A 55,205-nucleotide genomic window follows, 5' to 3' on the forward strand; every position below is an offset into this window, starting at 1 on the left:
CACCATACCCGCGCCGCCGCCCGCTGGCGTGTCATCGACATTGCGGTGCTTGCCGATGCCGAACTGGCGCAAGTCGATGGTTTCGAGTTGCCACAGCCCCTCTTGCAGCGCCTTGCCAGTCAGGCTTTCACCCAGAACACCGGGGAAAGCCGTCGGGAACAGGGTTATGATTTTGGCTTTCCATACGCCGTGCAGGTCGGGTGTGGACGTGATCAGCTCGCGTGGCTTCACGGTGGGACGAATGGACTTGCGGCCATGGGAACGGGAAGGCGCGTCAGTCATTTCTCAGAACAATCCCTCTGGCGGGTCCGCGACGATGCGGCCTGCGGCCAGATCGACCGTGGGCACAGAGGCCAGGGTAAAAGGCAAAAGCACGGTTGTCTTCAGACCGGGCCCGTGAATTTCCAACAGGTCCGAGGCGCCGTGATTGAGCACCGACTTGACCCGGCCCAGCAATGCGCCGCCGGTGTCATAGACTTCCAGTCCGATCAGATCGGCATGATAGAACTCGTCATCCGGCAGTGCAGGCAACTGATCGCGGCGGGCGTAAAGGCGCAGGCCCTTGACCGCATCGGCCTGTTCCTTGGTCTCGACCCCGCCGAGCCGGGCCGCGAAGCCGTTCTTGATCGGGCGGGTGAGGATGAGAGGATAACGCTCTTGCCCGGATTCATCGGTCAGGGGCGAATAGCTCTCGATGTCCTCGGGATTGGCGCAAAAGCTTTTCAGCCGCACCTCGCCGCGAACCCCGAACGAGCCCGCAACCGAGCCGACGCAAACCAGATCGCTCATCTCCGTCCTCCTTCGCATAGTCTGGAAACGACACGGCCACCGGCATCCAGGCACCGGTCCGCATGGGCATTGCGTTCATACAGGACGCCGACGACAAAGGCGACTGCCACGAACAATACCAGTCTGATGGGTCTGAACATACGCGCCTACCGTTGTTCGATCGTCAGGTGAGTGTCCCGCGTTTCCCACCCAACGGTTTCAAGCTCGGGGGTGTCGGAAACTTTTTGTGGCCAGCCGAGGCAGAAATACCCGATCAGGCCCCAGCTGCCGGGAACGTTCAGATCGCGACACAATTCTTCGGGGTCAAGTATCGACACCCAGCCCAGCCCCAACCCTTCGGCGCGCAGGCTTAGCCAGAACAGCGTGATTGCCGTCACAACCGAATAGCGCCGCATTTCGGGCATGGTGGCCGCGCCCAGGCTTTGGCCTTTGGCAGTGGCGTCGTCGCAGAAAACCGCAAGCTGAACCGGAGCTTCCTTCATGCCGGACAGTTTGAGGCGGCTGTATATCCGTGCCCGGTCACCGGAATATCCGGAAAGGGCCTGAGCATTTGCAGCCTCGAAATTCCGCAGTGCGGCAAGGCGGGCCGCATCGCTTTCGACGCGGATCACGCGCCAGGGTTCGCTCAGCCCCACCGAAGGGGCCAGGCGAAACGTGTCGAGGCAGCGCGTCAGCACTGCCTCGTCCACGGGATCGGTGCGGAACCGGCGCACATCGCGCCGGAGCCGCAACAGCAGGTCGAACTGCGTGCGGAAATCGTCGCTGAAGGTCTGATCCTGCACGCGCCCTCCGCTTATTCTTCAGCTGCGGCTTCTTCGGCCGGAGCGGCGGCCTCGGCAGCCTTTGCGGCTTTCTCTTCGGCGCGTTCCTGAGCTTTCTTGCCCGGAGTACCCTTGTTGGGGTTGTTGCGCTCAGCCTTTTCACGGGTGCCAGCTGCTTCCAGCATGCGGGCGATCCGGTCGGTGGGCTGTGCGCCCTGATCCAGCCAGTACTGGATGCGCTCCATGTCCATTTTCACGCGCTCTTCGCTGTCTTTCGGCAGCAGCGGGTTGTAGGTGCCCAGCTTTTCGATGAAGCGGCCGTCGCGCGGCATGCGGCTGTCGGCAGCCACGATGCGGTAGAAGGGGCGTTTCTTCGAGCCGCCACGGGCCAGACGGATTTTCATTGCCATGGTGTTTCTCCTTTGATGGCGTTGACGGGGTGTTCCCCGTTATTCCTGGTGTTTGTTGATCCGGAGGATCACTCCTGATGCTTCTTGTGGTGTCGGATGACTTCCTGAATGATGAAATTCAGGAAAGCCTTGGCGAAATCGGGGTCCAGGTCGGCCGTTTGCGCCAGGTCTTCGAGCCGTGCGATCTGTGCCTCTTCGCGGGCGGGATCGGACGGGGGAAGGTCGTGTTCTGCCTTGAGCATGCCAACGGCCTGCGTGTGCTTGAACCGCTCGCCCAGGGTATAGACGAGGATCGCGTCCAGCCGGTCGATGCTTTCGCGATGCTCTTTCAGCAATTCTGCGGCGCGGGCCACGGGATCGGACATGGGTTCAGTCAAGGGCCCATCCTTTCGGTTTGAACAGCGGGTCGGCATAGTGGCCGATCTCCATCTCGATCCCATGCGCCAACTGGGTGCCGCGCAGCCTTTCTGGCGCGGGATGGCGATAGACCGCATCGCTGCCGTCGATGGTCGGCGCGTCATGGTCTTTCTTGGCGCCCAGCCGTTCGGCAAGGCGAATCGAATCGAGATTTTTGGGATCGATATAGCTGACGGCGGTTTCCCAGCCGAGCGTGTCATAGAAATAGCGCCGCGCTGCGTGTGTGGCTTCCAGCGCATAGCCATGCCCCGCCGCGTCCGGCCATATCACCCACGCAATCTCGGCTTCGGGCCAGCCTGCCGGTTTCCAGCCACCGGCCATGCCATAGGTGCTGCCGGTCTGCTTGTCGTGGATCATCCACATACCATAGCCGCGAATCTGCCAGTGCCCGATCTCGGCGGCGTAGAGCATCCAGGATTCGTAGGTATTCAAAGGCCCGCCCATGAATCGGGCGCGGTAGCTGGTAAACGTGGTCTTGAAGTTCGGATAATCCTCGGGAGCCGGCCCTTGCAGGATCAGGCGTCTGGTTTCGAGAGTGGGGATGCTGACCGTCATGCCAGGCCCTCCACGCGGGGGTGCCGCCAGACCTGGCAGGATTTGCCCAACAATTCGCCGTCCCGCTCGAAGGTGGCACCGAGACGCTTGGCCAGCGCGCGCGAACGCGTGTTGGCATGGGCGATATAGCTGATCACGCCATTAAGGCCAAATTTCCGTGCGAAATAATCGCGGGCGGCACTCGCGGCCTCAAAGGCCAAGCCCTTGCCTTCAGCCTCTTCCATTACCGTCCACCCCAACTCGGGCTCATCCCATCCCGGAGCAAAGATCATGCCCGACCAGCCGACAAAGGCACCGGAGGATTTTTCAGTCAGATGCCACAGCCCGTGGCCATGCAATGCCCAGTGCCCCAACCGTTTGGCCAGCGATTCCCATGAACCCAGTTCGTCCTTCGGCCCACCGACCATGTGGCTGCGCTTTGTCGTAAAGAAAGCCGTCAGGCGCGGCAAATCCTCTGCCTGCGGCGCGCGCAGGATCAGGCGGTCTGTTTCAACTGTGGGGATGGAGAAGTGATAGGTCACGCGGCATTCCCCGCCAACTCGTCGGGGCCGGGGTGGCGATAGACCATCTCGGTTCCGTGAGACACGTTCTCGTAGCTGCGTTCGAAACGGGCGCCCATGCGTTCGGCCAGAGCGACCGACCGGCTGTTGCCCGGAAAGATGTTCGAGCTTAGCGTTTCAAAACCCAGTACCTCATAAGCATACTGGCGCACCTCTTCAGCGGCTTCACGGGCATAGCCCTTTCCTTCGGCCCCGTCGAAAACCACCCAGCCGAGTTCCGGCTCGGGCCAGCCTTCGGGACCCCAGATGCCGACAAAGCCTACGGGGTCTCCACCATGGGTTTCGACCATCCAGAAGCCATAGCCATTCAGCACCCAATGACCGATCATGCTGGCGAACCAGCGCCATGCCTCGTTTCGGTTCAGCGGGCCGCCAAAACCCCAGCTGCGGTCCTTGTCGGCAAAGAAGACGGCGATGTTGTCAAAGTCGCGCTGCTCGGGGCCGCGCAGGGTCAGACGTTCGGTTTTCAGAACAGGGATATGCAGGTCTATCATGCGTAGGCCTCCATCCCGCCATTCACCAGATCAGCCGGGGCAGGGTGTCTCCAGATTTCGGATTTGCCGAACTTGGGGTGGTCATAGTGATACTCGAACTTCGCGCCCAGACGCTTGGCCACGGCCTTGCTGGTGTGGTTTTCCAGATCGATCAGCGAGATGGCCGTGTCCCAGCCCAGAACGTCATAGGCATAGGTGCGCGCCGCCAGTCCGGCCTCGGTCGCGTATCCTTTGCCGGTGGCGTGGTTCAACAGTGTCCAGCCGACTTCGGGTTCGGGCCAGCCGTCGGGGAACCAAAGACCGATGCGCCCGACATAGGTGCCGGTGTTTTTTTCATCGACACTCCAATACCCATAGCCACGCATCGCCCAGTGACCCAGCAGAGAGGCAACTACTCGCCAAACCTCATCCCTGCGCAGCGGCCCGCCGACAAACTTCGCGGCATCGCTGGCGAAGAATGCGGTATCCGCATCGACGTCGGCTTCGGACGGCGCGCGCAGGATCAGGCGCTCGGTCTCCAGCCGGGGGATATCGAGGGCGTGTCCCATCTACCTACTTTTTTCTCCCAAAGCCAAGCCAGGACAGAATACCCCGCTTCGCTGATTCTTCGGGGCGACGAGTCGGGATTGCGGCTGCGGAACCAATTAAGGCGAGGTGTACATCAGTGTTTTTGATTTCACCCGCAGAGACGGCATTTGTGTTGGTAAGATAGGCAAGATTAACTGGACGCCCGCCATAGGGCGCGTCCCGAAGGGTTGTGCCGGCGAAGCGTGGACTGACGACAACATGGCTGATATGCGCAGGCAGAGATGCGTCCGAAAGCGATAATGGTTCGCTGAGTTCGGCCAGCCAGTACTCGCCCCCATCTGCAACAGTGACCTGACGCAGCACCCTCATTTCGAGCTTCTGACAATCGGGCGCCCCAGGGGCCGTATTGTCGAACTTATCAACTTTCATCAGCATGCTGGTCACTTCTTCTTACCGAACCCGCTCAGACCCGGGGGCAGGCCCATGCCGCCGCCCATGCCGGGCAGGCCGCCGGGCATCTTGCCACCCATCGCCTTGGCCGCCTGTTCCAGCGCCTTGGGGTCCATGCCTGCGGCCATCTCTTCGGGGCTGGGGCCGCCTTTGCCGAACATGCCTTTCATGGCCTGTTTCAGCATCTTGCCTTTGCCCATCTTTCCCATCTTTTTCATCATGTCCGACATCTGCCGGTGCATCTTGAGCAGCTTGTTGAGGTCGCTGACCTCCATCCCCGAACCGGCGGCGATGCGTTTCTTGCGGCTGGCCTGCAGCAGTTGCGGGTTGGCGCGTTCGCGTTTGGTCATCGACTGGATCATGGCGATCTGCTGGCGCAGGATCTTGTCGTCCAGCCCGGCCTGATCCATCTGTTTGGCCATCTTGCCCATGCCCGGCATCATGCCCATCATGCCCTGCATGCCGCCCATCTGGATCATCTGCTCCAGCTGCATCTTCAGGTCGTTCATGTTGAACTGACCTTTGACCATGCGCTTCATCATGCGCTCGGTCTGTTCCATCTCCATCGTTTCCTGGGCTTTTTCGACCAGGGCAACGATGTCGCCCATGCCCAGAATACGACCGGCGATCCGGTCCGGCTCGAAGGTTTCGAGCGCGCCCATCTTTTCGCCCAGACCGACAAAGCGGATCGGCTTGCCGGTGACCGCGCGCATCGACAGGGCGGCACCGCCGCGCCCGTCGCCGTCCATCCGGGTCAGGACCACGCCCGAGATGCCGACCTTGGCGTCGAACTCTTCGGCGACTTCAACGGCGACCTGGCCGGTCAGGCCGTCGACCACCAGCAGGGTCTCACGCGGGTCGACCACGTTGCGGACCTGCTCGACCTCGTCCATAAGGACCTCGTCGATATGCAGGCGGCCCGCAGTGTCGAGCATGTAGACGTCATAGCCACCCAATGTGGCCTGCTGTTTGGCGCGCTTGGCGATATCGACGGGTTTCTGGCCCGGCACGATGGGCAGCGTGTCGACACCAACCTGTGTGCCCAGAACCGCCAGCTGATCCATCGCCGCCGGACGATAGACGTCCAGCGAGGCCATCAGTACCTTCTTGCCTTCTTTTTCCTTCAGGCGTTTGGCGAGCTTGCCGGTCGTGGTCGTCTTACCCGAACCCTGCAGACCGACCATCAGGATCGGGGCAGGCGGGTTGTCGATCTTCAGCTTGCCGGGATCTTCCTCGCCGCGCAGGGTGTCAACCAGCGCGTCGTGCACGATCTTGACGACCTGCTGGCCCGGCGTGATCGACTTGGTGACCGCCTGACCGGTCGCCTGCTCCTGCACCTTCTTGACGAACTCACGCGCCACCGGCAGCGAGACGTCGGCCTCAAGCAGGGCAACGCGGACTTCGCGGAGAGCGGTTTTGACGTCTTCCTCGGACAGGGCGCCCTGTTTGGTCAGCCGGTCAAAGACGCCAGAGAGGCGTTCGGATAAATTTTCAAACATGCCTTCGGCCTCCTTTGCCGGTTTTGACTAGGCGCTTCCTAAGTAGGAAACACCGGTTGAATACACAATTGCCCCCACGGGCGAAACTCGCTGGTGGGGGGCGATCCCTGAACGATTCAAGGGACCGGAAGGTTTCACTCTTCCGGATGTTGAAGGCGGCTTTAGGCGGATTGAGAGCCAGAGTCAACCTTGCCGGCAGGCAACCAGCCGTTCACGGCGTCGACAAGCCGTCCGGACCCCGATCCGCTGGAATAGGCCTCGACAATCGGATGACGTCCAGCGCTCATACCGCCGTCAAGAACCAGAACGGGCCGGTAGAGCGTCGACCGGCGCCCCTCTCGCGTGGAAATGGTGCTTTCCAGTTCGGCATGGGACAGATTGGATAATAAATGTTCAATCGCCTCATAACCAAAGACCGATTGGCGCCGGATCAGGATGCAGTTCTTGTTGCGGTCCAGAATGATCTGAACGCGTCGGACGAAAACGCAAAAAGCGCCAAAGCCGAGACCGCCGCCACCAAGGGCAAAGATCAGACCGAACCAGATGTTTTCGCCGCCGGTGCTCATCAGCAGGACGCCGGGGCCGACAAAGGCCAGAATGAAGAAGATCAGCATGATGCCGATGAACCATGGCGTGTCCGCGAGGATCAGCTGATCGGGGGTGTTGCGCGTGATTTTCATGGGCAGAACAGTAACACCAGTTCGTTTGCGCTGATCAAGCGTTGCATCGCGCGCGCCGTTGAGTCATGAGCGTGCCGCGACTTCAGGAGGGTATCATGGACGCATCTTCGGCTTATCAGGACAGCCTGCCGCTCAGTTCCGACGCGCTGCTGGAACAGCTAGGCTCGTGGGGGCTGCGCTACAAGCTGCATGAACATGTTCCATTGCGCACTGTCGAGGATTCCAAGGCGGTCGAGGATCAGTTCATGGTGCCGGGCGAGAACGCCCTTCGCATCAAGAACCTGTATCTGCGCGATAAGAAAAAGCGCAACTATCTGGTGACGCTGGAGCAAAACCGCGAGATCGACCTCAAGGCGCTGGGGGCCGATCTTGGTGTGGGCAACCTGTCCTTCGGCTCGGCAGATCGTCTGATGCAGAATCTTGGCATCCGCCCTGGCGCGGTCAGCCCGCTGGCGATGATCAACGGGGTGGAGAACGGGGTCAAATTCTTCATGGATGCCGCCGCGCAAGAGGCCGAGATGATTTACATGCATCCTCTGGTCAATGACCGCACGGTTGCAATGCCAAAAGAAGACGTATGGGCGTTCTTCGGCAAGATCGGGTGCGAGGTGAACTGGCTGACCTGACGCAGCGCGGCGCGTGGCTCGGGCGGGCTGCGCCTATTCCTCCGCCAGCGCTGTTTTGAGAGCGGCGGCGGCATGAGCGGCGGACGGATTGATGAACAGGTGCCCGTGCGCTTCGAAACTCGGATCGTCAAGGTGATCGGGAAAGGCCAGCGGCAGTTCCGTGCAGGCCAGAAGGATGGCTGTCCCTGGTTCGGCATGGCGATTGCAGAAGGCCAGTAAGCGCTCGCGCGCATTCTCCGACACGCCACCGTAAAAATCGGCGTCGATCATGGCCTGCATTTCGTCAATATCGCTCTCTGGTAGGCGTGCATTGGCGGTGATGCCTTCGCGGGCAAGCCTGTCGGCATAATCCGTGGCCTGCATCGTCACGGTGGTCCCAAGAACCAGCGCCGTGCTGGCGCCTGTGGCTTTCATAGCCTCGGCAGTGGCATCGAAGATACTGAGAACCGGCATGTCGACGCCCCGACGAATGGCGTGCAGCCGGGCATGCGGCGTGTTCGATGCGATGATGGCGAAATCGCAGCCAGCGTTTTGCAGGTTCAGCATGGCGTCGCGAAAGACGGCGTCGAAACCGGCCCAGCTTGCCTCGTCCCCCGGCCGGCCACGCAGCGCGCGGGTCTTTGCCTGGGTCACGGATTCGATGGTCATCGGCGGCACTGGCAGGGGTGAGCCGTGCCCGCGTTCGGCGAAAAACCTGCCCGCCCCTTCCGAGATGGCCCGGTAATAATCCACGGTCGAGGTCCAGCCGACGCCGCCGACAATGCCGATCTTTTTCATGACCCCGCCCAATCCGATCGATGACACCAGATTTCAGATTGGACGGAGTTGTCTGCAATGGCCAGCAGAGAAATCAGGCCGCCAGTTGCGCGACCGCTTCGTGGGCGGATTTCAGTGCCGCATCGGGGTCGATTGCCATTCTGTCCGCCGCGACGATATCCACGTCATGGATGCCGACGAAGCCAAGCACGTGCCGGACATATCCGGTGGCGAAGTCGATTTCGGATTCGACCTCGGTTCCCCCCGAGGCGACGGCCAGAATGGCGCGCTTGCCGTCCAAAAGCCCTTTGGGTCCGGTTTCGTTATAGGCAAAGGTGAGCCCGGCGCGGGCGATGAGGTCGACCCAGGCCTTGAAGGCGGCGGGCACCGAGAAGTTATAGATCGGCAGGCCGATGACAATGGTATCGGCGGCCTGCAATTCGCCGACCAGCGCATCCGACAGGGACAACAATTCGCGCTGATCGGGGCTGCGGCCATCCTCGGGTGTGAAATTCGCGTTGATCCAGGCTTCGGTCAGCAGCGGCAGCGGTGTCGCCAGATCGCGACGGATGATACGCTGAGCGCCAAGGTGCCTGACGATCCGGTCCGACAGGTCGCGTGTCGCCGATCCGACGCGACGTGCGGAAGCGTCGATATGAAGAATGGTGCGGGTCATGACATGTGTCCTCTGGTTTGATGAATCCGTCTGATTGGTCTCATATGAATATTGCCTCAGCGAACAAAACTCGGATATATCAACAGTGACTGTTGGAATTCGCACATTAGGAACCGAGAACCATGGACAATTGGGACGAAGTGCGGACCGCCTATCAGGTGGCCCGAATGGGAACTGTCAGCGGTGCGGCCGACGTTCTGGGCGTCCATCACGCCACAGTCATTCGCCACATCGACGCGATCGAGGCGCGGCTGGGCGTTAAGCTGTTCCAGCGGCACGCGCGCGGCTATACCCCGACCGAGGCGGGCGAGGATCTGTTGCGGGTGGCGCAGGCGACCGAGGATCAGTTCAACCAACTGGTCGGCCGGATGAAGGGCCGCGGTGACGATGTCTCGGGCGAACTTGTGGTCACGTCGCTGGCTTCGCTGGCGCCGCTGATCGTGCCGGTTTTGTCGGAGTTCAAGGCGAAGCATCCCGGCCTGATCGTGCGTTATCTGACCGGGGACAGGCTGTTCCGTCTGGAATATGGCGAGGCCCATGTGGCAATCCGCGCGGGCGCCGCGCCGGATCAGCCGGACAATGTCGTGCAACCGTTCATTCCGCAGGATGTCGGGTTCTATGCCTGCAAATCCTATGTCGACCGCCACGGAATCCCCAAAGGAGTCTCTGATCTCGCCGCCCATACCTTTGTCGGGCACGACGATGAAAACAGCCGTGCCCCATTTTTCAAATGGTTGCGTGACAACGTCCCCGGCGACGCGATCGGTTTTCGGTGCACCAACAACTATTCGGCGCGCGAGGCGGTGCTGGCGGGGGCCGGTATCGGCTTCATGGCCCGCTGGGATGCGGCCCGGTATCCGGATCTGGTCGAAATCATGGAGCCTCTGCCCGAATGGGCGGGCAAACTGTGGCTGGTCACCCATGTCGATCTGCACCGTACCACCAAGGTGCAGGCTTTCCTTTCTTTCTTAAAACAACAGGCCAAAGGCTGGAATGTATGAGGCCCGAGGTTCGCGGTCATCTGGCCATGCTGGCTTTTTCGGCGTTGGTTGCCGGCAGTTTCTCGCTGGGATCGATGATCGCCAACGAAATCTCGCCCGCCGCCCTGAACGCCGCGCGGTTTGCCATCGCGGCGATCGTGATCGGCGCGGTGGCAGCCATGACAACCGGATTTCCGGCCCGGGCCGCTCGGGCGCCGTGGCGCTATTTTGTTCTGGGAGGGCTGTTTGCCACCTATTTCGTGCTGATGTTCGAGGGGCTGAAAACCGCGCCCCCCGTCAGCGCTTCGGCCGTATTCACGCTGACGCCGATCCTTTCGGCAGTCGCAGGCTGGATCCTGCTGCGCCAGATCACCACAAGCTACATGGCATCGGCGCTTCTGATCGGTGCGGCCGGGGCGCTTTGGGTCATCTTCCGTGCGGATTGGCTGGCGTTCCGGGCCTTCGAAATCGGCCGGGGCGAAATCATCTATTTCTGGGGCTGCGCGGCCCATGCAATCTATACGCCGATGGTGCGCAAGCTGAACCGGGGTGAACCGGCGGTGGTGTTCACCTTTGGCATGTTGCTGGCCGGATGCTGCATATTGACTGTGTATGGCTGGCCGGATCTGGTCGCGACAGATTGGCTCAGCCTGCCCGTGATCGTGTGGATCGGCCTTTTCTATGTCGCGATCTGTGCCAGCGCAGTCACGTTCGTGCTGTTGCAATATGCAACGCTTTACCTGCCTTCGGCCAAGGTGATGGCCTATACTTATCTGACGCCAAGCTGGGTGATCCTTTGGGAATTCGCGTTGGGCCGGGGCGCTCCGGGGCCGATGGTGCTGGTTGGTGTCCTGCTGACCGTTCTGGCCTTGCTGCTCTTGCTGAAAGGAGAAAAACCGGTTTCGGCGAACCCGCAACGCGCGCCGGATTAACGCTTGTATTCGCAGCGGAATGTGACAGCGTTGCGGGGGCAGGGCGAACCAGGCAAAGGAGGCGGTCGAATATGAAGGTTTTCGGAGTGGCGCTGATATTGGGCGTCGTTGCAGCGTGCGGGACCGCAAGCAAGCAGGAACAGGCGGCTCTGCAGGAAAGCTGCGAGGCGCTGGTCGCCGCCGAAAGCGTTTCCCGGCCTGCCGATGTCAGGACAGTTTCAACGGCTGCGGATTCGGCGGGGACGTCTTTGACCGTCAGTGTGTCGGGGTCCACGACGCTTTGGCGGTGCCGGGCGGATGCATCCGGCGTCATCGTTTCGGTCGAGGCGATTCAGGGCGTCTAGTTCAGTCCGGTTCGTTCGGCTGTGTGTCAAACTCGGTCTTCAGAAAGCGTTCGAAAGCGTCCAGATTAACCGGTTCGAACTGGCCAAAGCCCTGCATCCAGACCGAGGCACCGCGCAGCGCGTCCGGTTCCAGCTTGCACCATTTGACCCGCCCGCGCTTTTCCTGCGAGATCAGTCCGGCGCGGGTGAGGATCGTCAGGTGTTTCGAAATCGCGGCCAGCGACATTTCGAACGGTTCGGCCACATCCGTTACGGCCATGTCATCCTCGAGCAGCATCGCCAGAATGACGCGCCGGGTCGGATCGGCAAGAGCCGCGAATATGGTGTCTAGATCGTCGGACATGGTCCGGGAGAACCACAGGCGCGGATCATCGTCAACCATTTGGTTGAATATGCGAAATTCACGCATTTGGCGCTAACGGCACCGCGCGCCTTGCGGGCCGATATTGTGGACAAATAAAAAAATATAATAAAAACAGAGAATTAGTCCGCATTTCCGTCCACCATCAACGCCGTTGACTCTGTGCCGCTTGCCCCTTAGCACCGTGCCCAAGACTGCGTGAGGGAAACGCCCGTGACAGATGATGACCAAAAGCAGCGTATGGCGCAGCTTGAGGCCAAGATCGAAGCGGCGAAAAAGGCCAAACAGCCCAAAGCCCGCGCGGATGCCGACATATCCGGCGGCGAACTTGCCTGGCGGATGGTCATCGAAATGGTTTCCGGTCTGGGGATCGGATTTGGCATCGGATATGGGCTGGACAGCCTGCTCGGGACGATCCCGATCTTTCTGGTGCTGTTCACATTGCTGGGCCTTGTCGCGGGCGTGAAGGTTATGCTCCGCAGCGCGAAGGAGGTTCAAGAGAAACAAGCGGCCTCATCACAGGCCGAGAAGGACGAGAGGGACTGAACGTGGCGACCGAGACCACCGCAGCAGAAGGCAGCAGCCTGGTTTTCCATCCGATGGACCAGTTCATCGTCAAGGTTCCCAAGTTCCTGGGCGGCGGCACCGAATTTGCCTTCTACTCGATCACCAACGTGACGGTCTGGCTGTTCTTCTCGGTTCTGGCCATCATCGGACTGCTGGTTCTCAGCACCTCGAAGCGCGCCATCGTGCCGACCCGGATGCAGTCCATCGCGGAACTGACCTATGGCTTCATCTACAAGATGCTCGAGGATATCTGCGGCAAGGAAGGTCTGAAGTTCTTCCCCTATGTCATGACCCTGTTCATGTTCATCGTCAGCGCGAACTTCCTGGGCCTGATTCCGACCTCGTTCACCACCACTTCGCATTTCGCGGTCACCATTCCGCTTGCGCTGGCGGTGTTCCTGACCGTGACCATTCTGGGCTTCGTCAAGAACGGTGCCGGGTTCCTGAGCCTCTTCTGGGTGTCCAGCGCGCCGCTGCCGCTGCGCCCGATCCTGGCGATCATCGAGCTGATCTCGTACTTCGTGCGTCCCGTCAGCCACTCCATTCGTCTTGCCGGTAACGTCATGGCAGGCCACGCCGTGATCAAGGTGTTCGCAGGCTTTGCCGCGATTGCCGCGATCTCGCCTGTGTCGGTTCTGGCCATCACCGCAATGTACGGCCTTGAGGTCCTCGTGTCCTTCATCCAGGCCTACGTCTTCACCATTCTGACCTGTGTTTACCTCAAGGACGCTCTGCATCCGCATCACTGATCAGGGTGCTGCCCTGAGCACAGGAACGATAACCCAACATCGAAACTTCCAATTCGTAAGGAGATACATCATGGAAGGCGATCTCGCACACATCGGCGCAGGCCTGGCAGCAATCGGTTCCGGCGCTGCCGCAATCGGGGTGGGCAACGTTGCAGGCAACTTCCTGGCCGGCGCTCTGCGCAACCCTTCGGCGGCTGCTTCGCAGACCGCAACCCTGTTCATCGGTATCGCATTCGCAGAAGCCCTGGGGATCTTTGCATTCCTGGTCTCGCTGCTGCTGATGTTCGCCGTCTGATCTGCGGAACCTGATCCTTACGCGCGGGTGGGCCCAAGCCATAGCGGCCCACCTGTTGTAAAGACAACGTTCCGACGGAGGACATCATGGCGACTGAACCCATTAGCGAAGAAGTGGTTGGCTCGTGCGTCGACTCGCATGGCTCTGCCATCGGGATGCCGCAGCTCTGCTTCGATTGGTTCCCCAACCAGATTTTCTGGCTGGTCATTACGCTGGTCGTCATCTTTCTGGTCCTGTCCCGCGTGGCTCTGCCCCGCATTGCGGCAATTCTGGCTGAACGTCAGGGGACCATTACAAATGACCTGGCTGCGGCCGAAGATCTGAAGGCCAAAGCGGTCGAGGCTGAAGAAGCCTATAACAAGGCGCTGGCCGATGCCCGTGCCGAAGCACAGCGCATTGCCGCCGAAGCACGTGGTGAAATCCAGGCTGATCTGGACGATGCCATCGCCAAGGCAGATGCGGAAATTGCCGCCAAGGCAGCTGAATCGGAAAAGGCGATTGCCGAAATCCGTGCCGGCGCGCTGGAAAGTATTCAGGTGGTGGCCAAGGATACGGCGGCCGAGCTTGTCACTGCCCTGGGCGGTCAAGCCGAAGCTGGCGATATCGCGGGCGCCGTCGCTTCGCGAGTGAAAGGATAGAAGACATGCGCAACATTCTTGCCTTTGTCCTGACCGCAGGCGCAGCTAGTCCCGCCTTTGCCGCTAGCGGCCCGTTTTTCTCGCTGGGCAACACCGACTTTGTCGTGCTGCTGGGCTTCATCGTGTTCATCGCGGTGCTGTTCTATTTCAAGGTCCCGTCGCTGATCGGTGGCGCACTGGACAACCGCGCCACAGGTATTCAGGCGGAACTGGACGAAGCGCGCGCCCTGCGTGAAGAAGCTCAGACTCTGCTTGCGTCCTATGAGCGCAAACAGCGTGAAGTGCAGGAGCAGGCCGACGCCATCGTTGCAGCTGCAAAGGAAGACGCGATTCTGGCCGCAGAACAGGCCAAGGTCGATCTGCAGAAATCCATCGCCCGCCGTCTGGCGGCCGCGCAGGACCAGATTGCCTCTGCCGAGGCTTCGGCGATCAAGGAAGTCCGCGATCAGGCGGTTTCCGTTGCCGTGGCTACTGCCGGTGAAGTTCTGGCCAAGCAGATGAACGCGGCGCAAGCCAACAAGCTGATTGATGCATCCATAGCGGATGTCGAGGCAAAGCTGCACTGAATTGGAACGGCCCGTGCGTGCGGGCCGTTTTTTCATTTTTTGCGATTTTCGCCAGAGGTCGAGGATACTCTGACCAAGATGGACACACCGCCTGATCTCAATATCGTTGGCGTAGTGCGCAATGGCGGCCCGGCGCTGTCCTCTACACTGGATCGAATCAATTTGTTGCGGGAAAGGCTGTCGGACAGCCGGGTGATCATAGCCACCAACGACAATACCGATCAGACCGACCAAATACTTGCGGCGTTTGCGGAAGCGGACGACAGTGTTGAGATTCTGCGCCTGGACGGATTGAGCGAAACATGTCCGGATCGGGTGGAGCGGATCGCAACTGCACGCAATGCTGTTCTGGGGCGGCTGTTCGATTCAAAACCGTATCACCCGTTCACCCTTTGGCTGGATTTGGACGGACCGAACACGGCCTTGAACCCCGAAGAGGTCGTGCGGGCAGCCTGTCGGGCTGACGTCCAGTGGGATGGCGTGTTTGCAAATTCGGTACCTGCCTACTACGATCTATACGCGTTGAGATGCGAGGGTTGGTGCGACCGGGATGTGTGGCATTTCATCGATTCCAAGTACCCTCGGAGGTTCTTACTCCGCCGCAAACGCCGGCAGAAGATCCGCGAGCATGTGTTTGACCGCCAATATAGTATCTCTCCGGATCACCCTCTGATACCTGTCAAAAGCGCGTTTTCCGGTCTGGGCCTTTATCGGAGCCACGCGATTGAAGGCCTGCAATATTTCGCCCGGCGCGGGGATGGGCGAGTGGTTTGCGAGCATGTCCTGCTGCACGAGCAAATGCTTGCGAAGGGATCCAAACTCTATATCGATCCGGGCTTGACGACGATTGCGCCTTCTGAACATCTAGGCAAGACCAGCGGCGCGCCATTTCCTGAGCGAATAATGGGCTCTTCTGAACTGTAAGGTGCGATATGCCTGTTTCTCCACTCTCCGGCCAACCCGGATCGTTGCTGTTCGAGCATAAAGTCATCGGAAAGCACACCGCGCGTTATTTTCTGGATGCCTCTTGCAACTACATTTGGGTCGAGTCACCGGATTGGCTGGAAGAGGCATACAGCGACGCAATTGCCCTGACGGACACCGGGATTCTCGCGCGCAACCTCAACAATATTCGGATAGTATCCACGGTGATGCATACCAACGGGTTGGCGGGTACGCGGGGCGTCGATCTGGGAGGGGGGTACGGGCTTTTGGTGCGCGGGCTGCGCGATACAGGGATCGCGTTTTATTGGAGCGACCCTTATGCGGAAAATCTGATGGGCCGCGGGTTCGAAGCCGAGGATGGACTTTTCGACGTCGCCGCTGCCTTCGAAGTGCTCGAACATTTGCCCAACCCCCTTGCGTTTCTGAAAGAGGCACGCGAGCGGTACGGGTTTGATACGCTGTTCTTTTCAGCAAACTGTTTTTGCCCCGACAAGATTCCCGACCAAGACTGGTGGTATTGGGCCTTCGAAACCGGCCAGCATATCAGCTTTTTCTCGGAACAATGCCTGGACTTCATGGCGGCTGAGCTGGGAATGCACAAAGTGCGCTTGAAAAATGACGTCTACGCCTTCACGACGCGCTCCAACTTGCGCTGGCCGGGAATGATCACCCGTGGACTAGTTGCAAGGCGAGTTCGCAAAAGCAGTCTGCTGGATCAAGATTATCAGAAAATGAAACGCCGGGCGATTGAAGAACAAAGCCGGTCCTAGCCCCGCCCGGTTTCATGTTCCAGCCGCTGCCGTGCGATGGCGTCGTTCCGTTCGGCCTTCAACTGATCTGCAAGGCATTGCTCCACAAAACTGAGATGCCGTTCGACCGCGGCGCGCGCGCCCGAAGGGTCGCGTGCCTGCAGGGCGGTATTGATGGCCCGGTGCTGATCCAGGATCGCCTCGCGCGTCGTGCGCTGGTTGAACATGACCCGACGGTTATAGAACACGCCCTGCCGCAGCAGATCAAACATCGAGCGCATCATGTGCAGCATCACCACGTTGTGGCTCGCTTCGATGATTGCCATGTGAAACTGGGCATCCAGTTGCGCCTCGTCATCGGTCGCGCGGCGCTTTTGCGCGGCCTCCATCTTGTCGAGAAGGGTCTGGATCACCTTCAGATCGCTCTCTGACCCCAGTCGCGCTGCGCGCTCGGCGGCCAGCCCTTCCATGTCCTTGCGGAAGGAAAGATAGTCGAACACAGCCTCGTCATGGGCGCTGAACAGCCGGATCAGCGCAGGCGAAAAGGCTGACCCGAGAACCTCGGCGACATAGATACCTGACCCGGCCTTGGCGGCCAGCAGGCCCTGTTCCTGCAACTCTGCGATCGCGTCGCGCAGCGAAGGGCGCGATACACCCAGCCGCTCGGCCAGTTCGCGTTCCGACGGCAGCCGTTCGCCCGGTCGCAGGATGCCGCGCAGGATCAGAAGCTCGATCTGGCGGACAACGGCGGTGGACAATTTTTCCGACTGGATTTTCTGGAAGGGCATCCCGGGCTCGCTCAGATTGGTCAAAACATATGACCACGCAAGGCTGGATTCCGCAAGATTACGCGGCAGCCGATCACGAGATTTGAAACATTAGGTCAGATATGTTGACTTTAATCCGGTCCCAAATAGGCTCCGACACGCGCCACCGGAGGAGAGCCATGTCACTGGATCAGATTTTCGCAACACGGGCATCCCGGATGAAAGCGTCGGAAATCCGCGAATTGCTCAAGTTGCTGGACCAGCCCGGCATCATTTCGTTTGCTGGTGGCATCCCCGACCCGGCTCTGTTTCCCGCCGACGCCTTTACCGAGGCTTTCGCCACCGCCCTCGACCCCGCGCATCAGGCGCAGGCGCTGCAATATTCGGTAAGCGAAGGCTATCATCCGCTGCGGCGCTGGATCGCCGCCGAGATGGGCCGGATTGGTATCGCCTGCGACATTGACAACATCCTGATCACGTCGGGTTCGCAACAGGCGCTTGACTATCTGGGCAAGCTGTTTCTTTCGCCGGGCGATACGGCGTTGGTCGGCTGGCCCACCTATCTTGGCGCTCTGGCCGCTTTCAATGCCTATGAGCCGCGCTTCGATCAACTGACGATCAACGCAAACCGGCCCGCAGCGGATTTTCAGGATGCGGCGCAACGGGCAGGCGGGCGGGTCAAGTTCGCCTATCTCTCACCGGATTTCGCCAACCCGACCGGCGAGACCGTCGACCGTCGTGGACGAGAATCCCTGCTGGATCTGGCCGATGGTCTGGATTGCGCGGTGATCGAGGACGCGGCCTATCAATCGCTGCGCTACGATGGCCAGGCGGTGCCGCCGATGCTGGCGCTGGAGATCGCGAGCAAAGGCTCGATCGAGGCATGCCGCACAATCTATTGCGGCAGCTTTTCCAAGACGCTGGCGCCGGGGCTGCGTGTTGGGTGGGCGGTCGCCGCCAAGCCGGTCATCTCGCAAATGGTGCTTCTGAAACAGGCCGCCGACCTGCATTCCTCGACCATAAATCAGATGGCGATTGCTCATGTGGCGGAAAACCACTTCGACGCGCATATTCCAAAACTTCGCTCCGTGTACCAGCGGCGGCGGGATGCCATGCTGGCCGCACTGCGGGATCACATGCCCGATGGCGTCGAATGGACCCGGCCCGAGGGTGGTATGTTTATCTGGGTCACCCTGCCCGCCGGGGCGGATGGGGCGGATCTGCTGGCCCGATCGCTGGATACGGTAAAGGTGGCCTTTGTTCCCGGACAGGCCTTTTTCGCAGACGGCTCCGGGGCCAATACGCTGCGGCTGAGTTTTTCCTGCTCGGACGAGCCCATCATTCACGAGGGCATACGCCGACTGGGAGAGGTGTTGCGGTCGGTCTAGAGATCCGGAAACCTTCCGTTAACCAATAGCTGCGACAGCTAGAATATGCTTCGCTGTTTGCCGCTTTTGGCATTGGTGGCCTGCACCAGTGCCACGCCCTATTTCAAGAACGCTCCCGCAACCCGCGTCGATGTGGGCGGCAGCGTCTTTGATGTGCGGGTTCGGGGGAATCTCGCCGAGGCGGTTCGTGTGAACTCGCAATATGCCCCGCGTCTGGGGCCAATCCGAAAACGGGCAGGGGTGGCGATGGCACGGGTGTCAGGCTGCGACGTGCTTGAAGTGCTGGGCGATGCCGCCGTGACCACCGGGGTCCTGGGGTGCGACCGCGCCGCCGGAGAGCAATTGTTGCAGATCGCACGGTCCACGCCCAATTACGACTGCGTCGAATTCGACGGTCCCTATTATACGGATTTTGAGTGCTATCCCTATTGAGCGCCCCTGCAATCACCGCGGAATCGGCAAGATATTGTGGATAACTGCCTTTGTTCTGCCATATACAGCGTATCTTCGTTGACTCGATGCCCTTCCATTGCGCAGACTCGAAGACCATGGGAATCACGGGACAGGACCGCCTTTGCGCTTCAACAAGCTCAGACTGACCGGCTTCAAAAGCTTCGTCGATCCGACCGATCTGATCATCGCGGACGGTCTGACGGGTGTGGTTGGACCAAATGGCTGCGGCAAGTCCAACCTGCTGGAGGCCTTGCGCTGGGTGATGGGCGAAAACCGCCCCAAGGCGATGCGCGGCGGCGGGATGGAGGATGTGATCTTTGCCGGGGCCTCGACCCGGCCTGCCCGAAATTTTGCCGAGGTCGCGCTGACCCTCGACAACACCGAACGTCTGGCGCCTTCGGGGTTCAACGACAGCGACCAGCTGGAGATCATTCGACGCATCACCCGCGATGTCGGAAGTGCCTACAAAACCAACGGCAAGGATGTGCGGGCACGGGATGTGCAGATGCTGTTTGCCGATGCCTCGACCGGGGCGCATTCTCCGGCGCTGGTGCGTCAGGGTCAGATTGCCGAGCTGATCAACGCCAAGCCCAAGGCGCGGCGCCGCATTCTGGAAGAGGCGGCGGGGATATCGGGCCTGTATCAGCGGCGGCATGAGGCCGAGCTGAAGCTGAAGGCGACCGAGACGAACCTGACCCGTGTCGATGACGTGCTGGAACAGCTGGGGGGGCAGCTGTCGCAACTGGCGCGTCAGGCCCGGCAGGCCGCACGATATCGCGAAATCGGCGAACACCTGCGCCAGGCCGAAGGCATGCTGCTCTATCGCCGCTGGAAGGAGGCGGATCTGGCCCGTCAACAGGCCGAAGACAAGCTGCGCGAACGGATCACCGAAGCATCCCGCGCCGAGGCCGAGGCGCGCAAGGCTGAGACCGCCCGCGTCGCGGCGGATGAGATTTTGCCCCCCCTGCGTGAAGAAGAGGCCATCGCCGCCGCCGTCCTGCAGCGTCTGCAGGTGCAGCGCGACACGCTTAGCGATCAGGAAACGCGCGCGCGCCAGGCCATCGAAACCTTGTCCGCGCGTATTCAGCAGCTGGGCCGCGACATCGAACGCGAATCCGGCCTGAACCGCGACGCGGGAGAGACCATCGAGCGCCTTGAATGGGAAGCCCGGGAACTGGCAAAGGCGGCCGAGGGGCACTCGGACAAGCTTGCCCAGGCGGCGGACGTCGCCCGCGAGGCGGCGGCCATCCTGCAGGAGCGCGAGGATCACCTCTCGCAGGAGACCGAGGATATGGCCCGTCTGGTCGCCCGGCATCAGTCGGCGCAGCGTCTGGTCGAGGACAATCGCAAGACGCTGGCACGGTCGGAGGCCGAAGAGGAAAAGGCGCGCGGCGCCATGGATGAGGCACGGGGCGCGCTAAGCCGCGCCGGTGAGGCTTTTGACGCCGCGCAGGAGGCCGAGGAGGAAGCCCGCGAAGCGGCTGAAGCCGCCGAAGAGGCACTGGCGGAAGCCGACGAATTGCGCAGCGATACGCAGGCGCGCGAGGCCGAGGCGCGCGCCAGACGATCCGAGGCCGAGGGCGAGCTGGGTGCCATCCGCGCCGAAACCACCGCGCTGGCCAAACTGGTGGCGCGGGACACTGCCGAAGGCGGGCAGGTCATGGACCTGTTGCGGGTGGAGCCCGGTTTCGAAAAGGCGTTGGGGGCGGCGCTGGCCGATGACCTGCGCGCACCCGTGGTCGAAAACGACGGCCCATCGGGCTGGGTCAAGGTGCCGGGCTATGACGCCGATCAACACCTGCCGGAAGGGGCAGAGCCGCTGTCTCTGCATGTCTCCGGCCCCGAGCGTCTGAGCCGCAGGATTGCTCAGATCGGCATCGTCAATTCAGATGACGGCGCCCGCCTGCAACCTCTGCTGAAACCCGGACAGCGGCTGGTGTCGCGTTCGGGTGATCTGTGGCGCTGGGACGGGTTCCGCGCCTGGGCCGAAGACGCGCCAAGTGCGGCGGCGATGCGGCTGGAGCAACTGAACCGTCTCGAAGCGCTGAAACAGGAACTGGCCCGCACCGAGGCGCAGGCCGACGGCGCCCGCGCCGGTCACGAGGCGCTGTCCCGGCAACTGGCTGAGGTGACCGAGGCTGACCGCCGCGCCCGCGAGACCCGCCGTGCCGCCGATCAGCGCGTCGCCGAAACCGCCCGCACGCTCAGCCGCGCCGAGGCGGACCGCAACCTTGCGCAGGGCAAGCTGGAAACCCTGTCCCTGTCGGTGGATCGCCACAAGGAAGACGCCTTGAGCGCCCGCGCCCAGTTGCGCGAGGCCGAAGGCGCCCTAGCCGGGCTGGGCGATGTCGGTAGCGCCCGCGCCCATGTCGAAGACATAAAGCAGACGGTCGAAGCCGCACGGATCACCATGCTGACCCACCGCTCGACCCATGACGAACTGCGCCGCGAGGGCGAGGCCCGCACCCGCCGCTCGCAGGAAGTTACCAAGGATCTGAGCGGCTGGCGTCACCGTCTGGAAACCGCGGGCAAGCGAATTGCCGAACTGGCTGAGCGCAAGGCGACCTCGGAGGAGGAACTGGCCGATGCGATGGCCGTTCCGGGCGAGATCGCCGAAGCCCGGGAGGAGTTGCGCGAACAGACCGAGGTCGCCGAAACACGCCGCGCCCAAGCTGCGGACCAGTTGACCGAGGCTGAAACCCTGCAGCGCACCGCCATTCTGGCCGAGCGCGAGGCAGAGCGCCTGGCCTCGGAAGTGCGTGAGGCCCGTGCCGCCGCCGAAGCGCGGTGCGACGCGGCGCGCGAAACCGTTCAGGCCGCTGCCGAACGGATTGCCGAAGATCAGCAACTGACCCCGAACCAGCTTTTGAACCGACTGGAGATCGATCCCGACCGGATGCCCTCGGCCGACGCGTTGGAGGCCGAGGTGAACCGCCACAAGCGCCAGCGCGATGCGATGGGCGCGGTGAACCTGCGGGCCGAGGAGGATTCGCGCGAGGTTCAGGAAGAATACGACACTCTGAAATCCGAGAAATCCGATCTGGAAGAGGCGGTGAAGGCGCTGCGCAGCGGAATTTCCAGCCTGAACCGAGAAGGGCGCGAGCGGCTGCTGACGGCGTTCGAACAGGTGAACACCAACTTCGCCATGCTGTTCAAGCATCTGTTCAACGGCGGCGAGGCCAATCTGGTGATGGTCGAAAGCGACGATCCGCTGGATGCGGGGCTGGAAATCATGTGCCAGCCGCCGGGCAAGAAACTTTCGACCCTCAGCCTCCTGTCAGGTGGTGAACAGACCTTGACCGCAATGGCGCTGATCTTTGCCGTTTTCCTTGCCAATCCGGCACCGATCTGTGTACTCGACGAGGTCGATGCGCCGCTGGACGACGCCAACGTGACGCGGTTCTGCGACCTGCTGGACGAAATGTGTCGTCAGACCGAAACCCGTTTTCTGATCATCACCCACCATGCCGTGACGATGGCGCGGATGGACAGGCTGTTTGGTGTGACTATGCAGGAACAGGGTGTCAGCCAGCTGGTCTCGGTCGACCTCAAGAAAGCCGAGGCGATGGTCGCCTGAGCGTTCTCAGTAGCGCAATGCGGAAATTTCTGTTATCATTCTAGCATGTTACTTGTTTCGTTGGTATGTGTTCTGGCTATTCTGTCTGCGCCTTCCCACGCGCAGGACGTGCAGGTCGGACAATTCTGGTCCACGGGATACGAGGCTGCTTTTTCGGCCACGCCGCGCTTTTCCGAAAGCCGGTCTTTCGATGCCACGGCCAAATCTGAACCGGTTTCTCATGCCCCGTCACTGCGGGAGCGGTTCGGCGGCGGCGTTTCGATGGGAATGGTGCAGTTGCAGTGGCACGGTGCATTTTGCCTCAGTCTTCGGAAAATGTTCAACCGCTGCGATCTGTTGGTCGAGAAGGACCAGGTAAGGCTGTATTCGCGGGAAAGCTCCGGGCCGCTGCGGCTTCGAATCCAGCTGAGTGTACGCCCTTAGATCCGCGTCTTCACCGCAACGTGACTCCCTGTCGGGCACGTTCTGATCCAAAATCGCGCCATGAAAACACCTATCGCAGTTCTATTGCTGTCCGCGACTTCAGTGGCTGCTGCCGAGTGGCGCACCCGACCGGGTGATGTTCCGCTCAGTCACGCGGAATTGGTATCCCTCGAAGGTCAGACGCTGACATTTTATGATGATGGTCAATCCAAATACGAGGCCGATGGCGCTTATTCCTATACCTATTCAGTCGCAAACGGAGGCGGGACTGCCTTTGGAAACTACCGGATTGCCGAAGATGGAAGCGTGTGTGTCGAGTTTCGAAATGGTTTCAGCCGGTGTGACCTGTACGTTCGCAGCGGTGACCGCCTGATTCTGATCAACGAAAAGGGCGAACGGTATCCGGTGCGCCCGAAATAGCGCGTCCGGTCAGCGTGACAGCGCTCGTTGCCATCGTGCCGTAAACGGGAAATGGCAGCGGTTCAAGCTATACCGCCGGAGCCACCCACTTTGCCTATGGCGAGGTTGATGACTCCCGCGCGTTGGACTCTAGCGCTGCACGACGGCGGCCAGCAATTTGGCGACCACAAGAAGAAGAACGGCAACCCCGATCGCCAACCCAATGCGCGCAATCGGCGACTGACGCTGCGGCGGCGTGTCATTGCCTGCGGGGCGTGCTGATTTACGTTTCCTCCCACGTTCTCCGGGCAGGGGGCGTGCCAGCAAAAGATGATCCATGAATTCTGCAAAGTCGAAATCGCCGCAATACTCACCTTTCAGCGAGGTCGATTTGACGTTGCGAAGGAATTTTCTGAGGATGAAATTGCGCGCGGATTGATCACGGACCGGATAGAACCCGTCCGGTGCGCCGCTGTCATAGGTGTTCAGCCCGAACCCGGAATCCAGAAACAACTGTCGCACTTTGGGCGAGGCGCCGCGCAATGCGTCGGCAGTCTTTACATCGCGGAACAATGCAATCTTGTTATGCGCCGAATTCTTGTCGATGCCTGTTTGGCTCAACAATTCAACGAACTGTTCGTTCTCGAATACCTCATCCGGCATAATCGTAAAAATGTCGAAATCGTACCTGAGAGCCATCTCAACACTCAATTTTCACCTTTTACCCAAAATCCGGGAAATCGCCAAAACCATCTGCGCCCGGACCATGACACAACTGCGATATTGTCATGTATCAGGGCGCTCTTGCCAATCTCATTGTCGCTTGTTCTAAGTATTTGCAGAACAGGAGCGCCCTATGATTGATATCGCGACACGTGTATACAATCACAAGTGGAAAATTGATCCGATTGTACGGTCTCTGATCGACACGGACTTCTACAAACTTTTGATGTGTCAGTCAGTGTTTCGAAACAAGCCACAAACAAATGTGGAGTTTTCGCTGATTAACCGGTCGACTCATGTACCTTTGGCCGATCTGATCGACGAAGGCGAGCTGCGCGAGCAACTGGACCATATCCGCTCATTGCGTCTCAGCCGGGGCGAAAGCACCTGGCTGCGGGGCAACACGTTTTATGGCAAGCGTCAGATGTTCCGGCCCGATTTCATGGAGTGGTTCGAAAATCTGCGCCTGCCGCCCTACCATCTGGAACGCAAGGGCGATCAGTACGAACTGACCTTCGAAGGCAAATGGCACGAGGTCATGCTGTGGGAAATCCCCGCGCTTGCCGTGCTGATGGAGTTGCGGTCGCGGGCGGTCCTGAACGGGATGCGCCGGTTTGAATTGCAGGTGCTTTATGCCCGCGCCATGACGCGGGTCTGGGAAAAGATCGAGCGTCTGCGGGGCATCGACGGTCTTGGCATTGCCGATTTCGGCACCCGCCGCCGCCATTCCTTTCTTTGGCAGGACTGGTGCGTGCGGGCGATGATCGAGGGGTTGGGCAAATCCTTTACCGGCACCTCCAACTGTCTTATCGCCATGCGGCGCGAGGTCGAGGCGATCGGCACCAATGCGCATGAGCTGCCGATGGTATATTCCGCACTTGCCGAAAGCGACGAGGCGCTGGCCCGGGCCCCCTATGACGTTCTGAGCGACTGGCATGACGAACATGACGGCAATCTGCGGATCATTCTTCCCGACACTTACGGCACCAAGGGGTTTCTGGAACGTGCGCCCGACTGGCTGGCGGGCTGGACCGGGATTCGCATCGACAGCGGCGACCCGGCGACAGGGGCCGAAATTGCCATCGACTGGTGGAAATCGCGCGGCGAGAACCCGACCGAAAAGCGGGTCATCTTTTCCGACGGTCTGGACGTGGACAAGATCATCGAGTTGCACGCGCGCTTTGCCGGTCGCGCCAATATCTCGTTTGGCTGGGGCACGCTTTTGACCAACGATTTCCGCGGGCTGGTTTCCGACGACCGGCTTGCCCCGTTCTCATTGGTCTGCAAAGCGGTCTCGGCCAATGGCCGCCCGACTGTGAAACTGTCGGACAACCCCGAAAAGGCGATGGGGCCGAAGCCCGAGATCGAACGCTACAAGCGCGTGTTCGAGGTCGGCAGGCAAGAGCCGATCAAGGTCGTCGTCTGACGTCAGACCGGTTTGCGGCGCATGCGCCGCTCGCGCCAGATCACCATCAATCCTCCGGCGGCAATGAACAGCGCGCCTGGGAAAAGGTCTGACCACGGTGTCTCGTCAAACACCAGCCACCCCGCGATGAACGCGATGGGGATACCGAAATAGCTGAACGGGGCCAGGTTGCTTTGCTCCGTCATCCGGTAGGATATGACCAGGCAAATAACGGCGGTGCCGCCGAATGTCCCCATCGCGATGATCCAGAAGAAGTCCAGAAATTGCCCGATCGGAGAAAACCCGCCTGCGATGAGGGCAAGAACCGTGGCGCCCATCAGGGCGGCAACCGCCGAATAGAGGTTCACAAGCGGGCTGGGCACATCCCTGTCCATCAACCGCGCCGAAACTCCGGTCAGCGCGTACAGGAACGCGGCACCCAAAGGGGCGGCCGCATCCAGCGAAAACGTATCGCTCCCGGGTTTCATCACCAGGATCACCCCGGCAAAGCCGATCAGGACGGCTGTCCAGCGAATGACGCCGACGCGTTCCCCCAGCATCGGTACGGCAAGTGCGGTCATGAAAACCGCATTGGAATAGGTGATCGTTGTCGCGGTGGCAAAGGCCAGCTTGCCCAGCGAATAGTAGAACAGGAACTGGGCGAAGGTTACGTAGATCCCCCGCATCAATCCCAGCTTCCATTGGCGGATCTTCCAGAGCCGCCCGCCTTTCCGCCATGCCGGCGAAGACCACAGGGCAATCAGTGCCGGGAAGATGCCGAAGAAATTGCGATAGGCCGAAAGCTCCGCCGCGGTATAGCGGGGCGACAGGTACTTGATGATCAGCCCCATGAAGTCGAACAGGACAAGGGCAAGCAGCGACAAAGCGATGGCCAGCGCCACGTTGTCCCGCCCGGCGCTCATCTCGGATGCCTTGACGCCCGGAACACGATCCATATGGCCGCAAAGACGCCAATGAACCCGCCGATATAGCTTGCGTCATGCATCACACCGGCGCGCAGGAAACCGACCGGGTCGGTGAAGTGGCCGGGCAATTGCATCTGCGCCGCGGTCTCGGCATCCACAACCATCAGTCCGAAGACCCAGCCGATGCCGGCGGCCAGCGAGGCGGCAAGCAGAACCGCGAATGTCGCGCGCAACCCCGCCGACCAATATTCCCTTGCCGAGGACAGCAGCAGCAGACCCAGCAGAAAGGGCGGCGAACCCACCAGAACCCCCATCCACCAGCTTGCCTGCCAGCCGACGATCGCGGCCCCTATGCGCGGCGGAGTATCGGCGGGGATGGCGAACTGAAGGAACTTGAAGTGATGAAAATAGTCCGGCCCGACCGAATAGGTGACCTGATTGTGCAGTGCGCCGAACGCCCCGGCGGCGACGGCGGCAACGATGACGAGCGACAGAAACACTCCGATTCTAGCCATGATAGGCTGCCACCGTTTTCAGCTGGGAAAAACCGTAAAGCGCCTCGAATCCTTTCTCGCGCCCATGGCCCGACTTGCCGACGCCACCGAACGGCAGTTCCACACCGCCGCCCGCGCCATAATTGTTGACGAACACCTGGCCCGAGCGCAGCCGTTTGGCCAGACGCATCTGCCGCGCGCCGTCGCGAGTCCAGATGCTGGCGACCAGCCCGTAATCGGTGCCGTTGGCGATGTTGATGGCTTCCTCTTCGGTCTCGAAGGGGATCAACACCTGAACCGGCCCGAACACCTCGTCCTGTGCCAGACTGTGATCTGGTGGGACATCGGCAAACAAGGTGGGTGGCACATAGGCGCCGGATTTCGGCGCGTGGCCGACGATCTGCCCCTGGGCGGCCATGGTCAGATCCGCCCCACGGGCCAGAAAGCCCTCGACTATGTCCTTCTGGCGGGCCGAAATCAGCGGCCCCACGCGCAGGTCGTCGGTGGCGGGGCCAACGGTCAATTGCTGATACGCCTCTGCCATGCGCGCCCTGACCTGATCATAGATACCGCGTTGGGCAAGGATGCGTGACGAAGCGGAACAGGTCTGGCCTGCGTTCTGGATACCGGCATTGACCAGAAAGGGCAGGGCGGCGTCCAGATCGGTATCGTCGAACACCAGTTGCGGGGATTTCCCGCCCAGCTCCAGCGTCACCGGCACCACGTTGCGCCCGGCGGCCTGTGCGACCTGCGCGCCGGTGGCGACCGAGCCGGTGAACGAGACGTGATGCACGCCCGGATGTCCCGACAGCGCCGCCCCGGCCTCGGCCCCGAGGCCGGGAACCACGTTCAGCGCGCCTGCGGGCAGCCCGGCCTCGGCTGCCAGATGAGCAAAGGCCAGCGCGGTCAGACAGGCCTCTTCGGCGGGTTTCAGGACGCAGGCATTGCCCATCGCCAACGCCGCGCCGACCGACCGGCCGATGATCTGCATTGGATAGTTCCAGGGCACGATATGCCCGGTCACCCCGTGCGGTTCGCGCAGGGTATAGACGGTGTATCCGTCGAGATAGGGAATGGTTTCGCCCGTCACTTTGTCCGCAGCGCCGCCATAGAACTCGCAATACCGCGCCAGCGCCATCGCATCGGCCCGCGCCTGCGTCAGGGGTTTGCCGACATCCGCCGCCTCAAGCGCGGCCAGGTCTTCGACGCGTTCCAGCACCAGTTGCCCCAGCCGTGTCAGAATGCGCCCCCTCTCCAGCGCGCTCATGCGGCCCCACGCGCCTTCGAGAGCGGTTTGTGCCGCCTGGACCGCTTTGTCGATGTCCCCGGTGCCGCCGCGGGCGATCCGGAAGATTTCGGACCCGTCTGAGGGGTTGATCAACGGCAGGGTGTCACCCGATGCCGCAGGTTGCCAGACGCCGCCGATCAGGCAGAGGCCGGGATCAAACCAGATTGCGTCACTCATGGCGCGGGTCCTTTTCTTCGTTTTGCGAACAGGTTTTCTTGCAAGGCTGTTCGCGTCGGTTGTTGGCCAGCCCCGGTCATGCCGTTCCCCATCGAATGTTTGGCAAACGGGGGGCCGCGGCGATCAGCGCTTCGGTATAGGGGTGCTGGGGGTCGGTCAGCACACGTTCGGTTTCACCTTCTTCGACGATCCGGCCGGCTTTCATGACCAGCACCCTGTCGGTGATCGTGCGCACCACGCTCAGGTCATGGCTGATGAACAGATAGCTCAGGTCATAGGCGTCGCACAGTTCGGCCAACAGGTCGAGAATCCGGGCGCGGACGGATACGTCGAGGGCAGAGACTGCCTCATCGAACAGGATCAGTTCCGGACGGATGATCAACGCCCGCGCAATGGCGATGCGCTGGCGCTGTCCACCGGAAAATTCGTGGATGTATTTGCCCGCGTCTTCAGGTCTCAGGCCCACGGCGGTCAGCATTTCGGCGACCCGGTCGGCGCGCTCCGATCCGGCCGGAGGGGTTTTCAGCAGGTGAAGCGGCTCGGCAATCAGGCGCGCGACCCTGTGGCGGGGGTTGAAGCTGCCGAACGGATCCTGAAACACGACCTGCATCTTGCGGCGCACCGCAAGATTGGGTTTGTTGCCGCTGAACACCGGCTGCCCGTCCAGCAGGATATGGCCCCGCTGGACCTCTTCCAGCCCCAGAATGGCCCGTGTCAGGGTCGATTTACCACATCCGGATTCGCCCACCAGCCCCAGACGTTCGCCCCGGTGCAGAGTGAAACTGACGTGATCCACCGCACGGTGATGCATTGGTTTGCCAAACAGGCGGGTGCGCGGCAGGCGATAGTCACGGACGGCTTCGGCGACCGACAGAAGCGGCCCCGGCGCCCGGGATTCAGGCAGGACAACCTGATGGCCCGACGCCTCGAACAGCATACGGGTATAGGGGTGGCGCATATCTGTCAGCAAGCGGCGGGTGGTGTTGCTTTCCACTACTTCGCCCTGGCGCATGACCACGATCCGGTCGGCCATGTCCGCGACCACGGCCAGATCGTGGGTGATCATCAGAAGGCCCATGCCGAATTCCGACACCAGACCTTTCAGCAGGTCGAGGATTTGCGCCTGCGTGGTCACGTCGAGCGCGGTGGTCGGCTCGTCCGCGATCAGCAGCCTGGGTTGCAACGCGATAGCCATCGCGATCACCACCCGCTGGCGCTGTCCGCCCGACAGTTCGTGGGGAAAGCGACCAAGCGGAAACCGGTCGGGCGGCAGACCCACGCGCGTCAGCACCTCGCGCGCGCGCTTTTCCGCCCTTTCGGGCGTCATCGCCCTGTGGATCAGGATCGTTTCCATCACCTGATCGCCGATGGTCCTGACCGGGTTGAGTGCCGTCATCGGTTCCTGAAACACCATTCCGACCGCCGCGCCGCGCAGGCGGCACATCTCGGCTTCGGAGCGGCCAAGCAACTCCTGCCCGTCCAGCAGGATCGATCCGGTCGCATCGGCGCCATTCGGCAAAAGCTGCATGACCGCGAGCGCGGTCATCGACTTGCCCGACCCGCTTTCACCGGTGATGGCCGCAATCTCTCCTGGTTTGATCGCCAGGCTCACATCCTTCAGGATGGGCGCGCCATGGATTGAAAGCGACAGGTTGTCGATCTGCAGCAGGCTCATGCGCGGGCCACCCGGATACGCGGGTCAAGCCAGTCGCGCAGCCCGTCACCCATCAGGTTCAGCCCCAGCACCGTCAGGATGATCGCAAGGCCGGGGATCAGCGCCAGATGCGGGGCAAAACTGACCATGGTCTGCGCATCCGCCAGCATCCGTCCCCAGCTTGGCGTCGGCGGCTGCGCGCCGAGCCCGACATAGCTGAGCCCCGCCTCGGCGAGAATGCCCAAACTGAACTGGATGGTGCCCTGCACGATCAGCAGGTTCGCGACGTTGGGCAGAATGTGTTCCGCCGATATCCGCGCCGCTCCCTTTCCGGCAACCCGGGCGGCCATGATGAATTCGCGCTCCCACAAGGACAGCGCCGCGCCACGGGTGATGCGGGCGAAGACGGGGATGTTGAAGATGCCGATGGCGATGATGGCGTTCACCGCTCCCGCACCGAACACGGCGGTGATCAGGATTGCAATGATCAACGATGGAAAGGCAAAGACCAGATCGTTGCCGCGCATGATCACCTCGTCCAGCCACGTTCCCTTGCGCGCCGCCGCCGTCAGGCCCAGCGGCACGCCAAAGCCCATGCCGATACCTACCGCGACCAGCGCTACGGCGATAGAGGTGCGCGCGCCCACCATGATCATCGAGAACATGTCCCGCCCGAAATGGTCCGTTCCGAACCAGTGCTGCACGTTGGGGGGCTGCAGTTTTCCGGGGATGTTCAGCGCCGCATGATCATGGGGCGTCCAGACAAACGACAGCAGCGCCGCCAGCACCACCAGCGAGGACAGGCCCGCGCCCAGGATCAGATTGCGGCTCATGTCCGGCTCCTCAGGCGCGGATCGACGGCGGCATAGGCCAGATCGACCAGAAAATTCACCGTGATCACTGCAAAGACCAGCAGCATGACGACCGATTCCACCACGATCAGGTCGCGGGCCGAGATGGCCTGAAACACCAGCCGCCCCAGACCGGGCAAATAGAACACCTGTTCGATGATGATCGATCCCGCCAGCAGGAACGAGAATTGCAGCCCGATGATGGTCAGCACCGGGATCAGCGCGTTGCGCACCCCGTGCCGCCACAGCGCCTGACGGCGGGAAAGGCCCTTGGCGCGCGCGGTGCGCATGAAATCCTCGCCCAGTATATCCAGCAGCGATGACCGCATGACCCGCGCCAGAATTGCCGCTTGCGGCAGAGCCAGCGCGATGGCGGGCAGGGTCAGCGAATGCAGGCCCGCCCAGACCCCGCTTTCCCAGCCGGCGAACCCGCCCGCATTGAACCAACGCAGGTTGATGGCAAAGATCAGCACCAACATCATCGCGAACCAGAAATTCGGCACCGCGATACCAAGCTGGGTCGCCCCCATCACCGCCATATCGCCGGCCCGGCCGCGTCGGGCGGCGGCAAAGATACCGGCCGGAAACGCGATGGCTGTCGACAGTGTCAATGCGAACAGCGCCAGCGGCAGCGATACCCACAGCCGGTCCGCGATCATGTCCGAGACCGGTGTGCGATAGGTGTAGGACGTGCCGAAATCCCCCATCAGCATGCCGCCGGCCCAGTTGAAATACCTTTCGACCCTGGGCACATCCAGGCCCAGCTCGGCGCGCAGCGCGGCCAGCGTGTCGGGCTGCGCATTGACCCCCAGCATGAATGACGCCGGATCGCCCGGCGCCACCTCGATCACCGCAAAGATGACGACAGAGGCGACCACCAGACTCAGGATCAGCGAGGTCAGGCGTTTGAGGGCATAGCGCAGCATCAGCGCCACGTTAGGCGTGGTTTTCGTTCGGGTCCAGCGTCTAAGGTGCGACCAGATACTTGAGAACGGCAAAGCCGACAATGGCGGCATAGCCAATGGGATAAATCCACTTCAGTGCGTAATTGTCGAGCGTCCGGGCCAGAGTCTCACGCCCGGACAGCTTGAGTTTGCGCAGCACCACATTGAAGACGATGATCGCACCGGTGGCCAGGAACATCCACTGCAGGATGAAATCGAGAAAGGTCAGATAACCCAGCTTTGGCAAATCCGCCGAGATCGCCCAGTTGAATGCGACAAAGACCAGCAGGTTTGCTCCTGAAATTTCGATCCGCTTTCGGTACTCGTCGAGAAAGAAGACCGACCAGCTCACCGTGATCAGCACCAGCATCGGAAGAAACACCCTTATTAGGTAATAGGTGATGTGCCTCGTTCCTTCGAACACCAGCGTGATCTGATCGCTGTCCATCCCCGAAATCCCCTGGACATTGGTCTTGATCAGGTGCGCGTTGTCTAGAATCCACTCTTCTTCGCCCAGCAAATCGCCCAGCCCGGAATAGTCGTTCAGCGGGTGATAGGTTACGAAGCTGCTGGGCAGAACCGAACCGACTTCGAACTGAAACCGCTGCCTGTCGAACGGGTATTTCCTGAAATCGAAATACGGGGCCTGCAGCGTCAGCGAGGATTTTTCGACATAGACCACGCTGCCGTCGGAACGAACGCCAGCGGCGGATTGGTGAATCCAGCGGTTCGATTGCTGGTTCTCGATCACGAAAACCGGGATGACCGCACCGGAGGTATTGGCATATTCCGCCAGCGCATCAGGTCTGAATACCCGAACCTCGCGCCCGAACTCTTCCGCGTCGAATGCCAGGGCGGGATCGATCCATTCGGCCCGGATAACCGCGACCGCGGAATAGTTTTCGGCTTTCTGATCGACATCGACGATCTGGTCGATCCTGATGCCGATGCCCACGTCAAGCGGGTTTTGCGGCACCCCGCCGACGGCTTCCAGATTTCCGGTCAGCTCGTTTTGCGCGCTGACCGGAGTGCTGGCGCCAAACAGGCCAGAAAGGGACAGAATGACCAGGCAGATGAGATGCCGAAAGGTATCAGGAATATTCATACTCAAACCACCAACAAAGGTATGGATACTGCAAAACCCCGTCGGGCGGCTTTGCGGTATCTCTGCTACTCGGTCCAAAAGATCTCGGTCAGGTCAATCGCGGCCGTGGGCGAATTGATCCACAATCCCTGCACGCCTGCTTTCGCCACGCCCGTTTTGGCGAACTGGAACAGATAGCCGTTCACATAATCTTCGGAGATCATCCGCTGTGCATCGCCCAGCAGTTTCGTGCGCTCATCCGGATCGGTCGTCTTGTTCAGGGTCTCCATCAGGGCCTGGAATTCGGGATTGTCATACTGGAAATAGTAATCAGGTCGGGCATAGATACCGATATCCATCGGTTCGGTATGGCTGACGATGGTCAGGCCGAAATCCTTGCCCTTGAACACGCTTTCCAGCCATTGCGCCCATTCCACATTGATGATCTCGGCTTTGATGCCGACCTCGGCCAGTTGCGAGGCGACGATCTCGCCGCCGCGGCGGGCATAAGAGGGCGGCGGCAGGTGCAGGGTGGTTTCAAAGCCATCGGCAAAGCCGGCCTCTGCCAACAGGGCCTTTGCCTTGTCCGGGTCATAGTTTGAATTGCCCGTCAGATCGACATAGGCCGGATTATGCGGCGCGAAATGGGTGCCGATTGGTGTGCCATAGCCGAACATTGCGCCATCGATGATGGCCTGCCGGTCAATGGCATGAGCAATGGCCTGACGTACGCGAATGTCGTCAAATGGCGGTTTCTTGTTATTGGTTGACAGGATTGTCTCGCCCTCGGTCGATCCGATCAGAACCTGAAACCTCTGGTCCGCTTCGAATTGCGGCAGGTTTTCAGGAGCGGGGAAGTTTTCGAAAGCATCCACATCCTCGGCCATCACTGCCGCAAAGGCGGCGGTCGGGTCCGAGATGAATTTGAACGTCGCTTTCTCCAGCGCCGGTTGCGCGCCCCAATAATCGGGATTGCGCTCCAGCGTGATCCGGTCTCCCTGCACCCATTCACCGAATTTGTATGCGCCGGTGCCGACCGGGTTGGTCTTGATGGTCTCAATGCTCTCGGGCGCGACGATCACCGCGTCGCCCCAGGCCATGTTGAACAGGAAATTTCCGTTCGGGCCGTCCAGCGTCACCCTTACGGTCAGCGGGTCGACAACCTCGACATTCGTAATCCCGGCAAAAAGCGCCTTTTGCGCGTTGGCGCTGTCTTCGGCGCGGGCGCGATCAAGGCTGAACTTGACGTCTTCGGCATCCATCGTGGTGCCGTCATGGAACGTTACGCCGTCGTTGAGCTTGAAAGTATAGACCGTTCCGTCGTCCGAGATCTCCCAGCTTTCCGCCAGCCCAGGCACGATCGAACCGTCGCCCTTGAACCGGGTCAGCCCTTCGAACACGTTCGTGTACACCACCGAGTCGATGGCCTGCGCGGCGGCGCTGGTCGGGTCCAGATGCGGCGGTTCAAGCTGTATCGCAATGGTGATGTCGGATTGCGCCCAACCCTGCGTTGCAAACACGCTGGCCCCCAGCGCCATCGCGGATGCGAATGCGCGAAACATCGGTTGTCCCATGAAAACTCTCCCCTTTTTTCAAATGCCCGGGCACTCGAGTCCGGCTATTTGACTATCAATCTCCCCTCAAACCTTGGGTCAATCAAGGGAATGTTGGCGCAAAACTCTTTCTTTGAAACGCCCCATCTGCTATGCCGCGCTGCAGCGAATTCAGCCCGCAGGATCAAAGATGAGCGCAACCGCACGCAAGAAAGCCCCCAACGCCGAGGATATTCGCGCCCGAAAGGGCGGCGCGCCGCTGGTCAGCCTGACCGCCTATACCACGCCGATGGCGCGGCTGATGGATGCGCATTGCGATTTCGTTCTGGTGGGGGACAGCGTCGGCATGGTGCTGCATGGGCTGACCTCGACCCTTGGCGTGACGATGGAGATGATGATCCTGCACGGGCAGGCGGTCGCGCGCGGGCTGGATCACGCAATGATGGTCATCGACATGCCGTTCGCCAGCTACGAGGAAAGCCCGGCGCATGCGTTTCGCAACGCCGCGCGGCTGATGGCTGAAACCGGTGCCGGGGCGGTCAAGCTGGAGGGCGGGGTCGAGATGGCCGAAACCATCCGCTTTCTGGTGCAGCGGGGCATCCCGGTGATGGCGCATATCGGTCTGACACCGCAATCGATCAACACGTTGGGGGGCTACAAGGTGCAGGGCCGCGACGAACAGGCACAGGCCGTGCTGGCCGACGCCCACGCCGTGGCCGAGGCCGGGGCGTTCTCGGTCGTTCTGGAAAAGGTGCCGCAGGCGCTGGCCGACCGGGTCACAGCCGAGATACCGATCCCGACCATCGGCATAGGCGCCTCGGCCGGATGTGACGGCCAGATTTTGGTGGTGGATGACATGTTGGGCTTTTTCACCGCGTTCAAGCCGAAATTCGTCAAGCGCTATGCCGAACTTGGCCCACAGGCCGAGGCGGCCATCGCCGAATATGCCGCCGAAGTGCGCGCTCGCAGCTTTCCGGCTGATGAGCATGTGTTTGCCAATCAGGCCCCGAAGAAAGGTCCTTCGACATGACAGCCCCAATTCTGCGCCGGTTGGCGGATCTGCGCGCCAGAACGGCAGCCTGGATGCGTGCGGGCGAGACCATAGGCGTCGTGCCCACCATGGGGGCGCTGCATCAGGGGCATTTGTCGCTGGCCGGGGCCGCGCGGGCCGAATGCGACCGGGTGATCGTGACGATTTTCGTGAACCCCAAGCAGTTCAACAACCCCGAGGATCTGGCGAATTACCCCCGCACCGAGGTGCAGGATGCAGAAAAGCTCGCCCCTTTCGGCGTCGACGCGATCTATGTGCCCGATCCGGACGAGATCTATCCTCGGGGATTTGCCACCAACGTCTCGGTCTCCGGTCTGACCGACGTTATGGAAGGCGAATTCCGCCCCGGCCATTTCGACGGCGTCGCCACCGTGGTGGCCAAGCTGTTTCTTCAGACGCAGGCTAGCCGGGCCTTTTTCGGCGAAAAGGACTTTCAGCAGCTGATGGTCGTCCGCCGCATGGCGCGCGATCTGGATATCCCCATTGACGTGGTTGGTTGCCCAACCGTGCGGGAATCGTCGGGGCTGGCCATGTCCTCGCGCAACCTGCGTCTGTCCGATCAGGGGCTGATCGTGGCCGCCCGGCTGAACCGGGTCATGCAATCGGTCGCGGACGCTCTGGCGCACGGCCAGCATTTCGCGCCCCTGGCCAAGGCCGGGACTGCCGAATTGCTCGACGCGGGGTTTGCTCAAATCGAATATATCGAGTTGCGCAGCGCCGAGACCCTGGCGGCGCTGGATTACCCTTCCGAACCCGCGCGCCTGTTCGCGGCCGGTTGGGTCGACGGCATCCGCCTGATCGACAATATCGAAATTCCGGCCCTCTGAACTCCGGTCTGGCGCAGCCCCGCCGCTTCGGTCTAGTGTCCTTTCCAAAAGCGAAAAGGGGAGGGTGCCGATGACCTATGTCATGGCCATCGACCAGGGAACGACATCCACAAGAGCCATATTGTTCGACCGGGACATGCGACGGGCCGCCACCGCTCAGGTTGAGTTCAGCCAATATTTCCCGCAGGAGGGCTGGGTCGAACATGACGCTGGCGAGATTTGGGACAGCGTTCTGAAAACTTGCCGCCAGGTGATGGACGAACTCGGCGTCACCCCCGCACAACTTGCCGGGATCGGGATCACCAATCAGCGCGAGACCACGGTTGTCTGGGACAAGGCGACTGGCGAACCGGTTCACCGGGCCATCGTCTGGCAGGACCGACGCACGGCGGTGATGTGCGACCGGCTGCGGCGGGCGGGATGTGAGGATGATGTCACCGCCCAGACCGGTCTGCTTCTGGACCCCTATTTCTCGGGCACCAAGGTGAAATGGATCCTCGACACCATCCCCGGTGCGCGCGAACGGGCCGAAAAGGGCGGGCTTCTGTTCGGCACCATCGACAGCTTCCTGATCTGGCGGCTGACCGAGGGCCGGACGCACGCAACCGACGCCACCAACGCCGCCCGCACCCTGCTGTTCGACATCCACCAGGGCGTATGGAGCACCGAAATCTGCGACCTGCTCGACATCCCTCAGGCAATGCTGCCGCAGGTTCACGACTGTGCATCCGATTTCGGCCACACGACCCTGTTGGGCGGCGAGATTCCGATTCTGGGCGTTGCGGGCGATCAGCAGGCGGCGACCATCGGGCAGGCCTGCTTTGCGCCGGGCATGATGAAATCGACTTATGGCACCGGCTGTTTTGCCCTGCTGAACACGGGTGCCGAACCGGTCACATCGAAAAACCGCCTGCTGACCACTATCGCCTATCAATTGGAGGGGCAGCGGACCTATGCGCTGGAAGGGTCGATCTTCATCGCCGGAGCGGCGGTGCAATGGTTGCGCGACGCCCTGCGGATCATTGACAACGCCGCTGAAAGCGGCGAACTGGCGGCACGGGCCGACCCGACGCAGCAGGTGATGCTAGTGCCCGCATTCACCGGTCTCGGAGCGCCCTATTGGAACCCCGACTGCCGGGGCGCAATGTTCGGCCTGACCCGCAATTCCGGGCGGGCAGAGATCTCCCGCGCCACGCTGGAAAGCATCGCCTATCAGACCCGCGATCTGTGGCAGGCCATGCAGGGCGACTGGGGGAGGGATGCGGATGTGATCCTGCGCGTCGACGGCGGCATGAGCGCCTCGGACTGGGCAATGCAGGGCCTGTCCGACCTGCTGGGCGCCCCTGTGGACCGGCCGGTGATGCAGGAAACCACCGCACTTGGCGCGGCGTGGCTGGCGGGGATGCGGGCGGGTGTCTATCCCGATCAGGCAGGCTTTGCCGCCAACTGGGCGCTGGACCGCCGGTTCGAACCGGAAATGGCCGAAAGCGACAGCGACGCGGCCTATGCCCGTTGGCAGAAGGCAGTTCAGGCGGCGATGATGTTCTAGTCTTTGGGATCGAGTTATGTTTTGAACCCAATTTTTTATTTTCAGCGGAGGTGGCGAAAGTCAGCAACCACTTCAGTGCAACCAATAGTCCTTCGGCACGCAATTCGTAGTCTTCGCTGCTGTGTTCTCCAATTCGTGAGCGCAATCCCGTGGACCCAGCCAGAACATGCTACTAGCATCGGTGACCGTATAGCATGAAGGGAAACGCACATGTCGAAATTCACCAAGAGAATAGCCACTCATGGGTTCGCAGCGCTTGTAATCTGCTGTTTCGCGGCGACCGCACAGGCGCAATCGGGAAGCGAGGAGATGTCGTTCTTCATCACCAGTGTGGGCAAGGGGGACGGTGCCAATCTGGGCGGGCTCGATGGCGCCGACGCGCATTGCAATGCGCTTGCCTCGGCTGCCGGTTCTTCCAAAACATTTGCGGCCTATCTGAGCACCTCAATGTCCATTGATCGCAGCACCGACCCGATGACAATCACCAATGGCATTTCTGCACGCGACCGGATCGGATCGGGTCCTTGGCACAATGCCAATGGAGAGCTCATCGCCAACAACGTCGAAGATCTGCACAGCGAGGGTGTGAACATTAATCTACAGACCGCGCTCGACGAAAATGGTAACCCTGTCAATGGACGTGGCAGTCAGCCGAACAAACATGACATTCTGACCGGCTCCGATTCCGCCGGGTACTTCTCGACGGCCGGTGGCGACACGACATGCAGCAACTGGACCTCGAATAGTGAAGACGGGTCTGCGATTGTCGGGCACCATGACCGTGCAGGTCTCAACGATGCCCGAAACATGGTGTCCTGGAACTCATCGCACGGCTCGCGCGGTTGCGGAGAAGAGCATCTGCCGCGTTCGGGCGGGGCGGGTCTATTTTACTGCTTCGCAACGGATTGATCAGGAGCCTTAGTGAATGTGTGACCCGTATTGTGCCCGGTGTTTCCGGGTCAGTCTCTGAGGCCTTGTTCCGGAAGCGGCGTTTGGATGCAAAAGTCCAATCGTCGCTTCGTCCCGCGTTGCTGGTTTGATCCCGAAATATAACGATTGAACCTATTCACCAACCCTGGCGCCTTCGGGAACGGTTCTCGGTCGCGCGTTAAGATCCGCTATCGAAAATCCCGCGATGGATTTGTATTTCTCCGCATGCGCCGCAAGCTCGGCGTGGGGGATGACCTGCCCGATGTCGTCGAAATCGCCGCCGCACAGATCCTCGACCCGTTGCAGTACCCCATCGGGGCCGCCGCCGGCGCGGTTGGCCTGACCCACGGCGGTGGTGATCGGGCGCATTTCGGCTTCATAGGCGTCCAGCGCCCGTGGGGTCACACCATGCTCCACCATCCGCGCCCCGATTGTCCGCGCGTCGACAATGGCCTGACTGGCCCCGTTCGATCCCACCGGATAGGTCGGATGCGCCGCGTCCCCCATTAACGTCACCGGGCCATGTGTCCAGTGCGCAAGCGGATCGCGGTCAACCATCGGATATTCGAAAACCTCATCCGCCCCCCGGATCAGCCCCGGCACGTCGATCCAGTCAAACACCCAATCCTCGAATTCCGGCAGGAAATCGTTGATGTCAGCGGCGCGGTTCCAGTCTTCTTTCTTCCATACCGCATCCAGCGGAAACCGCTTTTCGGCGATCCAGTTGATCTCGGCGATACCGCCCTCACCGGTATCCGAGATTGGATAGGCCACCAGGCGCAGATCGTCATGACCGATCATCACCATCGCCGCTCCGCCGAAATAGGCCGGCGCACGGGTGGTGGCGCGCCACAGCACCCGCCCGTTCCAGATCGGCGCACCCTCATCCGGATACATCTGCGCCCGGATGGCCGAGTGAATACCGTCTGCGGCGATCAGCAACGTCCCTTCGACCCTCCGCCCATCCGCCAGCAGCAGCGCGGCGCCGTCAAACCCCACCGCCCGCGCTCCGGTTTCGATACACCTTTCCCCCGCACGCTCCACCAGCGCGTGATAGAGCATCATCTGCAACAGTCCCCGATGCACCGAATATTGCGGCCAGGCATAGCCCGCCCAGGTCCCGCGCGGCTCTTCCCAGATTGTTTTGCCAAGCTTGGAATAGAACCCGTATTGCCGGGTGCGGACAGCAATCGCGTCCAGTTCATCGCCCAGGCCGAGGTCAAGCAGTTCACGCACTGCATTGGGTTGCAGGTTGATGCCCACGCCCAGCGGGCGGATATTGCGCGTGGCTTCGAAAATGCGAAAGGGCACACCGATCTGATGCAGCGTCAGCCCCAGGCTCAGTCCCGCGATACCACCGCCTGCGATAACGACCGTCATCTCGTCTCTCCCTGTGCTGCGCTCAAAGAAGCAGGTGGCAGGGCGGGGCGCAAGCCTCAGGACTTGGCCGAGATGATCAGGTCGGGCCCAAAGATCGTGTCGGCATGGTTGTGCAGATAGATTTTCAGCCACGGGGTGAACCGGTCGGGGTGGCGGTGCACTTCGGCCAGCAGATCGTGATAGTCGACCCAGCGGGTATCCATCACCTCATCCGGATTCGGCTCGACCGCCAGCGGTCCGCGGGAATGGGCGAGGAACACATCGACCACCTCGTTTTCGACCATGTCGTTGCCGACATCGGCATGGTATTCCAGCCGGTGCCTGTATTCGGGGTAAAGCCCGGTGATTCCCAATTCTTCCTTCATCCGGCGCACGGCGCAGGCGGACGAGGTCTCGTCCCAGTCGGGATGGGTGCAGCAGGTATTGGCCCACAGACCGGGCGTGTGATACTTGCCGAGCGCCCGGCGCTGCATCAGGATTTCCGTGCCGCTCACCACAAAAACCGACACCGCCTTGTGCTTGAGGCCCTTTTCGTGGGCTTCCAGCTTGTCGACCGGCACCAGTTCGCCGTCGATCCATGCCGGTATCGTGACTCCCATGTCAAACTCTCCTGTTGCCGTTCTGCCGAGCTTGCAGCGGTGACGGGCTTAGGGTTGCCGGGCTGGCTCTGTTCTTGTGTTTTTTTCAGGCTGGATATGGCCGTTTGAACCATCCGCCCTGGCAAAGTGGCGCTGTTTTGCGCGCCTTGCAATCGCACGAAAGGCCGCAGGGGGTGCTGCGGCCTTTCCGGGAAACGGGGGGCCGCCTTATTCGGTTGTCACACTTTGCAGATAGGCAAAGACGTCTGCGTTGCCCTTCTTCAGCTTGAAGGTCATCTTCGACTTGGCCGAAGTGTCGTCGAGATAGGTTTGCAGGAAACCTTTGGGGTCCGTCGTGTATTCAGTGAAAGTCGCTTCGTCCCAGACCAGGCCCTTTTCGCCGGCTTCGACGATGCTTTCGCCATACTTGAAGCCTTCTACGGTTCCTGCGGTCCGCCCGGCGATACCATAAAGGTTGGGGCCGGTTTTGCCGCCTTTCACGATTGCTTCGCCATCCGCAGGTTGGATCATGTGGCAAGCTTTGCACTTCTTGAATTCTTTTTCACCCGCAGCGGCGTCGCCTTCGGCAAAGGCGGGCGCGGCCAGAAGGCCGACAAAGGCGGTGGCAAGAATACGGTTCATAGCAGAGTCTCCAGATTTGGTTCGGCTGTCCCAAAAGGAACGCTGTCAGATGGCATAGTCAACCTGCGCGGCGATGTGTACCGGCATCTGTGTCGCACCCTTCGGGCAATCGTGGTCATTCGCCGCCCGCTCTGGATGACCAGCAAGGGATAAGATCTCCGTTTGCGGGTGTCGCGTGATAAACTGCGCGCGCAATTGCGCGCGCGACGCAAAGCGCGGCGGCATGTCCGATCTGCAGCATGTCGCGCGCAGCGTCCGTAGCCTGGCGGTCATTGGTCGAAACCGCAAAGATAAGATCGCCATCATTCGGCAAATGGGACGGGACGATGGCGCGCGCGATACCGTCATGCGCTGCCGTGGCAATGCGCTTTGCCTGCGCCTTGGTCAGCTGGGCATCGGTTGCGACAATACCGATGGTCGTGTTGGCCAGCCGTTCGAACGCCGCAGTTTTCAGGCTGGTAAAGTCGCGCCCCAGCCCCGGGCGCGGATCGGGGCCAAGCCCGCCGAACTCATCCCCGACTTCGAACGGCGCGGCCCAGAAATGCCGTCCGCCCGGCGTGGTGACATTGCCGACCGGGTTGGCCGCGACCAGCGCACCGACGGTTATGCCGGAGTCCAGCACCAGCGAGGCCGACCCCAACCCGCCCTTTTCGGTTCCGGTCAATGCCCCCATCCCGGCGCCGGCGCTGCCGATTTCGAATTCGGTACGCGCGGTTCTCAACGCCTCGCGGCCAAGGGCCGGATAGGGGTTGTCCTGCCAGTCCTTCTGCCCGCCATTGAGCAGGTCGAAAATGATTGCGGCGGGCACCAGCGGGATTCGCAGATTGTGCAGCGGAAGTCCGCGCCCCTGCTCGCGCAAGCCCGCAACCACGCCCGAGGCGGCATCCAGCCCATAGGTCGATCCGCCGGACAGAACCACCGCATCGATCTGCGTCACCATTTTGTCGGCCTCCAGCAGGTCGGTCTCGCGCGTGCCGGGCGCCCCGCCCATGACGCAGTAAGACCCGGTCAGGGCCTTCTCGCCGATCAGAACTGTCGATCCTGATTTCAGCGCATCGTCCTGCGCGTTTCCAACCCTGAGGCCGGGGACGTCGGTGATGAGATTTCGGGGGCCTGGCGTCATGGCGGTCTTTGTTCCAATGCGTTCGGGTAACTCGGATGGAATGGGTGGGGACGCTTCAGATGCAGCGTCCCCCGTCAACCTCCATCGCCACGCCGGTCACCATGCCGGCCTCGTCCGAGCACAGGAAACAGGCGGCGTTGGCCATGTCCTCTGGGGTGGAAAACCGGCCCAACGGGATGGTCGCCAGAAATTTCGCGCGCATCTCGGGCGTATCCTCGCCCAGAAATGACTTCAGCAGCGGGGTTTCCCCGGCCACCGGGCAGATCGCATTGACCCGGACGCCTGACGGTGCAAGCTCGACCGCCATGGTCTTGGTCGCGGTGATCATCCAGCCCTTGGAGGCATTGTACCAGTTCAGCTTCGGCCGCGGCGACAGCCCGGCGGTTGAGGCGACATTGAGAATGGCGCCCGAGCCGCGGTTTTTCATATGCGGCACCAGCGCGCGCGCGGTCAGATAAACCGATTTCATGTTCACTTTGAATACACGGTCGAAGTCCTGCTCGCTGACATCCTCCAGCGGCGTCGGCAGATGGGTGATACCGGCATTGTTGACCAGAATGTCGAGATGCCCGAACCAGCGCAGCGCCGCGTCGGCCATGTCCTGCACCGACGCGCCATCGGCCACGTCGACATGCACCGCCGTGGCGTCGGGGCCAAGGTTCTCGGCCATGGTTCGGGCCGCTTCGTGGTGGATGTCGGCGACCATGACCCGCGCGCCCTCGGCGATGAACTTGGCGGCGATCCCCGCTCCGAACCCCGATGCGCCGCCGGTGACGATTGCGGTTTTTCCCTCCAGCCTCATGACCTTGTGCCTCTCTTCCTATCGTTTGAGGAAAGAGTATCAACACGCCCGAAAGATGCCAGATTAATCGTCGGACACCTTGCCGCGCAGCGCCTTGACCTCGCCGCGTGCCTTCTTGGCGGCCAGACGGCGTTTCACCGATCCATAGGTCGGCTTGGTCGCGACGCGCCGTTTTGGCGCAACCAGCGCGCGCCCGATCAGTTCGGCCAACCGCTCGCGGGCAATCTCGCGGTTGCGCGCCTGCGACCGGGTCTCGTCGCATTGGATCACGATGGCCCCGTCCTTGCTCCAGCGCCGCCCGGCCAGCCGTTTCAGGCGGGCCTTGACCGGCCCCGGCAAAGATGGCGAGCGCTCGGCCTCGAACCGCAGCTCGACCGCCGTCGCAACCTTGTTCACATTCTGCCCGCCGGGACCCGAGGCGCGCACAAAGTTCTCGGTCAGTTCCCAGTCCTGCAGGGCGATTTCGTCGGTCACGTGCAACATGGGCCGGACCTTACAGGCCGGATGAAGAAACAAAAAGGGCCGCCCCGGCGGGACGGCCCTTCGAAAGTTCAGGAGGTCGGGTCGGTTAGATCAATCGACCAGCCAGGGCGAACGCCCAGCCAAGGGTTGCCCTAACAGGCGATCCCCCCGGTTGTTCCGACACCTCTCTCCAATCTCTTTCTCGACACTGGATCACCTCCTTTTCTATCTGTTGCGGTTGAAAACCAGCGTGCCACAAGTTGTGCCATTCTCAAAGCGTTTTTTTACGCGGGCCGAGCGGTCAGGCGGGCGACGATCACCTTGAACGGGATCAGGGCGATCAGGGCCAGCGACAGTTTCACCAGCCAGTCGGCAAAGGCCAGCGTCACCCACAAGGGCGCCTCGGGGCCGCTCAGCATGAAGGGCACCAGCTCCCACGCCCAGTTGATTGCCGCATCCGCATCGGCGCCAAAGATGGTGACCGAGGCCGAAAACGCGATGGTGAAGAACAGCGCCGTGTCCAGCGCCGAACCCACCAGTGTCGACACCAGCGGCGCGCGCCACCAGCGGCCGCCGCGAAACCGGTTGAACACCGCGACATCCGTCAGTTGCGCGATCAGGAACGCGGTTCCCGAGGCGACCGCGATGCGCAACGGAACGGCGGCATAGGTAAAGCCATCACCCTGCAGCATGATCTGGCTGCCGATCAGCGAACAGACGATGCCGGTCAGAAAGCCTGCGAAAACCACCCGTCTTGCCGCCGCCGCGCCATAGACGCGGTTCATCACATCGGTGACGAGAAACGCGATCGGATAGGTGAACGCGCCCCATGTCAGAAGGCCGTCGAGAATGAGGAACTGAACCAGAATGTTCGACGCCACCACGATGGTGGCCATGGCAAGGATGCCGGGGATATGCGCGCGTTTCATGTTGCGGGGTCCGTTTTGACAAGGGGGCGGCGACTTGGCCCGCTATTCTGCGGGCAAGGCGGTGATTTACCGGGTATGGCGCGCGGGTGCAAGTCAGTCGGGCAGAACGTATTCCACGATCTCGGTGCGTTGCAGCCAAAAGAAATTGTCGTCCGACACCATCGTGGCGCGCAACCTATCCTGGCCGTCGCGCCAGATCGCCAGCCCCTCCAGATTGTCGTGCGTCCCCGCGGATGTCGACAGCAGGGTTTCTTCGCCGCGAACCCCGTCATCACCAACGATCCACCGTCGAATACGGCTGCGGAATCCGAACAGGGCAAGATCGCGCTCAAGAACGTACAGCCGGCCGTCCGGCCCGAAGTCGGCCCCCACCGGCAGGAAACCTCCGTTCTGCTCCAACGTGAACGGTGTCGACCATTGCTGACCGTCCCACCTGTAGACCGGTATCAGCCCTTCGGCGGTGCGACTGCTTTCCGGCATCGTGTACAGCCTGCCACTGTCGTCGATGGCAAGGGCCTCGAACGAGCCGTTATTGGCCAGGCCGTCAAAGGCCTTCGGGCGCGGCAGCACGTTGGACCGCCCCCCGATCCTGTCGTATCTCGCGACCCGGTGCACCCGTTCGAACGAGACATAGATCGTCCCGTCCTGCGCGATCGCCAATCCTTCGGAATCACCGACCTTGGACGGCAGGATGCGGCTCTTGCTGGACCGGACGCGTTGGCGTGGCCCCCTGTCGATCTTGGTGATCACATCGCCGTTGCGGCGGAGTTCCGCCGTCAGGATAGTTGTCCGGTCACTCATAACGGTCATGCGTTGTCCGTCATCGGACACCTCAAGCGCCGACAGCCCTCCCAACCAAGGCGCTTCGCGCTTCCAGGTATAACTGCCCAGATGGGTGGCCTGTCTGACGTTGACAGCCTGCACCGACCCCGCCAGGCACAGGGCGGATATCAATCCGATTGCAAGACGGCGGCGCATTGGTTTGGCAAGTCAGCTAACACGTATTCACGGCGTTTCTTCGGCGGCGGCGCATTCGGGTCGGGCGGCGGCGGGTTCAGGATGTTGTTGACCCATTGCTGCGCTTCGGCGCAGCCATCCCCCTTGGGTGGCGGGTTCTGGTTGGCGCATCCCTTTGCCCCGCGCGGGCAGTTCAGCCGGACATGAAAGTGATAGTGATGCCCCCACCACGGACGGATCTTGCGCAGATAGGCCCGGTTGCCCTTTTCGTCGTTGCACATCTGCACCTTGGCGCCGGGAAACACGAAAATCCGGGCCACCCGCTTGTCCCTGGCCGCCTCCCGGATGATTGCGTGGTGATTGGACGTCCAGTTGCTGTTGACATAGGCGCCGTTGGCCCGGCGCAGCGAGATGGACGAGATGTTTTCCCGCGCGCGTCGGGTCAGGCGCAGATTATTGGCCGGCAGCATCCAGATATCGATGTCCAGCCCGATCTGGTGGCTGCGGTGGCCCGACAGCATCGGCCCGCCGCGCGGCTGGCTGATATCGCCGATATACAGCCCACCCCAGCCGCGTTGCTTGGCGGCAAACTTGCTAAGGTCCTGAATGAAGTCGATGGTTTCCGGATGCCCCCAGTTGCGGTTGCGCGACAGCCGCATGGCCTGCCAGGTCGGGCCGGTTTCCGGCAATTGCACCGACCCCGCCGCGCATCCCTTGGCATAGCTGCCGTAAGCGGCGGGTTTTTGCCGGGAGGCCTGCTGTTTTGCTCCGAACAGCTCTTTGGCGAGAGGGGCGGCACTGGTGGCGCTAGCCAGAATCGAAATCCCGACTACTGCGAAAATGCGTAATAAAATCATTGCTTCTGGTCCCCTTCCGGTCTGACCCAACGCATCAGGAACAGACCCAGAATAAACAACGCCACGATCGGAGAAACCCCCAACCGCGCGCTACCGGTGCTGACGGTGGCGATATCGATCAAAAGCGGCGCGGCAAAGGCGGTGGCACGGCCCGACAGGCCGTAAAGGCCAAAGCTTTCGACCGGTGCCTGCGGATCGGTGTGGCGCACCATCATCGACCGGCTTGCCGATTGCAGGATGCCGCCCATGCCGCCAATCAGAATGCCGCAGCCAAAAAATACCGTGTCGGGCAAGGTCGACCCTTCGGGCAGCGCGATGCCGTAAATCTGCGTTCTGTCCATCGACACGATGGTGGTGCAGACCAGGATCAGCACCCAGATCGCAACCAGGATCACCGGTCTGGGGCCGAACCGGCGATCCAGCTTGCCTCCGACCCAGGCAAAGACCGCGGAGGCGAGCACGCTGACGATGCCGAAGACGCCGATCCTGATCAGGTCCCATTCCAACACCAGCCGGGCATAGACGCCTCCGAAACTGTAAAGCCCGTTCAGCGCGTCGCGATAGAACATCGACGACCCCAGATAGGCCGTCAGGCTGGTGCGGTGGCGCAGATTCGACACCGACTGGCCCAGCAGGCGCATTGCTTCACCGAAACTGCCCTTGCGGTCGCCGCGGTCCTCGTCCCGGACCCACAGAAAATAGGGCACCATGAACAGGATGAACCATCCGGCGGTGAAAGGGCCGACAAAGCGGGTTCCCTCACGCTGCCCAGCGTCCAGACCGAACATCGGCTCCACTCCGATCAGCGTCCTGCCGTTGGGCTGCTCGACGAACAGCGCCAGCATGATCGCCAGCGACAGCAACCCGCCGAAATACCCGAACGCAAAACCCGATCCCGAGATTTCCCCCACCTCGTGTTCGTCCCCCAGATCGGGCAACTGCGAATTGATGAAGATCAGCGCATATTCGGCGCCAACAAAGCCCAGTCCAAAGGCCGACAGCATCAGCCACATGTTCGACCCGTCCGGCATCGTGTACCACAAAGCCGCAGAGCCCGCCGCATACATCACCGAAAAGGCGAGAATATAGGGGATGCGCCGCCCCGACACATCTGCAAGCGCGCCCAGAAGAGGTGCACCGAAAGCGATGATCAGACCGGTAATGGTCAGGCATCGTGCCCAAACGCTTTGCGCCCGCGCCGCTGCGTTTTGCGCATCCAGGCCGGTGCCCGCGAAATACTCGGCGGCGACACCCGCGAAATAGGGACCGAAGACAAAAGTGACCAGCAACGTATGATAGGGCTGGCTGGCCCAATCGAAGAACCACCACCCCCAAATACGCCTGCGTCTGGAAACCGCCGCCATTCCTGCCCCTCCTGCCTTTTATTCTCCTTATGCGGGCAGTGGGCGGGCCGAAGCAAGCTTTTCAATGCCCACATGCCCAATCCGGAGATCCGATTGTCATTTGAAGGCGAATTGGAAACTATTTCCACGGCTCTGGACTATTGTTCTCATGACGTGGGGTCACAGGAAAAAATGATGATATTTTCTGTACTTCCGTCAAAGTTCCGCCACAGTCGCGGTCTAGTGGCGGCGTACTCAAAAATCGTGTTTTTTGGATTCCGCTCAGTGAGGTTCCCCTCATGACGACGTTCTCAGATAGGTTGTGTGATGGTCGCCGCAAACCATCCGAAACCTCCCGCTTGACGATCAGGGGTTTTTTTCGGGCCGAACGCGGTTCGATGACCATCCTTGGCCTGTTCCTGTTCCTGATCATCCTGATCACGGTCGGGCTTGGCGTTGACCTGATGCGGTTCGAGCGGGAACGGGTTCTGTTGCAATCGACCCTCGACCGCGCGACCCTGGGGGCAGCGGATCTTGATCAGACACTCGACCCCAAGGTTGTCGTCAGGGACTATCTTGAGAAAGCGGGCCTTGGCGACCGGTTGAGGGGAGAGCCCATTGTCGAAGAGGGTTTGGGCTTTCGCAAGATTACCGCAGTGGCGGAAACTGTCGTGCCTACGCATTTCATGCATATGTCCGGCGTGGATAGCCTGAATGCGGTCGCGGGCAGCGTTGCCGAGGAATCGATCGGTGCGGTCGAGATTTCGCTGGTGCTGGATATCTCGGGGTCGATGGCGGATGCCAGCCGGGACGGCAGCACCAAGATCGCGTTGCTGCAAAGCGCGGCAAAGGATTTTGTTGATCTGCTGCTGGAAAAATCGGAAAACGACGAAACGTCGATCTCGATCGTGCCCTATGCCACTCAGGTCAACGCGGGCAAGACCCTGTTGGACCAGTTCACAAACGTCACGCAGGAACATGACTATTCCCATTGCGTGAACTTCATTCCGGAACAGTTCAGCGATACCGATCTGGATCGTGACGACAAACTGGACCGAACGGCACATTTCGATCCGTGGACGGTTTCGGAAGGTTCGATTGAAATCCCTGCCTGCCCCATTCGCGCGGGTTCGGAAATAACCGTGATGTCCAACAGCGCCACGAAACTCAAGGATCACATTGGTGCGCTTACGGCTTTGGGCAGCACCTCGATCGAGATCGGCATGAAATGGGGCGTCGCGCTGTTGGATCCCAGCATGAAGGATATCGTCAGCAATCTCAGCGGCGGTGGCGTCGTTCCGGCTGAATTCGCAAGCCGCCCGACCGAATATGACGAGGACGTGATCAAGGTGGTGATTGTCATGACGGACGGGGAAAACACCGACCAGCCATGGCTCAACCCTTCTATGCGTTCAGGCCTTTCGAATGTCTGGTACAACGCCGAGGCGGATCAGTACTCGGCGTATAAATCCAGCGGAAAACTTCGGTATTTTTGGCCTGACCGCGAATATAAAACGTATGATGGTTACGGCTATTGGAACGATTACGGCAGTGTATGGTCCGACCACCCTTACGGTGACGACGAACTTGGCGATGCCGTCCAACTCACCTATCCCGAGTTGTTCAATCGTGCGTCAATGTGGTTCAACGCCGGCCACAATCAGGCGTTTTCTCCGAGCTATCCGAACAGATGGTACACGGCAGCCGTCAATTGGATCAACGCGACCGCCAAGGATCAGCGCACCAAGAACATCTGCAGGATCGCCAAAAGACAGGGTATCATCATCTATGGAATCGCCTTCGAAGCCCCCGCGAACGGCCTGAAAGTCATCGAAAACTGCGCCAGTTCCGACAGCCATGTCTATGATGTGGACGGGCTGGATATCGAAAAGGCGTTTGTGTCCATCGCTTCCTCGATCCAGAAACTGCGCCTGACGCAGTGACACGCACATGCAGGGTTGCTCTTTTGGCCGGGGCTGCTTAGGTCTCGGCTAATCTGAAAACGGAGTACCCATGCTGTCGCTGATCCAAATCCTGCTTTTGATTCTGGACATTGTCTGGTTCTTCATTCTGGCGCATGTGATCATGAGCTGGCTGATCAATTTTCAGGTCCTGAACCTGCACCAGCAATTCGTGGCGCAGATCTGGTATGGGCTGAACCGCATACTTGAGCCGATTTATGGACCCATCCGCCGTATCCTGCCGCCGATGGGCGGCATCGACCTGACGCCGCTCGTGGTGCTGATCGGCGTCTATGCGCTGCGGATCGTCATCGTGAACAACGCGGTCTATTTTTATTGAACGCTCCGGGGCCTTGTTCACTGAATCTTAGTATGTGAAACTGCCCGCCAAGAGCAGACCGACAAGATTTGAACAGGGCCACCCGAACATGCTGGACGCCGCGCCACTGCTGCGAGATGTCTTTGGATTCGATGAATTCCGCGCCGGTCAGGCGGAAATCGTCGATGCGGTGACAGCGGGCGAAAACGTGCTGGCCATCATGCCGACCGGCGGTGGCAAGTCGCTCTGTTTCCAGCTTCCGGCGCTGATGCGCGATGGGGTGACGGTCGTCATCTCGCCGCTCATCGCCCTGATGCGCGATCAGGTCCGCGCCCTGCAAGAGGCCGGAGTCGAGGCCGGGGCGCTGACCTCGGGCAACACGGCCGAGGAAACCGATGCGGTCTGGGACGCGCTCGAGGCGGGGCGGCTGAAACTTCTCTACATGGCGCCGGAACGGCTGGCGGCGGGCTCTGCCATGGGCATGTTGCGTCGGATCGGCGTTAGCTTCATCGCCGTGGACGAGGCCCATTGCGTCAGCCAGTGGGGTCACGATTTCCGCCCCGACTACCTGCGGATCGGAGAGTTGCGGCGTGCACTCGGCGTGCCCCTGGCCGCCTTCACCGCCACGGCGGATGCCGAAACCCGGGACGAGATCGTCGAAAAGCTGTTCGACGGGCAATCCCCCCGCACCTTTCTGCGCGGGTTCGACCGGCCCAACATCCATCTGGCCTTCGCCGCCAAGGACAGCCCGCGCCGGCAGATCCTCGATTTTGCCGAAGCGCGCCGGGGCCAGTCCGGCATCGTCTATTGCGGCACCCGCAACAAGACCGAGGTGCTGGCCCGCGCGCTGCGCGAGGATGGTCACAACGCCTGCCACTATCACGGCGGGATGGAGGCCGAGGACCGCCGCATCGTCGAAACCCGCTTTGCCCGCGAGGACGGGTTGATCGTGGTGGCCACCGTTGCCTTCGGCATGGGTATCGACAAGCCCGACATCCGCTGGGTCGCCCATGCCGACCTGCCCAAATCGATCGAGGCCTATTACCAGGAAATCGGCCGCGCCGGGCGTGATGGCGCGCCGGCCGAAACCCTGACCCTGTTCGGCCCCGACGATATTCGCCTGCGCCGGTCCCAGATCGACGAGGGGCTGGCCCCGCCCGGACGCCGCGCTGCCGATCATGCGCGGCTCAACGCCCTGCTGGGACTGGCCGAGGCGCTGGATTGCCGGCGTCAGACCCTGCTGGGTTATTTCGGAGAGCAGGCGGAGCCTTGCGGCAAATGCGACCTCTGCGACAGCCCGGCGGATGTGTTCGACGGCACCACCCCGGTGCGCATGGCGCTGTCGGCCATATTGCGGACCGAGGAATGGTTTGGCGCCGGTCACCTGATCGACATCCTGACCGGTAATGAAACCGACAAGATACGCGCCCGCCGACATGATAACCTGCCCACCTATGGCGTCGGCAAGGCCTGGACGCGCCCTCAGTGGCAGGCGATTTTCCGGCAGATGATGGGCCACGATCTGATCCGTCCCGACCCCGAACGCCACGGTGCTCTGCGCATGACCGAGGCCGCCAGACCGATCCTCAAGGCCGAAGCAACGATCCGCCTGCGCAAGGACACGATCAACAAGGCCACCCGCCGCCCCGCGGTCAGAACGATGGTCAGCGAAGAGGACGCGCCGCTGCTGTCGGCGCTCAAGGCCAGGCGCCGTGCGCTGGCCGAAGCCGCCCGCGTGCCCGCCTATGTTATTTTCCCCGACCGGACGCTGATCGAAATGGCCGAGCGGCGGCCGCAATCGCTTGACGACATGGCCCGCGTCAGCGGTGTCGGCGCGAAAAAACTCGAGCGCTATGGCGCGACCTTTCTGGAGGTTATTTCCGGCGACGCGGCGGCGCTGCATCCGGCGCGGCGCAAACTGGCCGGTCGGGAAACGGCGGGGGTCTATGACCGGCTGCTCGAGGTGCAGTCGGAGCTGGCGCGCGGCCCCGAGGGTATCGACAAGCCGCTGACCTGCTCCGCTTCGCAACTGGCAAAGGTGGCGCAACTGCGCCCCGACGACACGCGGACGCTGGAACAGGTGCTGGGCGAACGCCGTGCGGAACGGTTCGGCGCCGCCTTTCTGGACGTCCTGCGGGCAGCGGGCTAGATACGTCCGAATGGCAGGAACCAAAGGGGGCGGATATGCTGGTGGTGATCTCTCCGGCCAAGCGGCTGGACTGGGCGGAACGGGATGTCGCGGTGACCGAACCCGCCTTCCAGGCGGATGCGGTCCGGCTGGCAAAAACCGCCCGCAACCTGACGCTGGGCGATTTGAAGAAACTGATGAGCCTCAGCGACGATCTGGCCCGCCTGAACCGCGACCGCTTTCAGGTTTTTGCCGACGCCCCCTCTGACGATGTTACCCGCCCGGCCGCGCTGGCCTTTGCCGGTGACACCTATCAGGGCCTGGAAGCCGCATCGCTCGACGCCGAGGAAATGAATTGGGCGCAGGATCACCTGCGCATTCTTTCCGGGCTTTACGGCGTGTTGCGGCCCCTCGATGCCATGCAGGCCTATCGGCTTGAAATGGGCAGCAGGCTGAAAACCCGGCGCGGAAAGAACCTGTATGAATATTGGCGCGACCAGCTCAGCAAGGCGCTCAACCATCAGGCCGACCGGATCGGCACCGACATTCTGGTCAACTGCGCCAGCCAGGAATATTTCGGCGCGGTCGATCTCAAGGCGCTCAAACTGCGTGTGATCACCCCCGTTTTCATGGAGGACAAGGACGGCGCGCCCAAAATCGTCAGCTTCTTTGCCAAGAAGGCGCGTGGCGCGATGGCGCGATATGTGATTCAGCACCGGCTGACCGACCCGGCCTCGCTTACCGATTTCGACACCGGCGGATATGTCCACCGTCCCGACCTGTCCGAACCCGACAGGCCGGTCTTTGTGCGCCCCTATCAGGCGGGGCCGGACAGCATTGACGGATCATAGGACACCAGCTCGACGGTGTTGCCCTCGGGGTCCTGCGTAAAGATGCCCCGCCAGCCGATCCAGCCGAACTGTTCCACCCGATAGGGCTGGCCGATGCGATCGTACCAGCGCATCACCGCCGCCTGCTCGTCGAACGGCAGCGACAGCGCGATATGGTGCAATGCCGAACTGCCGCCCGTGACCGGCCCGCCACGGGATGCGGCGCCGTCATCGAACAGCGCCAGCACGGTGGTATGCCCGCCGAACCCCTCGGCGATCCGGAAAAAGGTGATGGCGCTGTTATGGTCGCCATTCAGCCGCTCCAACCCGATCACGGTTTCATAGAATGCAACCATTGCCGCCATATCGGCGCAACGGATGGCGATTTCACCCAGGGCTCTGGGCCGGAATCCTCGGTCTTCGGTCATGGGGCAAGGCTATGCCCGGTCAGGCCGGTGGGCAAGCCGTCGAGACGTCAGGCGGGGTCACCGGGCGGGCGTCGGGCGGCTGATACGCGACGATCTTGTCGTGGATCAGTGCCTTGTGCAGCGGCTTGGTCAGATGGTGATCCAGACCGGCTGCCAGAATCTCTTCGGTGTCGCAGGCCATGGCATGCGCGGTCAGCGCGACGATGGGCACGCGCCGCCCGCTTTTGGCTTCCAATCGGCGGATTTCGCCGGTGGCCTGTTTGCCGTCCATCTTCGGCATCGAAATATCCATGAAAATCAGGTCGGGTGCGAATTCGGCAAAGGCCTCCACGGCTTCCTGACCATCGCCTGCAAACCGCAGATCGATATCCAGATCCTTGATCATCCTGCTCAGAACCAGCCGGTTGGTCCTGTTGTCCTCAGCCGCCAGAATCCGCATGGCGCGGCGCTGTTGCAGGGGCGCGTCCCGCTCAGGCCCGGCAACCGTTTGCCCACGGGTATCCGGCACCCGAATCCGATCAAACACCGAGGCGCCCAGCGCGTCGAGGCGCGAAAAAAGCTCTGCCCGGAGGACCGGTTTTTGCATGACCCCCTGTATCAGATGCCGATCCGCATCGCCGCGAACCGCGCCGGGATTCGCGGTCACGATGACGATCGGCACCTCATTCCACCCCCGCTCGCGCATCAGGCGCGCCATTTCCATCCCCTCAAGATCGGGCATGTGGTGATCGCTGAGGATCAGATCGACGCTGTCATCCAGTCGTTCCAGCGCTTCGACCCCCGACTGGCATACCGTCACCTTCGCTCCCAATCTGCCAAGCTGTTTTGCCAGAATGGCCCGGTTGACCGCCAGATCGTCCACCACCATGACGTGATGCAGACGCTCCTTCAGGCAGGGTGGCACCGGTTGCGGTCCCTCGGCTGTGGGCAGGGTGATCCGGAACCCGAAACAGGCGCCTTGTCCCTCCTCGCTTTCGACCCAGATCTTACCGTCCATCATCTCGATCAGCCGCCGGGAAATGGACAGCCCCAACCCGGTGCCTTCGAAGGCGCGGTTGCGTTGGTCACAGACCTGGTTGAACTCTCCGAATATGTGGCCGATCTTCGATTCGGCGATACCGATCCCGGTATCCTCGACCGCCACATGGATGGAGCATGTTCCGTTTTCGGGATCAGGAACCCCGGTGACCCGGATCAGCACATGGCCCTTTGCGGTGAATTTCACCGCATTGCCCATCAGATTCGTCAGCACCTGTCGGATACGGCCGGGGTCGCCGACAAACAGCGTCGGCAGGAACAGGTCATAATCCACCAGAAACGACAGACCCTTTTCCCGGATCGTCGGCTGCAACAGCATGACGATTTCGTGGATGCAACGCTCAAGATCGAAGCTTTCGGGATACAGCACCAGCCTGTCAGCCTCGATCTTGGAATAGTCCAGCACGTCGTTGATGATGACCAGCAACGCCTCGCCCGAGTTCCGGATCGTGTCGACATAGGTCTGCTGTTCCTCGTCCAGCGCGGTATCGGTCAGCAGTTCCGACATGCCGACGATCCCGTTCATCGGCGTGCGGATCTCATGGCTCATATTGGCCAGAAAGGCGGATTTCGCGCGGTTCGCCGCCTCGGCCTTTTCCCGGGCCGAGTGCAACTCGGCCTCATGACGGACGGACGCG

The 55,205-nt window shown here is 61.4% G+C and carries 62 protein-coding genes (2 of these 62 only partly in view); 25 read left to right on the forward strand and 37 right to left on the reverse strand.

Annotated elements, in window-relative coordinates; genetic code table 11:
- The 12 genes from trmD to ACR0AO_RS11495 all read right to left on the reverse strand — a co-directional run.
- Positions 1–282, reverse strand: partial view of a tRNA (guanosine(37)-N1)-methyltransferase TrmD gene (trmD, locus tag ACR0AO_RS11440; RefSeq protein ID WP_480603509.1) — the start only. The gene continues 528 nt to the left of window position 1, outside the view; only the first 282 of its 810 coding nucleotides appear in the window; its start codon is at positions 280–282; the stop codon falls past the left edge of the window.
- Between the two features lie 3 nt (positions 283–285).
- Positions 286–789: a ribosome maturation factor RimM gene (gene rimM, locus ACR0AO_RS11445; RefSeq protein ID WP_480603511.1), complete on the reverse strand. Its 504-nt coding sequence runs from the start codon at positions 787–789 to the stop codon at positions 286–288.
- A 146-nt stretch (positions 790–935) separates the two neighbouring features.
- Positions 936–1,571 (reverse strand): 5,6-dimethylbenzimidazole synthase, encoded by a 636-nt coding sequence (gene bluB / locus ACR0AO_RS11450; protein WP_480603513.1) that lies wholly within the window; start codon positions 1,569–1,571, stop codon positions 936–938.
- 11 nt (positions 1,572–1,582) lie between these two features.
- Positions 1,583–1,960, reverse strand: a complete 378-nt coding sequence (gene rpsP / locus ACR0AO_RS11455) for a 30S ribosomal protein S16 (protein ID WP_480603515.1) — start codon at positions 1,958–1,960, stop codon at positions 1,583–1,585.
- A gap of 68 nt (positions 1,961–2,028) precedes the next feature.
- Entirely contained in the window at positions 2,029–2,325 is a 297-nt protein-coding gene (locus ACR0AO_RS11460) for a chorismate mutase (protein WP_480603672.1), read from the reverse strand.
- 4 nt (positions 2,326–2,329) lie between these two features.
- Complete coding sequence (locus tag ACR0AO_RS11465; RefSeq protein WP_480603517.1) at positions 2,330–2,932, reverse strand: GNAT family N-acetyltransferase; 603 nt, start codon at positions 2,930–2,932, stop codon at positions 2,330–2,332.
- A complete protein-coding gene (locus tag ACR0AO_RS11470) occupies positions 2,929–3,453 on the reverse strand; it encodes a GNAT family N-acetyltransferase (protein WP_480603519.1) in 525 nt (174 codons plus the stop codon). The genes ACR0AO_RS11465 and ACR0AO_RS11470 overlap by 4 nt, the downstream gene beginning before the upstream one ends.
- Positions 3,450–3,986, reverse strand: a complete 537-nt coding sequence (locus ACR0AO_RS11475) for a GNAT family N-acetyltransferase (protein WP_480603521.1) — start codon at positions 3,984–3,986, stop codon at positions 3,450–3,452. The genes ACR0AO_RS11470 and ACR0AO_RS11475 overlap by 4 nt, the downstream gene beginning before the upstream one ends.
- The gene (locus ACR0AO_RS11480; protein ID WP_480603523.1) at positions 3,983–4,534 is read right to left on the reverse strand and encodes a GNAT family N-acetyltransferase; all 552 of its coding nucleotides are present in this window, start codon (positions 4,532–4,534) and stop codon (positions 3,983–3,985) included. Before ACR0AO_RS11480 ends, ACR0AO_RS11475 begins: the two co-directional genes overlap by 4 nt.
- 4 nt (positions 4,535–4,538) lie before the next feature.
- A complete protein-coding gene (locus ACR0AO_RS11485; RefSeq protein WP_480603525.1) occupies positions 4,539–4,949 on the reverse strand; it encodes a hypothetical protein in 411 nt (136 codons plus the stop codon).
- A gap of 5 nt (positions 4,950–4,954) precedes the next feature.
- Positions 4,955–6,463: a signal recognition particle protein gene (ffh, locus tag ACR0AO_RS11490; RefSeq protein WP_480603527.1), complete on the reverse strand. Its 1,509-nt coding sequence runs from the start codon at positions 6,461–6,463 to the stop codon at positions 4,955–4,957.
- A 161-nt stretch (positions 6,464–6,624) separates the two neighbouring features.
- Positions 6,625–7,143, reverse strand: coding sequence for a hypothetical protein (locus ACR0AO_RS11495; RefSeq protein ID WP_480603529.1), 519 nt, complete (start codon positions 7,141–7,143; stop codon positions 6,625–6,627).
- Positions 7,144–7,238: 95 nt separating this feature from the next.
- Between ACR0AO_RS11495 and ACR0AO_RS11500 the strand changes: the two genes are divergently transcribed.
- The gene (locus tag ACR0AO_RS11500) at positions 7,239–7,769 is read left to right on the forward strand and encodes a prolyl-tRNA synthetase associated domain-containing protein (protein ID WP_480603531.1); all 531 of its coding nucleotides are present in this window, start codon (positions 7,239–7,241) and stop codon (positions 7,767–7,769) included.
- 33 nt (positions 7,770–7,802) lie between these two features.
- Here ACR0AO_RS11500 and ACR0AO_RS11505 read toward each other — a convergent pair whose 3' ends face one another.
- Entirely contained in the window at positions 7,803–8,546 is a 744-nt protein-coding gene (locus tag ACR0AO_RS11505; protein WP_480603533.1) for an aspartate/glutamate racemase family protein, read from the reverse strand.
- A 73-nt stretch (positions 8,547–8,619) separates the two neighbouring features.
- Positions 8,620–9,201, reverse strand: a complete 582-nt coding sequence (locus ACR0AO_RS11510; protein ID WP_480603535.1) for an FMN-dependent NADH-azoreductase — start codon at positions 9,199–9,201, stop codon at positions 8,620–8,622.
- Positions 9,202–9,323: 122 nt separating this feature from the next.
- On the opposite strand from ACR0AO_RS11510, the gene ACR0AO_RS11515 reads away from it, so the two are divergent.
- The 3 genes from ACR0AO_RS11515 to ACR0AO_RS11525 all read left to right on the forward strand — a co-directional run bounded on the left by ACR0AO_RS11515 (position 9,324) and on the right by ACR0AO_RS11525 (position 11,457).
- Complete coding sequence (locus ACR0AO_RS11515; protein WP_480603537.1) at positions 9,324–10,202, forward strand: LysR family transcriptional regulator; 879 nt, start codon at positions 9,324–9,326, stop codon at positions 10,200–10,202.
- Positions 10,199–11,113, forward strand: a complete 915-nt coding sequence (locus ACR0AO_RS11520) for a DMT family transporter (protein WP_480603539.1) — start codon at positions 10,199–10,201, stop codon at positions 11,111–11,113. Before ACR0AO_RS11515 ends, ACR0AO_RS11520 begins: the two co-directional genes overlap by 4 nt.
- Positions 11,114–11,184: 71 nt before the next feature.
- On the forward strand, positions 11,185–11,457 hold the full coding sequence (locus ACR0AO_RS11525; RefSeq protein ID WP_480603541.1) for a hypothetical protein: 273 nt from the start codon (positions 11,185–11,187) through the stop codon (positions 11,455–11,457).
- A 1-nt stretch (position 11,458) separates the two neighbouring features.
- Here ACR0AO_RS11525 and ACR0AO_RS11530 read toward each other — a convergent pair whose 3' ends face one another.
- Positions 11,459–11,800, reverse strand: coding sequence for an ArsR/SmtB family transcription factor (locus ACR0AO_RS11530; protein WP_480603674.1), 342 nt, complete (start codon positions 11,798–11,800; stop codon positions 11,459–11,461).
- Positions 11,801–12,031: 231 nt separating this feature from the next.
- On the opposite strand from ACR0AO_RS11530, the gene ACR0AO_RS11535 reads away from it, so the two are divergent.
- The 7 genes from ACR0AO_RS11535 to ACR0AO_RS11565 all read left to right on the forward strand — a co-directional run bounded on the left by ACR0AO_RS11535 (position 12,032) and on the right by ACR0AO_RS11565 (position 16,348).
- Positions 12,032–12,364, forward strand: a complete 333-nt coding sequence (locus ACR0AO_RS11535) for an AtpZ/AtpI family protein (protein ID WP_480603543.1) — start codon at positions 12,032–12,034, stop codon at positions 12,362–12,364.
- A 2-nt stretch (positions 12,365–12,366) separates the two neighbouring features.
- Positions 12,367–13,134 carry a F0F1 ATP synthase subunit A gene (locus tag ACR0AO_RS11540; RefSeq protein ID WP_480603545.1) on the forward strand — a complete coding sequence of 256 codons (768 nt, stop codon included), beginning with the start codon at positions 12,367–12,369 and terminating at the stop codon, positions 13,132–13,134.
- A 70-nt stretch (positions 13,135–13,204) separates the two neighbouring features.
- Positions 13,205–13,429: a F0F1 ATP synthase subunit C gene (locus tag ACR0AO_RS11545; protein ID WP_005981269.1), complete on the forward strand. Its 225-nt coding sequence runs from the start codon at positions 13,205–13,207 to the stop codon at positions 13,427–13,429.
- Between the two features lie 86 nt (positions 13,430–13,515).
- Positions 13,516–14,067 (forward strand): F0F1 ATP synthase subunit B', encoded by a 552-nt coding sequence (locus ACR0AO_RS11550; protein WP_480603546.1) that lies wholly within the window; start codon positions 13,516–13,518, stop codon positions 14,065–14,067.
- A 5-nt stretch (positions 14,068–14,072) separates the two neighbouring features.
- On the forward strand, positions 14,073–14,633 hold the full coding sequence (locus ACR0AO_RS11555; RefSeq protein ID WP_480603548.1) for a F0F1 ATP synthase subunit B: 561 nt from the start codon (positions 14,073–14,075) through the stop codon (positions 14,631–14,633).
- A gap of 78 nt (positions 14,634–14,711) precedes the next feature.
- Complete coding sequence (locus tag ACR0AO_RS11560; protein ID WP_480603550.1) at positions 14,712–15,557, forward strand: hypothetical protein; 846 nt, start codon at positions 14,712–14,714, stop codon at positions 15,555–15,557.
- Between the two features lie 8 nt (positions 15,558–15,565).
- Entirely contained in the window at positions 15,566–16,348 is a 783-nt protein-coding gene (locus tag ACR0AO_RS11565) for a class I SAM-dependent methyltransferase (RefSeq protein ID WP_480603552.1), read from the forward strand.
- Here ACR0AO_RS11565 and ACR0AO_RS11570 read toward each other — a convergent pair.
- Positions 16,345–17,115, reverse strand: a complete 771-nt coding sequence (locus ACR0AO_RS11570) for an FCD domain-containing protein (RefSeq protein WP_480603554.1) — start codon at positions 17,113–17,115, stop codon at positions 16,345–16,347. The two genes, ACR0AO_RS11565 and ACR0AO_RS11570, sit on opposite strands and share 4 nt — an antisense overlap.
- Positions 17,116–17,273: 158 nt before the next feature.
- On the opposite strand from ACR0AO_RS11570, the gene ACR0AO_RS11575 reads away from it, so the two are divergent.
- The 5 genes from ACR0AO_RS11575 (at position 17,274) to ACR0AO_RS11595 (ending at position 23,355) form a co-directional block, all read left to right on the forward strand.
- Complete coding sequence (locus ACR0AO_RS11575) at positions 17,274–18,482, forward strand: aminotransferase-like domain-containing protein (protein ID WP_480603556.1); 1,209 nt, start codon at positions 17,274–17,276, stop codon at positions 18,480–18,482.
- A gap of 45 nt (positions 18,483–18,527) precedes the next feature.
- Positions 18,528–18,914, forward strand: coding sequence for a hypothetical protein (locus tag ACR0AO_RS11580; RefSeq protein ID WP_480603558.1), 387 nt, complete (start codon positions 18,528–18,530; stop codon positions 18,912–18,914).
- A gap of 142 nt (positions 18,915–19,056) precedes the next feature.
- Positions 19,057–22,512, forward strand: a complete 3,456-nt coding sequence (locus tag ACR0AO_RS11585; protein ID WP_480603560.1) for a chromosome segregation SMC family protein — start codon at positions 19,057–19,059, stop codon at positions 22,510–22,512.
- A 45-nt stretch (positions 22,513–22,557) separates the two neighbouring features.
- Positions 22,558–22,935: a hypothetical protein gene (locus ACR0AO_RS11590; protein WP_480603562.1), complete on the forward strand. Its 378-nt coding sequence runs from the start codon at positions 22,558–22,560 to the stop codon at positions 22,933–22,935.
- 60 nt (positions 22,936–22,995) lie between these two features.
- Positions 22,996–23,355, forward strand: a complete 360-nt coding sequence (locus tag ACR0AO_RS11595; protein WP_480603564.1) for a hypothetical protein — start codon at positions 22,996–22,998, stop codon at positions 23,353–23,355.
- A gap of 129 nt (positions 23,356–23,484) precedes the next feature.
- Here ACR0AO_RS11595 and ACR0AO_RS11600 read toward each other — a convergent pair whose 3' ends face one another.
- Positions 23,485–24,033, reverse strand: coding sequence for a hypothetical protein (locus ACR0AO_RS11600; RefSeq protein ID WP_480603565.1), 549 nt, complete (start codon positions 24,031–24,033; stop codon positions 23,485–23,487).
- Between the two features lie 157 nt (positions 24,034–24,190).
- Between ACR0AO_RS11600 and pncB the strand changes: the two genes are divergently transcribed.
- Entirely contained in the window at positions 24,191–25,483 is a 1,293-nt protein-coding gene (gene pncB, locus ACR0AO_RS11605) for a nicotinate phosphoribosyltransferase (protein WP_480603566.1), read from the forward strand.
- Positions 25,484–25,485: 2 nt separating this feature from the next.
- Here the strand turns inward: pncB and ACR0AO_RS11610 are convergent, their stop codons facing one another.
- The 8 genes from ACR0AO_RS11610 to ACR0AO_RS11645 form a co-directional block, all read right to left on the reverse strand.
- Positions 25,486–26,418 carry a DMT family transporter gene (locus tag ACR0AO_RS11610; RefSeq protein WP_480603568.1) on the reverse strand — a complete coding sequence of 311 codons (933 nt, stop codon included), beginning with the start codon at positions 26,416–26,418 and terminating at the stop codon, positions 25,486–25,488.
- Positions 26,382–26,903, reverse strand: a complete 522-nt coding sequence (locus tag ACR0AO_RS11615; protein WP_480603570.1) for a hypothetical protein — start codon at positions 26,901–26,903, stop codon at positions 26,382–26,384. The genes ACR0AO_RS11610 and ACR0AO_RS11615 overlap by 37 nt, the downstream gene beginning before the upstream one ends.
- Entirely contained in the window at positions 26,896–28,347 is a 1,452-nt protein-coding gene (locus ACR0AO_RS11620; RefSeq protein ID WP_480603572.1) for an aldehyde dehydrogenase family protein, read from the reverse strand. The genes ACR0AO_RS11615 and ACR0AO_RS11620 overlap by 8 nt, the downstream gene beginning before the upstream one ends.
- Before the next feature lie 76 nt (positions 28,348–28,423).
- Positions 28,424–30,022, reverse strand: a complete 1,599-nt coding sequence (locus ACR0AO_RS11625; RefSeq protein ID WP_480603573.1) for an ABC transporter ATP-binding protein — start codon at positions 30,020–30,022, stop codon at positions 28,424–28,426.
- Positions 30,019–30,834, reverse strand: a complete 816-nt coding sequence (locus ACR0AO_RS11630) for an ABC transporter permease (RefSeq protein WP_480603574.1) — start codon at positions 30,832–30,834, stop codon at positions 30,019–30,021. The genes ACR0AO_RS11625 and ACR0AO_RS11630 overlap by 4 nt, the downstream gene beginning before the upstream one ends.
- The gene (locus ACR0AO_RS11635; protein WP_480603576.1) at positions 30,831–31,778 is read right to left on the reverse strand and encodes an ABC transporter permease; all 948 of its coding nucleotides are present in this window, start codon (positions 31,776–31,778) and stop codon (positions 30,831–30,833) included. The genes ACR0AO_RS11630 and ACR0AO_RS11635 overlap by 4 nt, the downstream gene beginning before the upstream one ends.
- A 40-nt stretch (positions 31,779–31,818) precedes the next feature.
- Complete coding sequence (locus ACR0AO_RS11640) at positions 31,819–32,901, reverse strand: ligand-gated ion channel (protein ID WP_480603578.1); 1,083 nt, start codon at positions 32,899–32,901, stop codon at positions 31,819–31,821.
- A 65-nt stretch (positions 32,902–32,966) separates the two neighbouring features.
- Positions 32,967–34,454, reverse strand: coding sequence for an ABC transporter substrate-binding protein (locus ACR0AO_RS11645; protein WP_480603580.1), 1,488 nt, complete (start codon positions 34,452–34,454; stop codon positions 32,967–32,969).
- Positions 34,455–34,623: 169 nt separating this feature from the next.
- On the opposite strand from ACR0AO_RS11645, the gene panB reads away from it, so the two are divergent.
- From panB to ACR0AO_RS11665, 4 genes are all read left to right on the forward strand, one after another.
- Positions 34,624–35,463, forward strand: a complete 840-nt coding sequence (gene panB, locus ACR0AO_RS11650; RefSeq protein WP_480603582.1) for a 3-methyl-2-oxobutanoate hydroxymethyltransferase — start codon at positions 34,624–34,626, stop codon at positions 35,461–35,463.
- Complete coding sequence (panC, locus tag ACR0AO_RS11655) at positions 35,460–36,311, forward strand: pantoate--beta-alanine ligase (RefSeq protein WP_480603584.1); 852 nt, start codon at positions 35,460–35,462, stop codon at positions 36,309–36,311. Before panB ends, panC begins: the two co-directional genes overlap by 4 nt.
- A 70-nt stretch (positions 36,312–36,381) precedes the next feature.
- The gene (gene glpK / locus ACR0AO_RS11660; RefSeq protein WP_480603585.1) at positions 36,382–37,860 is read left to right on the forward strand and encodes a glycerol kinase GlpK; all 1,479 of its coding nucleotides are present in this window, start codon (positions 36,382–36,384) and stop codon (positions 37,858–37,860) included.
- A gap of 210 nt (positions 37,861–38,070) precedes the next feature.
- Positions 38,071–38,769, forward strand: coding sequence for a hypothetical protein (locus ACR0AO_RS11665; protein ID WP_480603587.1), 699 nt, complete (start codon positions 38,071–38,073; stop codon positions 38,767–38,769).
- A gap of 153 nt (positions 38,770–38,922) precedes the next feature.
- Here the strand turns inward: ACR0AO_RS11665 and ACR0AO_RS11670 are convergent, their stop codons facing one another.
- From ACR0AO_RS11670 to ACR0AO_RS11715, 10 genes are all read right to left on the reverse strand, one after another.
- The gene (locus ACR0AO_RS11670) at positions 38,923–40,170 is read right to left on the reverse strand and encodes a flavin-dependent oxidoreductase (RefSeq protein WP_480603589.1); all 1,248 of its coding nucleotides are present in this window, start codon (positions 40,168–40,170) and stop codon (positions 38,923–38,925) included.
- Positions 40,171–40,226: 56 nt separating this feature from the next.
- The gene (gene idi, locus ACR0AO_RS11675) at positions 40,227–40,769 is read right to left on the reverse strand and encodes an isopentenyl-diphosphate Delta-isomerase (protein ID WP_480603591.1); all 543 of its coding nucleotides are present in this window, start codon (positions 40,767–40,769) and stop codon (positions 40,227–40,229) included.
- A gap of 207 nt (positions 40,770–40,976) precedes the next feature.
- Positions 40,977–41,390, reverse strand: a complete 414-nt coding sequence (locus ACR0AO_RS11680) for a c-type cytochrome (RefSeq protein WP_480603593.1) — start codon at positions 41,388–41,390, stop codon at positions 40,977–40,979.
- A gap of 115 nt (positions 41,391–41,505) precedes the next feature.
- Complete coding sequence (locus ACR0AO_RS11685; RefSeq protein WP_480603595.1) at positions 41,506–42,513, reverse strand: P1 family peptidase; 1,008 nt, start codon at positions 42,511–42,513, stop codon at positions 41,506–41,508.
- A 55-nt stretch (positions 42,514–42,568) separates the two neighbouring features.
- Positions 42,569–43,315 carry an SDR family oxidoreductase gene (locus ACR0AO_RS11690; RefSeq protein WP_480603596.1) on the reverse strand — a complete coding sequence of 249 codons (747 nt, stop codon included), beginning with the start codon at positions 43,313–43,315 and terminating at the stop codon, positions 42,569–42,571.
- A 63-nt stretch (positions 43,316–43,378) separates the two neighbouring features.
- Positions 43,379–43,798 (reverse strand): alternative ribosome rescue aminoacyl-tRNA hydrolase ArfB, encoded by a 420-nt coding sequence (arfB, locus tag ACR0AO_RS11695; protein ID WP_480603598.1) that lies wholly within the window; start codon positions 43,796–43,798, stop codon positions 43,379–43,381.
- A 263-nt stretch (positions 43,799–44,061) separates the two neighbouring features.
- On the reverse strand, positions 44,062–44,706 hold the full coding sequence (locus ACR0AO_RS11700; protein ID WP_480603600.1) for a queuosine precursor transporter: 645 nt from the start codon (positions 44,704–44,706) through the stop codon (positions 44,062–44,064).
- Positions 44,707–44,799: 93 nt separating this feature from the next.
- Positions 44,800–45,684, reverse strand: coding sequence for an esterase-like activity of phytase family protein (locus tag ACR0AO_RS11705; RefSeq protein WP_480603601.1), 885 nt, complete (start codon positions 45,682–45,684; stop codon positions 44,800–44,802).
- Positions 45,657–46,520, reverse strand: coding sequence for a penicillin-insensitive murein endopeptidase (mepA, locus tag ACR0AO_RS11710; RefSeq protein WP_480603602.1), 864 nt, complete (start codon positions 46,518–46,520; stop codon positions 45,657–45,659). The genes ACR0AO_RS11705 and mepA overlap by 28 nt, the downstream gene beginning before the upstream one ends.
- Positions 46,517–47,884 (reverse strand): MFS transporter, encoded by a 1,368-nt coding sequence (locus ACR0AO_RS11715; RefSeq protein WP_480603604.1) that lies wholly within the window; start codon positions 47,882–47,884, stop codon positions 46,517–46,519. The genes mepA and ACR0AO_RS11715 overlap by 4 nt, the downstream gene beginning before the upstream one ends.
- Positions 47,885–48,261: 377 nt before the next feature.
- On the opposite strand from ACR0AO_RS11715, the gene ACR0AO_RS11720 reads away from it, so the two are divergent.
- From ACR0AO_RS11720 to yaaA, 4 genes are all read left to right on the forward strand, one after another.
- Entirely contained in the window at positions 48,262–49,806 is a 1,545-nt protein-coding gene (locus tag ACR0AO_RS11720; RefSeq protein WP_480603606.1) for a pilus assembly protein TadG-related protein, read from the forward strand.
- Positions 49,807–49,876: 70 nt separating this feature from the next.
- Positions 49,877–50,164, forward strand: a complete 288-nt coding sequence (locus ACR0AO_RS11725; protein WP_480603608.1) for a YggT family protein — start codon at positions 49,877–49,879, stop codon at positions 50,162–50,164.
- An 88-nt stretch (positions 50,165–50,252) separates the two neighbouring features.
- Positions 50,253–52,292 (forward strand): DNA helicase RecQ, encoded by a 2,040-nt coding sequence (gene recQ, locus ACR0AO_RS11730; protein ID WP_480603609.1) that lies wholly within the window; start codon positions 50,253–50,255, stop codon positions 52,290–52,292.
- Positions 52,293–52,327: 35 nt separating this feature from the next.
- The gene (gene yaaA, locus ACR0AO_RS11735) at positions 52,328–53,122 is read left to right on the forward strand and encodes a peroxide stress protein YaaA (protein WP_480603611.1); all 795 of its coding nucleotides are present in this window, start codon (positions 52,328–52,330) and stop codon (positions 53,120–53,122) included.
- Here the strand turns inward: yaaA and ACR0AO_RS11740 are convergent.
- A complete protein-coding gene (locus tag ACR0AO_RS11740) occupies positions 53,089–53,529 on the reverse strand; it encodes a VOC family protein (protein WP_480603613.1) in 441 nt (146 codons plus the stop codon). The two genes, yaaA and ACR0AO_RS11740, sit on opposite strands and share 34 nt — an antisense overlap.
- Before the next feature lie 19 nt (positions 53,530–53,548).
- Positions 53,549–55,205, reverse strand: the 3' portion of a protein-coding gene (locus ACR0AO_RS11745; RefSeq protein ID WP_480603616.1) for a response regulator. Its footprint extends 578 nt past the window's final position; only the last 1,657 of its 2,235 coding nucleotides appear in the window; its start codon lies off the right edge, out of view — the gene reads right to left on this strand; it ends in the stop codon at positions 53,549–53,551.

Source organism: Ruegeria sp. AF8 (genome assembly GCF_056541825.1).

Coding starts and splice junctions, on each gene's coding strand:
- rimM (WP_480603511.1), bottom strand. CDS start 789: ATGAGCGATCTGGTTTGCGTCGGCTCGGTTGCGGGCTCGTTCGGGGTT.
- rpsP (WP_480603515.1), bottom strand. CDS start 1,960: ATGGCAATGAAAATCCGTCTGGCCCGTGGCGGCTCGAAGAAACGCCCC.
- ACR0AO_RS11460 (WP_480603672.1), bottom strand. CDS start 2,325: ATGTCCGATCCCGTGGCCCGCGCCGCAGAATTGCTGAAAGAGCATCGC.
- ACR0AO_RS11465 (WP_480603517.1), bottom strand. CDS start 2,932: ATGACGGTCAGCATCCCCACTCTCGAAACCAGACGCCTGATCCTGCAA.
- ACR0AO_RS11475 (WP_480603521.1), bottom strand. CDS start 3,986: ATGATAGACCTGCATATCCCTGTTCTGAAAACCGAACGTCTGACCCTG.
- ACR0AO_RS11480 (WP_480603523.1), bottom strand. CDS start 4,534: ATGGGACACGCCCTCGATATCCCCCGGCTGGAGACCGAGCGCCTGATC.
- ACR0AO_RS11485 (WP_480603525.1), bottom strand. CDS start 4,949: ATGCTGATGAAAGTTGATAAGTTCGACAATACGGCCCCTGGGGCGCCC.
- ffh (WP_480603527.1), bottom strand. CDS start 6,463: ATGTTTGAAAATTTATCCGAACGCCTCTCTGGCGTCTTTGACCGGCTG.
- ACR0AO_RS11495 (WP_480603529.1), bottom strand. CDS start 7,143: ATGAAAATCACGCGCAACACCCCCGATCAGCTGATCCTCGCGGACACG.
- ACR0AO_RS11500 (WP_480603531.1), top strand. CDS start 7,239: ATGGACGCATCTTCGGCTTATCAGGACAGCCTGCCGCTCAGTTCCGAC.
- ACR0AO_RS11505 (WP_480603533.1), bottom strand. CDS start 8,546: ATGAAAAAGATCGGCATTGTCGGCGGCGTCGGCTGGACCTCGACCGTG.
- ACR0AO_RS11510 (WP_480603535.1), bottom strand. CDS start 9,201: ATGACCCGCACCATTCTTCATATCGACGCTTCCGCACGTCGCGTCGGA.
- ACR0AO_RS11515 (WP_480603537.1), top strand. CDS start 9,324: ATGGACAATTGGGACGAAGTGCGGACCGCCTATCAGGTGGCCCGAATG.
- ACR0AO_RS11520 (WP_480603539.1), top strand. CDS start 10,199: ATGAGGCCCGAGGTTCGCGGTCATCTGGCCATGCTGGCTTTTTCGGCG.
- ACR0AO_RS11525 (WP_480603541.1), top strand. CDS start 11,185: ATGAAGGTTTTCGGAGTGGCGCTGATATTGGGCGTCGTTGCAGCGTGC.
- ACR0AO_RS11530 (WP_480603674.1), bottom strand. CDS start 11,800: ATGTCCGACGATCTAGACACCATATTCGCGGCTCTTGCCGATCCGACC.
- ACR0AO_RS11545 (WP_005981269.1), top strand. CDS start 13,205: ATGGAAGGCGATCTCGCACACATCGGCGCAGGCCTGGCAGCAATCGGT.
- ACR0AO_RS11550 (WP_480603546.1), top strand. CDS start 13,516: ATGGCGACTGAACCCATTAGCGAAGAAGTGGTTGGCTCGTGCGTCGAC.
- ACR0AO_RS11555 (WP_480603548.1), top strand. CDS start 14,073: ATGCGCAACATTCTTGCCTTTGTCCTGACCGCAGGCGCAGCTAGTCCC.
- ACR0AO_RS11560 (WP_480603550.1), top strand. CDS start 14,712: ATGGACACACCGCCTGATCTCAATATCGTTGGCGTAGTGCGCAATGGC.
- ACR0AO_RS11565 (WP_480603552.1), top strand. CDS start 15,566: ATGCCTGTTTCTCCACTCTCCGGCCAACCCGGATCGTTGCTGTTCGAG.
- ACR0AO_RS11570 (WP_480603554.1), bottom strand. CDS start 17,115: ATGCCCTTCCAGAAAATCCAGTCGGAAAAATTGTCCACCGCCGTTGTC.
- ACR0AO_RS11575 (WP_480603556.1), top strand. CDS start 17,274: ATGTCACTGGATCAGATTTTCGCAACACGGGCATCCCGGATGAAAGCG.
- ACR0AO_RS11580 (WP_480603558.1), top strand. CDS start 18,528: ATGCTTCGCTGTTTGCCGCTTTTGGCATTGGTGGCCTGCACCAGTGCC.
- ACR0AO_RS11590 (WP_480603562.1), top strand. CDS start 22,558: ATGTTACTTGTTTCGTTGGTATGTGTTCTGGCTATTCTGTCTGCGCCT.
- ACR0AO_RS11595 (WP_480603564.1), top strand. CDS start 22,996: ATGAAAACACCTATCGCAGTTCTATTGCTGTCCGCGACTTCAGTGGCT.
- ACR0AO_RS11600 (WP_480603565.1), bottom strand. CDS start 24,033: ATGGCTCTCAGGTACGATTTCGACATTTTTACGATTATGCCGGATGAG.
- pncB (WP_480603566.1), top strand. CDS start 24,191: ATGATTGATATCGCGACACGTGTATACAATCACAAGTGGAAAATTGAT.
- ACR0AO_RS11610 (WP_480603568.1), bottom strand. CDS start 26,418: ATGGATCGTGTTCCGGGCGTCAAGGCATCCGAGATGAGCGCCGGGCGG.
- ACR0AO_RS11615 (WP_480603570.1), bottom strand. CDS start 26,903: ATGGCTAGAATCGGAGTGTTTCTGTCGCTCGTCATCGTTGCCGCCGTC.
- ACR0AO_RS11620 (WP_480603572.1), bottom strand. CDS start 28,347: ATGAGTGACGCAATCTGGTTTGATCCCGGCCTCTGCCTGATCGGCGGC.
- ACR0AO_RS11625 (WP_480603573.1), bottom strand. CDS start 30,022: ATGAGCCTGCTGCAGATCGACAACCTGTCGCTTTCAATCCATGGCGCG.
- ACR0AO_RS11630 (WP_480603574.1), bottom strand. CDS start 30,834: ATGAGCCGCAATCTGATCCTGGGCGCGGGCCTGTCCTCGCTGGTGGTG.
- ACR0AO_RS11635 (WP_480603576.1), bottom strand. CDS start 31,778: ATGCTGCGCTATGCCCTCAAACGCCTGACCTCGCTGATCCTGAGTCTG.
- ACR0AO_RS11640 (WP_480603578.1), bottom strand. CDS start 32,901: ATGAATATTCCTGATACCTTTCGGCATCTCATCTGCCTGGTCATTCTG.
- ACR0AO_RS11645 (WP_480603580.1), bottom strand. CDS start 34,454: ATGGGACAACCGATGTTTCGCGCATTCGCATCCGCGATGGCGCTGGGG.
- panB (WP_480603582.1), top strand. CDS start 34,624: ATGAGCGCAACCGCACGCAAGAAAGCCCCCAACGCCGAGGATATTCGC.
- panC (WP_480603584.1), top strand. CDS start 35,460: ATGACAGCCCCAATTCTGCGCCGGTTGGCGGATCTGCGCGCCAGAACG.
- glpK (WP_480603585.1), top strand. CDS start 36,382: ATGACCTATGTCATGGCCATCGACCAGGGAACGACATCCACAAGAGCC.
- ACR0AO_RS11665 (WP_480603587.1), top strand. CDS start 38,071: ATGTCGAAATTCACCAAGAGAATAGCCACTCATGGGTTCGCAGCGCTT.
- ACR0AO_RS11670 (WP_480603589.1), bottom strand. CDS start 40,170: ATGACGGTCGTTATCGCAGGCGGTGGTATCGCGGGACTGAGCCTGGGG.
- idi (WP_480603591.1), bottom strand. CDS start 40,769: ATGGGAGTCACGATACCGGCATGGATCGACGGCGAACTGGTGCCGGTC.
- ACR0AO_RS11680 (WP_480603593.1), bottom strand. CDS start 41,390: ATGAACCGTATTCTTGCCACCGCCTTTGTCGGCCTTCTGGCCGCGCCC.
- ACR0AO_RS11685 (WP_480603595.1), bottom strand. CDS start 42,513: ATGACGCCAGGCCCCCGAAATCTCATCACCGACGTCCCCGGCCTCAGG.
- ACR0AO_RS11690 (WP_480603596.1), bottom strand. CDS start 43,315: ATGAGGCTGGAGGGAAAAACCGCAATCGTCACCGGCGGCGCATCGGGG.
- arfB (WP_480603598.1), bottom strand. CDS start 43,798: ATGTTGCACGTGACCGACGAAATCGCCCTGCAGGACTGGGAACTGACC.
- ACR0AO_RS11700 (WP_480603600.1), bottom strand. CDS start 44,706: ATGAAACGCGCGCATATCCCCGGCATCCTTGCCATGGCCACCATCGTG.
- ACR0AO_RS11705 (WP_480603601.1), bottom strand. CDS start 45,684: ATGCGCCGCCGTCTTGCAATCGGATTGATATCCGCCCTGTGCCTGGCG.
- mepA (WP_480603602.1), bottom strand. CDS start 46,520: ATGATTTTATTACGCATTTTCGCAGTAGTCGGGATTTCGATTCTGGCT.
- ACR0AO_RS11715 (WP_480603604.1), bottom strand. CDS start 47,884: ATGGCGGCGGTTTCCAGACGCAGGCGTATTTGGGGGTGGTGGTTCTTC.
- ACR0AO_RS11720 (WP_480603606.1), top strand. CDS start 48,262: ATGACCATCCTTGGCCTGTTCCTGTTCCTGATCATCCTGATCACGGTC.
- ACR0AO_RS11725 (WP_480603608.1), top strand. CDS start 49,877: ATGCTGTCGCTGATCCAAATCCTGCTTTTGATTCTGGACATTGTCTGG.
- recQ (WP_480603609.1), top strand. CDS start 50,253: ATGCTGGACGCCGCGCCACTGCTGCGAGATGTCTTTGGATTCGATGAA.
- yaaA (WP_480603611.1), top strand. CDS start 52,328: ATGCTGGTGGTGATCTCTCCGGCCAAGCGGCTGGACTGGGCGGAACGG.
- ACR0AO_RS11740 (WP_480603613.1), bottom strand. CDS start 53,529: ATGACCGAAGACCGAGGATTCCGGCCCAGAGCCCTGGGTGAAATCGCC.